The sequence below is a fragment of the Paenibacillus sp. V4I3 genome (genome assembly GCF_030817215.1).
GTDB lineage: Bacteria > Bacillota > Bacilli > Paenibacillales > NBRC-103111 > Paenibacillus_E.
In genome coordinates, this window is record NZ_JAUSZA010000001.1 from 202501 (window position 1) to 260171 (window position 57671).

Here is a 57671-nt window from a genome sequence, read left to right on the forward strand (position 1 = left end):
AAGCGCGGGACAGTTTCTTCCCAGTTTGCAGCATATCCTGAGGTACACCATTGCACGTTCCGTAATTGCCTGTATATTTGAAGGTTATTTGATTCTCATTCATCATGTACGGTTTAACTGTGTTCAATAACTGAAGGGCTTCTTGCTCACCTTGCGCATCGGCATGACGAACCCACCCAAAAATAATGCTTATAATGGACATACAAATGATCGATAATAACCAAGATTTCTGCATATAAAAAGGCACCTCTTTACTAGAATCTTAATCTCTAGTAAAAGGATGCCCAAATCTAGCAAATGTTAAACAGAGGAGGTTTTCTCAAGCTCTTTTTCTCGTCGTACGATTTCTTCCATGGAAGTGTTAAGTGCGGCCTGCGGACCAGGGAAGTGATTTTTATAATAAGCCAAATCCATAACGATCAGAAGAATCAGCATCCCAGCTACGGCATAGCCGGCCATTTGATTCGGAGGGATGACCATGACGATACAGATGAAAACGATCCACAAAAGCGCGACTACAGAAATGAACGTGCTGTATTTTCCGAGATTCCACGGACCTAGATGCTTATCTTGAAATCTGCCTTCCGCTTTGGCTCTCAGCTTGAGATAGATCGGAATGCCGTAAGCCACATATAAGCCCACAACACTGACCGCAGTTAGGAACGCAATCGTCGTGTAAGTCGCATCCGGATTCACCATTTTGATGATGTAGTCGATGAAAGCGAGCAGGAACGAAAGAATAATGGCCAGCCAAATGGCTTTGGCAGGTGTACGGTATTTCTTCGAAATTTGCGCCCATTGATGGCTCAGCGGCATCCCTTTGTCACGAGAGAAGGCATACATCATACGTGAGAAGGAAGTGATAGAAGCTAGACCGCAGAACCACATCGCGGCGGTGACCAGCCATAGGATAACTGATCCGAATGTCCCACCAAGTGCTTGGCTGATGACATAGATGAACGCATTGCTTGAACCGGCAGCGGCACCAGCATCCTTGATGGACAAGGTAACAAAAGCAAGCATTACGAATCCAATGACAAACGAGTAGGCAACGGATGTGAAAATACCCCAAGGTGCTCGCACACGAGGGTTGATAGTTTCTTCGATCGTATGAGCGGAGGCGTCGTAACCCGTAAATGTCCACTGCGCTTGCAAAAGTCCGATTAGAAAAGCAAACATATACGGTTTATCCGAGAACGTTTCGCCCACTTTGAACAAATAATCAACAGGATTCAAGTTGCCTTTGGTGAAAAAGGCAAGTGACAAAACCAGCACCGCCACCACAGCAATATGGTACCACGCCGAGAAATCGTTCAGCTTAGAAACGATACGAATCCCAATATGATTCAGAATACCATGAGTAAGTAGTATGATCGTGAAACAAATCAACACGGTTGTATTACTGGATTCATAACCGAATACACTCGCGATGAGCGGATCGGCGAATAGCGCTACCGAATAATCGATTCCAGCCACAATCCCGATTTGGCCGATCAGATTGATCCAGGCGGTGTACCAGCCCCAGCGTTTGTTTTTCAAAATAGCCGCCCAGTGATACAAGGCACCAGCCGTCGGAATAGCCGAAGCAAGCTCAGCCATTACTGCCGCTACAAACATGACAAAAAGGGCGACGATCGGCCAGCCAAAGCCCATCATACCCGCACCGCCATAGGTTAATCCGTGGCCGTATAAAGATACAGCGCCAGTAAGAATGGAAATGATGGAGAATGAAATCGCGAAATTGGAAAATCCGCCCATACTACGCAGTAGTTCCTGGGCATAACCGAACTTGTTTAAATCACTTTTGTCTTTTTCATGATGATTGGAAGGGTTGCTCATCTTTGATCCTCCTCATCAAATAGATACGATTTTGTACAAACAAGTCACCAGTCTCATTTCCCTAGGAAACTTTCATGCTTGCTTTCATCGAATTCGCGAATGCTTTTGTTGGCGATTCTGACAATCCATAAAGCAAACAAACACGTTACCGCAATAATTACGATGCCAATCGTCAGTTCCATTCCGCCTCACCTCCTTCACGGTTAAATTTCCAAGTTGACACCGCTCGTCTTTTGCTCAAGCATTTTACTCACGATGGTGCCGATATGCGCACCGCCTTCCAGGGGAGGGGTACCCCCGCGATGAATGTTGGAAATCACCGTACGGTCGCTCTCCACAGTGCCTTTACGCGGTTTGTAACAGATGTAGGCACTAAGCGATTTCGACGAAACAAGACCAGGTCTTTCCCCGATCAAAAGCACAAGAACTTCCGGCTGGACAATTTCGCCGATGTGATCCATGACAGCGACCCTACCGCCACGGACGAAAAACGGAGTACCTGTGGATAACCCGTAAGCACTCAGCGAATCAAGCAGCGCAGGATAGACATCGCCCAAATTGGCATCTACCGCATTAGCGCTCAGTCCATCCGAAACGACTATCTGCACCTGCGGCTTCATCTTGCACCTTTTCTGAATTTCCGTGATTCCTTCTTCGGTAACAATACGTCCCATATCGGGGCGTTTTAAGTAGTTTTCCGTATTCTCGTACCGAGTTTCCACCGTAAACAAACCGAATTCGTCCAAAAGCGCCTGACTCGCTTCACCATATATGGAATCGACAGCAGCGGCATGGTCACGGCGAAATTTAAGCACCTCTTTGGTGAGCGCCCTCGTTCCCGTACGCCATACGCCGATACGTGCCGGGGTGCTGGCGAGCAGTTCATTCATCCCTTCCTCCCATTTGGGAGTTGGTACTTTAGAGGTGAATGTGACCAAATCGGGGGCTGGGTTCAGTTCCGACACCATTTCTACGCGGGTAGACGGCTGCGCTTCCTCGTTAACCAGATCAGGGTTCATAGAGCGAATGGCCGCCGGATTATCAGCAGCTTTTGATGCAGACAGCTTCTTCTCAAGCTCTGCCATCACCATATCGACAAGCTGATCCATGGGGACAGCTTTATTCATGTTTGTTCCTCCTTACATAAAAAGGGTCGGATCTCCCGCCAGCGGTGTTAATCGGCCATTTTCCATGATCCCCATTTTAACCAGCCATTGTTCAAAAGCCGGGGCTGGACGAAGTCTCATCAATTCCCTCAAAGTAGCGATATCGTGGTAGCTGGTAGATTGGTAATTGAGCATACAATCATCTGCCATGGCTACACCGATCAGGTAATTAACGCCTGCAGCGGAAAGCAGCACCGCTAAATTGTCCATATCATTCTGATCTGCCTTCATGTGGTTGGTGTAGCAAACATCTACGCCCATCGGCAGCTGCTGAAGCTTTCCCATGAAATGGTCTTCCAAACCGGCCCGAATGACCTGCTTGCTGTCATACAAATACTCAGGTCCGATAAAGCCAACAACCGTGTTGACGATAAATGGCTTATATTTTCGGGCAAGGCCATAACAGCGGGACTCGAGCGTGACCTGGTCGATACCATGATGCGCTTCGGCTGACAATTCGGAGCCTTGACCCGTTTCAAAATACCACAGATTCGGCCCTGTCCCTGTGCCTTCCCTGGCAATGAGATCATCTGCTTCGTTAAGAAGAGCAACATCGATACCGAACGCTTTATTCCCGCCCTCCGTGCCGGCCAAGCTTTGAAACACCATATCGGCAGGAGCGCCTTGGCGAATAGCGCGCATCTGGGTTTTGATATGCGCCAAGACACAATTCTGCGTCGGAATCTGCCACTTCTCCATCACTTCTTTGGTGACCTGCAAAATATTTTTGACGCTTTCTGCTGAATCGATAACCGGGTTGATACCGATAACCGCATCACCGATCCCATAACTTAAAGCTTCAAATAAAGCGGCCTTAATACCCTGAATATTGTCCGTAGGATGATTGGGTTGGGCCCGACCGGACAGCACTCCCTTTTGGCCAATCGTAATGTTGCAATGCGATGTGATTTCCATTTTGGATGCGGCCTGCACAAGATCAAGGTTACTCATTAATTTGGCGGCAGCGGCTGCCATCTCACTCGTTAAGCCACGAGAAAGCCTGCGAATTTCATCATTTCCCGTTTCTTGCCTCAGCAAGTACTCCCGCAACTCAGCCACCGTCCAATTGCGAACCTCGGTATATATCTTTTCGTTTATCCCGTCCTCGATTACCCGCGACACTTCATCGATTTCCGGCGGCAGCAGCGGATGATTACGGATATCCGCCAGCGTCAAATCGGACAGAACCAGCTTGGCTGCAATCCGCTCCTTCGCATCTTGTGCGGAGATACCGGCCAACTGATCGCCTGATTTCTCCTCGTTTGCTTTCGCCATGACTTCCTTTAAATCTTTAAATTGAAAGGTAGTACCAAGCAACGTAGTCTTCAGGTTCACTGACTTATCCCCTCCGCTCTGTTGTGAAAGGCCAACGTCTTAACAACGACAGGGATCATGATCCCTGAAATCGGCGTGCCCAAATCGATATAGTCCCCATGCTCTACACGGATTTGATCGATGCATACGACTTTCGGACGTTGTCCGCAGCGCTTAGCCAAGGATTGACCGAGCGCCTTCGCGATATCCGTTTCACAGATAACCACTATGACTTCGCCGCAAGGAAAATATTGAACAAAACTTGCATGCAGCCGATCCGCTAAGTGCTGAAGCGATGTGTACGTAAGATCATTCATTCCTGACAAAGCCAGCCCGAATGGAGGTGACTGATCCCGATCAAAGAGGCTTACGCCGCTTTTCATGATCGCATCCAACGCTTCCGCAAGCAGTCCAGTTTGCTCAAGCAACTGTGGTGTTATATCAAGCCCCAGTACGGGCAGATTGCGTATCGGCAGCAGCGATGCATCCAATTGCACCGTAGCGCCGCTGATTTCCGTACTCTGCATCCCGGCACCGATGACAGTCGCTCTGACCGTTTGATCCGCTTGGATGAGCCGGATGGGATATTGGCCCGATAATTCCTTCCAAGTGTGTGCTAACAAAGGGCCGATATCCTGATGGACCGCCACATCCACCAAGCTTTCCGGTTTCTTCGCCTCCATCAACAGGCCGATGCCTCCGGATACCATCCATTCTCCAATGGGAGGCATTGACGCAAGCGGCTCGCCGCTCAGCAATGAACGAAGTGATTCATCATGCTCAGGAATGATCTGCCCGGCTAAGTAATCCATCATGCAGTAGCACATTCCCATGCAGATTTCTTTTATGAGAGTAAAGCTAACCGTGTCGCCAGCCTTTATGTTGTATCCGCTAGTCCTCAGCCACGGACGAATCGATGCAGAGATGTCTATAACTAATCCGTTCGAGTCTAATTGGATGAGCCTGCCCCCAACGTGAAAGGTGACCGTTCCAATCAGTTTGCCTCTTTGAAAAATAGCCGCATTCGCTGTACCTCCGCCGATATCGATATTGGCGACTGCGCCTCGAATATGCATGGAACGGCGCTCCGCACCGGCGCCTTTGCCGGCAAGCAGCCCTTCTAGATCAGCACCTGCGGTTGCTACAACGAAATCGCCCGAGCGTTCGGCGAGCAGATGCAGAATTTGCCTCGCGTTCGTTTTATTCGCCGTTTCTCCGGTAATGATCACCGCCCCGGATTTCAAATCCGCCGGACGGATTCCTGCCTGCTCGTACTCTTTGGTCACGATTTCCCATATGCGCTCAGCATTGATTTCATCGCCATTCTTCAGCGGAGTGCTGTAAAGCGGACTCGCATACAGTAATTCCCGCTCCGCGATCTCAAATCGAGGCAAGCTGAGAGCACCCGACGAGCGTACTAATTTCAAACGGCTAATCACCATTTTGGTCGTACTCGTTCCGATATCTAGGCCGACACTTGTGATCCACTGGTTATGCATTTCCCCATTCACCCGTCCTGTGCCACACTAGATAATGATTCCAAACCCTCCGTGAGCATGAACGCCGCCAGCTTTGAAAGAGGAATACGCGTAGTCATGCTCGCTTCACGCATTTTCTTGTAGGCTTCTTCCTCATTTAAGGCGTATGCCTGCATCACGATGCCCTTCGCTTTCTCGATCACTTTGCGCTCTTCGATGGATTGCTTTAGCTGTTTGATGTCCTGTTTCAGTGAATCCATCTTTTCTTTTTGACTCAAAGCAATTTCCACAGCGGGCAGCAAATCTTCCTCCGACACTGGTTTAACCAGGAAAGCGGCGACTCCCGCCTCGCGAGCATCCTTCACCAATTCCTTTTGGCTGTATGCCGTAAGAAGTAAAACAGATGTATCCTGCTGCAGCTTGCGTATAATTTGGGAAGCCTTGATACCGTTCATGACTGGCATTTTAATATCCATGATGGCTAGGTCCGGTTTTAATCTGGCAACGAGTTCTACCGCTTCCTCGCCATTTTTGGCTTCTCCCACGACCCAATATCCACCCTCCTCCAGCATTTCGCGAATATCCATGCGAATGATCGGATCATCATCCACAACAACGATGGCGTTTTTCATGGCTATTCGTCCTCCTTCTGCTGCGTTTTGGAAAGCGGAAAAGTGATATGAACGTCCGTACCCCGCTCATCCGAAGTCATATTGATGATACCGCCGAGATTCTCTTCCACCAGCGTTTCTGTGATTTTCAAGCCAAGATGCCCTTTCCTGTCTGAATGGATTGCCGCTTCAATTCCGATGCCATTATCGGATACATGGACGCTGATGAAGGTGCCAATAAATTGCAGGGAAATGTCGATATTCCCGGTACGTCTCTCCCCAAAAGCATGCAGCACGCAGTTCTGCACAAGCTCATTGACAACAAGCGCAAGTGTCGTGGCAACGTCTGACTGTAAAATAAGCTCATCCCCATAAATTTTCGGATAAATATTCTGATCCGGTTTGGAAGAGGATGAGATAATGTTCTTCGTAATGCGGTCCACCACATCGTTGAAGTGGATCGTTTCAATTCCTTCAAAGGCAAGCATTTCATGAATGACGGCAATGCTGTTAATGCGGTTGATACTATCGCGATAAACTCTCTCCACTTCTTCAAGCTTGGTTCTTCGCATCTGTAAGCGGAGTAGACTGGATACGGTCTGCAAATTATTTTTCACACGATGATGAATTTCTTTAATTACAGCGGACTTGATCACTAGCTGCTTCTCTTTTTCTTTAATATCCGAGATGTCGCGAATGAGAATAATACCGCCAACCTCCCGCTGATCCCGGTAGATGGACATGGCTTTTAGATCAAAGGAAACATGCCCGATTTGAAGCTCCTGATGGATGAGTCCTTTGTGGCCAATAAGAGGATTCCCTTCCAATCTGCCATAAAACAACTGGGCAATCGGGTATCCGTTAATCACGCCGGCATGACCGATTTCCTTTAACATTTCAGCTGCTCGGGGATTGGTGTAGGTCACACACTCTTTGTCATCAAATAAAACAATGCCTTCGTGCATAAGCGACTGCATACTGCCTTCAGACATCGCCACAGTAAGCAGCGTTTCGCTCAGCTGTTCGGTTGTTTCCATTAATCTCGTCACATTTTTCTCCTGCTCGAGCTTTTCGGAGATGTCCTTTTCCATGATCAAGGCGCCAATGACATTGCCGCCTTTTGACCGAATCGGCACGACGTTCTGCTGAATGGCAATCTGCTCCTGCGAGATGCCTCTGGATCCGATTACGGATTGCCCGGAAAGCAAACAAAACATCACGGCAGGCTCATTTTGCGCAAAAGCATATTGTCCGACGACCGATGTCTTATACAGGGATGGGGCTGAGGATGGGTGTGCCTCGGCAACCACAAGCGCTGAACCCTTGTCTGCGAGCGGGCAGTCAATAAATACATCCGATTCCGACACATCGGCTATCAATTGCAGCTGAGCAGCCATCTCCTTGATTGTCTGGGCTTCTTCCTCGCTTAAAATCGTGTGATTCCTGCACAATTCTATGATCGATGCCACCATGAATCCCTCATTACGTCGTGGATTTACTCTTGTACAATCTCCATGAGTCTTTGCTTCAGCCGTTGAATTCCCTTTGTGGAATTAGCCGACGTCAAAAAGATTTCTCCCTCCGGCAGCGACTGTCTGAGAAGGGTAATGGCTCGATCAATGTCTGCCTTCGGGTGATCGATTTTCGTTACTACCCCAATCGTTAATACAGGAAACCCCTGTTCAAACCCGGGAGGAAAATAGCTTCTGTTCCTCGCAGCATCCTGCACAAGCACAACGGAAGCAGTCTCATGAGAGGTCGCTATTAGGGAGCGATAATACAATGGGTTTTCGCTGTATTCACCGGGCGTATCAATAATCCAGTCCCGATAGATGAGACTTTGGGTTTTGGCCGCCGGCTCCGATTCCCCGAACAAGGCTTTAATTAACGTTGATTTTCCAGCACCGACAGCGCCGATCAGCATCACTTTTTTCATAATTTAAGACCTCGTTATCGGTGCAGTCGCAAATTTCAGCTTATCCTGCAAAAAAGCATTCACAGCCTCAATCGCCATCTCCACAGCGGCTACTTCTCCCGTGAGCACGAGCGAACCGGTGAACCGATCCAAATAACCGATGCCCACACTGGCCGCTTTGGTCGCAATATCTGCGGCAATGATGGCTGTTTCCGTAGGGGTAAGCGTTAAAATCCCGATCGCATTCCTTTCATCAATGCCAAGCTTCGTATACAAAACCGGGTCAGGATTGGCAATCACATGAGCCAGTGTCAGTTGTTTGCCGGGCACATATTCCTGAATCACCCTCATCTTCTGCTCTTCCATACGTCCTCCTCGGTTTCTTGAGCGACCTCATAGCTATCTACAATGCCTACAATCATTGCATCGATAGGAACCATTTTATCCGTGAACAAGGTTCGGGCCGGACTCCCTCTGGACACAATCACACTCTCGCCAACACCGGCTCCAATACGGTCTGCGGCAATGATCGGAGTGCCCGCTTCGCTGTCTTTGAAATCCATCGGCTGGATAACTAACAATTTCAAATTGTCCATGCCCACTTCTTTTTGCGTAGCCCATACACTTCCGATTACTTTTCCTAAAAACATAGGACCTCACCCTTCAGCCGTGACATATTCGATCGTGATGCCTTTCTCCTTCAGCATGTCTTGGGCTAATGAAGATATGATCGTTCTCTTGCCAACTCGTAGCGAGCGAAGAGATTTACTTTTGGATTCCCGCGCCACCCAATCCGCTGAGATGAGCCTTCCTTCATAAACGATGTGCCCGCTATCCTCGGTGCGCTCGTCTTTTTTCATGGAGCTGTCGGGTTCTGTAATTTCAGAATCTGGACGGATTTTATTCACAACCATTTCAGCCAGCTGCTTCAATGGACCAAATTCAACGCCATACATTTGCAGTTCCATTTTGTAATAATCAAAAAGGTTCACATAAGGCTTAGGCAGCGTTAGCGTTCTTAGCGTCCGTCGGTCCGCCCGCTTCAACCCGGAGATATCATCGCCGATGAGTACAAATTTATTCTGAACCAACGTGGAAAAGATGATTTCCGATATGATGGTCCCTTTCATGCCAAGAGCGGCCCTTGCCGCATTATCAAGATCAATTTCCGGGATCACGATTCCCTCATATTCAAGAGGTACCTCTAGTGGAGACGGTGCGAATTCATCGGATGCAATCGTTTTTCCGCGACCGCCGCATTCAATTTGGTGCTTCCCCAGCCAAGAAGAAGCTTCGCCATCCAAGAACAAAATATCATGATTAACCTGGTGATTATTTAACCATATAAAATGATCGGTAAAAGCCTCATGAGCCGTACTGTCGTAAAAAATGTAAAGCACCTTAGGTCGCTTGGCCGCTTGCTTCTCCAATGAGTCAATGAGCTCACGAACAATAGATTCGACCATTTGCTTGATCTCCACCTAGAGCTGCCTCCTTTCGGCGCACGTGATTTCACCGTTTTTGCCGATCACCCGAACCTTATCCCCAGTATTCAAATGGGCAGCATTCGCTTCATCCAAGTCGATATGAAAATCCAGCGAAAATTGTGCGCTAACCCTCACGATCGTATCAGCAAAAATAATCGGCCGCTCCCCCATTGCTTGGACAATGAGGCGATCTCCTTCGTTGACCTGAAAAGTTTGGGCATCTTCTGGAGACATGTGCACATGATTTTTGGCAATGATCAATCCCTGCTGCAAAACGACCGTTCCGCTCGCACCGACGAGTGTAATACTTGGTGTGCCTTGGATATCACCGGATAATCGGACCGGGGGATGAACGCCCAGCTCAAATCCATCTGTACGCGAGATCTCCACTTGGGTCGCTCCACGTGAAGGACCTAGGATGCGGACATGTTGGATGATTCCTTTCGGACCAACCAATGTCACGGTTTCGCGCGCAGCGAACTGCCCCTTTTGAGACAGCTCACGAAGTGGAGTTAACGCGTAACCAGCGCCGAACAACGCTTCAACATGCTCGGGAGAGAGGTGAACATGCCGGTTTGACACGCCGACTGGAATAAGCTTGAGCCCAATATCCTGGCTTCCCGGAAGGATTGTTGACTCCGTCGGGGCCACGCGCCGCAAAGAGATTCCCCTATCTTTCAAAAAGTCAGCGGCTGCTGGTGTCAGCTTATCCCCGTCCGTTATCGGAAACGGATTTGGCAGGCCTTTAACCAGCTGAGTACGCAAGTGCGTTTCCGTAATAAGCGTCATAGACGTTTTTAACCTTCGAGTTTAGGTAGAATGAACTCAATGTCAGAATGCGGACGGGGAATAACGTGAACAGAGACAAGCTCTCCCACTTTTTCCGCAGCTGCAGCACCTGCATCCGTGGCCGCCTTTACAGCGCCAACATCTCCTCTGACCATGACCGTGACCAGTCCTCCGCCAACATGAACTTTACCGACCAATCTCACATTCGCTGCCTTGACCATGGCGTCTGCCGCTTCAATTGAACCTACCAAGCCTTTCGTTTCCACTAAACCCAAAGCTGCCATTTCTCCTGCCATTTGAATTTCCTCCTCCGGTTATGTATGCAATTGCATTTCGGAAAGCACGCTTTTAATGATCTGCGCAACTTCATCACGCGTAATACCGAGTTTATTAGAGCTTTCCAAACTTTCCGCGACTAGCGCTACAATACGGTTCTCATCGGGCTCCGTCGGCATTTCTTTAATGCCAAAAGCAATACGCTTGATGTTCATCAAATGCTGAGGACCGATGTTGTCCGACGTGATGTTGTTGCCATAGGAACCACAGCCCAGCGTCATTGATGGCATAATCCCCGTCGTTGCACCGATTCCCCCGAACGTAGTGCCTGTATTCACTACAATTCGCGATGCTGGTTTCTCCAGCCCGAACGCTTCAATGATCGACAAATCCTCGCCATGGATGCCGAGTGTATGTCCAAGTCCTCCGAGCTCCAACAGTAGGGTGCAGCGTTGACAGCCTTCTTGCCAATCACTCACGGTATATAAAGCAAGCACAGGACTGAGTTTCTCCATGGAAAATGGATACGCATGTCCTACCTCCGACTCTTCCGCGACCAATACCCTTGCATCCTCCGGAACGGTTATGCCAGCCTTGCTAGCAATCACTTGCGGAGAACGGCCAACCACATTCGGGTTCATCCCTTTTCCAATGGTGAGGATCGAGCCGACCTTTTCTTTTTCCTCTGCGTTCAAAAAGTAAGCCCCCTGCCGCTTCAATTCCGCGACCAGCTCCGCTTTTACCACTTGATCGACGACAATCGCTTGTTCAGAAGCACAGATCGTTCCGTAGTCGAACGTTTTGCTTTGCAAAATCAGGCTCACAGCTCGTGGGATATCCGCACTCTGATGTATATAAACCGGAACGTTGCCGGGTCCGACACCGTAGGCGGGCTTGCCAGAGCTGTAAGCGGCCTTGACCATGGCGGTTCCACCCGTTGCCAAAATGATATCGGTCAGCTTATGCTTCATTAGTTCGCCGCTCGCCTCAAGGGACGGTTGCGATAGACAATGAATCAGCCCGGGCGGGGCCCCTGCCTTCTCCGCCGCAGCACGCATGACGGCTGCCGACTCCTGCGAACAGTGCAGTGCTGATGGATGCGGACTGATCACAATCGCGTTTCTTGATTTAAGTGAGATCAGGCATTTGAACAAGACAGTCGATGTCGGGTTTGTTGAAGGTATAATCGCAGCAACAATACCGACTGGTTGTGCGATTTCCCAGACTTGCTTCACATCATCTTTGCGTATGATACCGACCGTTTGCATATCCTTGATTGCCGAAAAGACGTCTCTTGCAACGAAGAGATTTTTCGCCTTTTTATCAGCGACTTTTCCGAAGCCTGTCTCTTCTACGGCCATTGCACCCAGCCGCTCTGCCTCAAACTCCGCCGCTTCAGCCATAGCTGCTACGATGTCGTCAATTTGCGATTGCGTCATTTTCTCCAGCTGTTTTTGTGCCGCCTTCGCTTCTTGAAGGAAATGGCGGACCTCCTGGATCGCTTGTAAATCGCTATCGAGCTTCATGTTATCGGCCCTCCCCCTCCATCCCCGTGAAAAGTCTGACCAATTCGGCTTTGCTTACCAATTGGATATCCCGACCGGTTATGGGGAATTGGGGCGTATTATGCGCAAGCTCTCTGAGCTGTGCTACGGTCATTTTACTCCAATTCGGTGCACTCACTTCCGGCGTCGCGATAACCTTATTGAGCTCCTCCTTCGGTGAATCTTTCGGCTGGTTTTTGGCCCAAACCTCCTGAATCATCGTGTGTACAGCAGGATCAGGTCGCGGAATAACATGTGTGGATAACAGCTTGCCCACTCTCTTCGCCTCTGCCGCACCTGCATCCACAGCAGCTTTGACCGCTGCAACATCGCCCAAAATATAGATCGTTACGATGCCGGCATCCACTTTTTCATAAGTCGTTACCTTCACATCCGCTGTTTTGGCTGCAGCGTCTGCGGCTGCAATCAAGGCAGGCAGACCGTAAGTTTCGATCATGCCCAAAGACATCAATCTTCTATCCATTTGTAAACACCCGCTTCTTTTCACCCTATTTTCTTAGGTTCTCGAGCAATGCTTCGAACAGCTTCAGCGAACGCTTCTGCTGCTGCCGTACAAGCAGACTGACTGCCTGTCAATAATCCTCCCGCAAAGTTCGTCTCCGTCGGAGGGCCATAAAACTTGCACATGCGTACATCAGCCGCCTTCAGTGCGGCATCGAGTGCGTAAACGGCTTCGAGTGGCGGAGCAATCAAATAAGCAAGAGGCTCTCCTTCTTGAATTTCCGCCAATGCGGACAAATAAGAACCTGTTCTGGAGACAACATGAGCATAGTAAGCATGCGTTCCCTCGTCGTTGAGGGAGTAAAAACAAGCTCCAGTCTCCATCACTTGGATAGCTGCATCTAGCCCGCTTCTTACTTCTGCAGGCGATGCACCGCCTATGATCCCTATAAATTCTCCTGATAGCGGTCCAGAAGCATGACCTGATCCCGCATAGAATGAACGAGCATACACAACTTCAACTGCTGCATTCTTCGTTGCTTCATCGATTGCCGTATAGCCCACATCATCGATGCTGGACGTTAACAGACCAAGGCTGCGAACGCCCGGCTTCAATTCCAACTGAAGTGCCAAGCCAGCATCCACATTAGGGATGATCCTAACGGCGAGCGGAATGGCTCGAATTTGTTGTTGTTTCACTCCTTTCACCTCTTTACCTCGAATGAATGAAAACAAAAAGGTGCCCAGGTGCAGAGAACGACATGTCGCTCTTGGACCTAAGGCACCTTTGCCTGCTATTTATGCTTTTGTTTATGGATATGCAGGTTGTACAAGGAATATTCCGTTTCTATTGATGAAATCTATATCTCTTTCATTACTGGATTATTCGACAAAAAAACCCATCCGTAGACGGACAGGGTTTAATCATAATCAATATTCACTTTTCGGAGACCATACCCACTCAATAAACTCCCCCGCCGACAAAGGCTTGCTAATCAAATACCCTTGAACGCCATCACAACCTTGCTCGCGCAAGTAAGAAAGCTGTTGATCCGATTCGACTCCTTCGGCGATTACTTTCATGTTTAAGCTATGCGCCAATTTGATAATACCGCTTATGATCAATTCGTCTTTTGGAGACATGTTTAAGTTATCAATAAAAGACTTGTCCATTTTTAAATAATCGAATGAAAAATGTTTCAAATAGCTGAGTGAAGAGTAACCCACTCCAAAATCGTCGATGGAAATAGATATACCGAGCTCTTTTATTTCTTCAAGCACTTTCATTGTATGTTGGGTGTTCTGCAGCAGCATGCTCTCCGTTATCTCAATTTCAAGCCACTGAGGATCTAGCTCCGTTTCCTGCAAAATTTGCCCAATCGTACGGACTAAATGATCATTCTGCAATTGAATGGAGGAAAGATTCACCGACATCACGATAGGAGGAAACCCTGCATCCTGCCAAGCTTTATTCTGCCTACATGCCGTCCTTAACACCCATTCCCCGATGGGCAGGATCAATCCACTCTCTTCAGCGATCGGAATAAACTGAACCGGCGACATAGGTCCCAATTCTTGATTATCCCATCGAATGAGGGCCTCTACTCCGTTAATTTTATCAGTAGTCAAATCGATCTTCGGTTGAAAATGCAAATAAAATTCTTCGCGAAGGATCGCTTTGTGCAAATTAGAATGTATCTTGTGCTTGGCTTCATTGAGCTCTTGAATATTTTTGGAATATACACTGTAGGTGTTTCCACCGGATTCTTTGGCCCGATACATAGAGGCATCTGCATTTTTGATCAGCGTTTCCACATCGGTCCCATGTTCAGGATATATACAAATCCCTATACTGGTCGTTATATATAATTCTCTATTGTGTAAATAAAAAGGTTCAGCTAATGCTTGTAAGATCACATCGGCAACTGGTATGACCTCATCTGTATGGCTTAGATTTGAAAAAATAACCGTAAATTCATCGCCCCCCAGCCTAGATACGATAGATCCTTCAGGAACAGCTTGGATAATGCGTTTGGATACATCAACTAATAGAAGATCACCTGTATGATGCCCCAGCGTATCATTTACTTGTTTGAATTTATCTAGATCAAGAAACATTAATCCGGCTAAGGAGTTGTTATGAGCTTTTTCCAATGTTTCCGCCATGCGCTCCTGAAAGTTGCTTCGGTTCGGTAACCCGGTTATTTCATCAAAGTAAGCCATTCTATGAATAATCTGTTCGGCTTGCTTCTGCTCGGTAATATCCTTAGCAATTCCATAGACCCCAACTATTTGATCGTTCACTACCGTCGGACCACAAGTTATGAACATATCACGGCTTGTACCCTCTTTTGTTAAAAAGCCCATTGTAAATTGTTGAGGATTTCCAAGCAGCGCTTGTTCTATATGATATATAGCTTCTTGTTTCCCTGTAGAAACCACATATTCGAATAAGTTTACATCCAATATAGACTCTGGGGAATAGCCAAGTAATTTTTCTAACATCGGGTTAATACTCGTAAATTTACCTAATAGATCTAATGTAAAAACAATATCTGGATTACGGTCAAATAAAGACTGGTAGCGTTGTTTGCTTTCTTCTATTTTAAAAATATGCTTGTTATACGCTGAGATTAGGAAGTTAATAACTAGCATGAGGAAGGCTGAAATCATAACCTCAATAAGAAGATCAATAGCATTAGCAGACTGAACTAGATGATACAATAGAATGGTTAGTACCAACAAAGAAACTTGTACGCCATAAACTTTCTTTAACGCTATTTCACTGAAAAAAGAAGCTTTATTTACAAACTTCATGATCCCCGCACGTATTATTAAATTAACGTTTTCAAAAACGAACGTAATACCCAGAATTTGAACGATAAGTGGAAATTGATTCATAAATTTCAAACTAACCGCCGCACACACCATACTAATAAAATACATTCCTAACGTTGAAAACAAGCGAAACCAGTTAATTTTATAGAAGGGTTTGCTAGCCGACAAAAAAAACATGAGTGTGCTGAATATAATCGGAACCGTGCTTGCTGAGATACCTTTTGAATACGTTAAATAAAGAAAACTTAGTGTTGCACCGTTATACCAGAATCCATTAGGTAATTTTGTCGGAAATAGATCAACTATTACTATTAATAAACATATTATTATTATAGACTGCCAATCCTTATTGGATTGAATAAATCCGAAACCGACATATATCGTATATATTCCGGTTAAGAATAATACCAAGGTGTACAAATTTTTGTCCTTCATGCTACTCCCTCTTTGAAGTGGTTCTTAATAGAAATCGAATAAATCCGAATCCTACAAAAACATCCCCTATACTTATTACATGTTTGAAAAAAGGAATCCAATCTCCCAACCACCAAAAATTAGATGTATTCATTAGTTGATGTCGGGGATCATCTGTATCAAAAGCAGAGCCATTATACCCAGACAAAATCATAGCCTTTTCTGATACAGGCATTAAACCACCATGTATACTAATCGCTATTAAATTAAGCACAGCCCCAAAACATATAAATATAATTCCTGGTAAATGCCTGTTCATCCATAAACCTAAGATCATAATAGCAAACGAGAGTTCAAGTAGAATAGGATAATCGCGCTCAGTTCTATTACCTAACCAAAAAATAAAAATTTGAAACGCAAAGGTGCCGATCAGTAAGTAGGGCATTCTGAAAGCTCCAAAGGAATCAACAATTGTCAATAAATTGCGTTTCAGAATGATACAAAGAAAAATGCCAGCAAGTATAAAGTAAATCATATATGTTCATTCCTTTATATAAAAAATGAAAGGAACTAGGTATCACCTAGCTCCTTTAAGGGATTATGGTCCCCATGGAAAAGGTACAACTGATGAATAAACCATAGCTGCCAAAACAAGAGTCATAAGTATCCAATTCTTCCAATTTTTCATTTCATTTCCTCCCCTTTGTTTGAAAAGAATGTCTAGTTAAATGGAAAAATCCATTAAAGAAATTATACTTTTAATGGATTTTTTATACAATGAAATTATTCAAAATATTCATTAGTTCGATATAAAACGACATATAATGACATATTAGCCAAACAAAGGTCCGAACGTTTTGTTATGAACCTGAACATCAATTCGGAACGTCCCCTCTACATCGTCATACCATTTACAAACATCCGCATATCCCAAGCTATCATTGGAAATCGAAACCCAAGCAAGCTCTGTGGTTGTTTTGAACCTAAAAACCTTCCAAGTAACGCATTGGAAGGTTTTTACTGTACTTATTATTCAGTGAAATCGTTTAAAGAGTCCTTATTCTCCACGTGAAACCAATCAAAATCGACATACCCGCTTCCGAGAGCTTCACCGAACTGAAGGCAAAACAATCCAATCTTCGCGCCTACCCAGCCTCCCGGCACAGCGTCGAACGTGTCGCCCAACGGCTCATACGCCTCACCGTCGAAGCTATACTGGAATAAGCATTTCGCCTCCCGTACGATAATTACACGTAGATAAACAGTTGAAATATCCGCAACGACAGCAGCATCCAACCGTTCCGACGCCCCCTCCTTGCTTCCTTCACCGCTTACAAGCACGATCCGCATGCCTGCCTCGGACGACTCTAATGAGACATATCGGTATTGGTGTCCGAATACCGTTAGCCCTGCGCGTTCTATGCCTGACCCCGCATGCAGTGTCAGCTTCGTCGTCACCGTAAGCTCAGGCGCAGGCAGCTTTTGACATAAGACGTTAGGAGCATCGTATAACGTCGATGCTCCTTGCGGCAGAGGATGAGCCATAAGCCGCAGCTGTCCGGGACTTGCCGTGAGTGAGAGCCATTCCGGCCTGCTGTTTCCTTGCCATTGCCACTGGAGACCAAGCGCCGAGTGGTCAAACTCGTCAGAAGTAGCAGGTACGGCAATAGGCCAACTGCTTCCTGTATTAGGCTTCCGATACTCGGATACCGGCTCGCCGATCCCGTCTCCGTTCGAATCGATACCCATCGTCGGCCAATCGTTCTCCCAGCCCATCGGCTGCAAATGAATAATGCGGCCGTACGCCTCACGATCTTGGAAATGCACGAACCACGACTCTCCCGAATCAAGCTCTACGTATCCACCTTGATGAGGCCCGTTAACATCCGTATGTCCCTGATGCAGGACAATCTTATCTTCATAAGGGCCATATATGCTGCGCGACCGCAATATAACTTGCCAGCCTGTTGACACACCGCCAGCCGGCGCGAAAATATAATAATAGCCATTGCGCTTGTACAACTTCGGGCCTTCCATTGTAGGATGGTCCACAGTTCCATCGAATACGATCTCCCCCTCATCGAGCAGCGTCGTTCCATCCGGCTTCATACGGCACATATTCAATTTATGCTTGATGCCGCACCTGCTGTTGGCAAACGCATGCACCAGATATGCCTGTCCATCTTCATCCCAGAATGGACAAGGATCGATCCAGCCCTTTACGGCCTTCACCAAATGTAAGGGGGACCAAGGTCCTGCTGGATTTTGCGCGGTCGTCATGAAGATCCCCTCGTCAGGAGCACCGAAATAAATATAAAACGTCCCGTCGTGGTGGCGGATGCTTGGTGCCCATACACCGTCTCCGTGGCGCACGCGCCCTTCAAAGCCATCCGGCAATTGGTCTATCGCGTGCCCGATGAGCGTCCAATTTACCAAATCGTTCGAGTGCAGAATCGGTAAACCAGGCGTGCTGACAAAGCTCGAGGCTGTCATGTAAAAGTCGTTCCCAACCCGAATAATATCCGGGTCCGAATAATCCGCGTACAAAATCGGATTTCGGTAAAAGCCGTTGCCTAAGTCTGCTGTCCAAACAGACGATGGTACAGGTGTCATTTTCATTATTGGCGAATCCCCTTCTGGAGTTTGATAGTTTGAGAGTTTTAGAGTTTTAGAGTTTTAGAGTTTTAGAGTTTTAGAGTTTTAACGAATGGCATTGGCTGCAGCAGAATGAGCTCCCGTAATGTGCACGTTTCGTTTGTCAGCTGCCGCCCCGGCTTCCTGTAGGCGGATCAGCTCCACCTTTTCGCATTGGTGCAAGGTAATGAGTGAACCGTCTTTGACATGCAAGTCCATCTGCTCTAATACAAGCTGCTTCGCATGATGACAGACGCACCCCCGATCAGCGGCAGCTGTAAGCTTATGGACGTACAACTGTTCCAGCGGCATTTCCGGAAGGCCATTGATGAGCAGTGCCGTTTGCGCGCCCGTGCAAACAACATCGATGATTTCGATACTGCGGAAAATCGGCGTCCCCTCGTTCACCGGCTCTATTTCATCTTGAGCGGTACCTGAGCCTTCCTTCCCTTCGTAGAAGAAATTGAAGGAAATCGCTTCCCCGATTATGTCAATCATTCGAATACGCTGGATGGAAATATGCTCCACAATGCCGCCCCGCCCACGTGCGCTTTTGAAGCGAAGGCCGATGTCGGTTCCGATGAAGGTGCAGTCCGTCAAGGATACATATCGCACACCCCCGGACATTTCGCTCCCGATCGTAAACCCGCCGTGTCCATGGTAGACAACACAGTTTTTGATTGCCACGTACTCGCATGGAAGACCCAGTTTGCGTCCTGCTTCGTCCTTGCCGGATTTCAGGCAAATCGCGTCATCCCCGACGTCAAACGTACAATGTTCCACGACCGCGTACCGGCACGATTCCAGATCAAGGCCGTCACCGTTCTGCCCATACCACGGATTACGTACGGTTACGTTTCGAATTGTTACATGCTCGGAAGCCCACGGATGCAAGCACCATGCCGCGGAATTTTGAAATGTAGGTCCGTCCAGCAGGATATGTCGGCATCTCCTAAAACTAAGCAGGTTCGGCCGTAAATAATCTCGAGCTGGCATATAGGCTGCCACATCCTTAACACCTTCCCGGCTAAGCCGATCGACCCATACGGCCCCTTGCATAGCGGCCTCCGACGGCCACCACATGTCGCCGGCTTCATTCGTAATACCACCGCTCTGGAGCAGCTGTACCCACTGAGGTTCCGTCATTTTCCACTTCTTTACCGGCCTCCACGCTTCTCCCCCGCCGTCAAACACACCTTTCCCTGTTATGGCAATATGTTCTTGTCCTTCCGCATCCAACGGCGATTGGCAGCGAACAGCGCCCAGACCTTCATAAGTAGACTGAATGAGCGGATAGTCGGCGAACGTTTGACTGAATCGAATGACTGCGCCTTCCTCGGCATGAAGCTCCAGTCGGCTCGCCAGCTTCAGTGGCCCTGTCAGCCAAAGTCCGGCCGGAATGATCAGCTTTCCGCCTCCCGCTTCCGTACAAGCTTGGATCGCTCGGTGGAACGCGTTGGTATTGTCCGTCAGTCCGTCGCCTACCGCTCCGAAATCGGTTAACCGGAACGTCCGATCCGGAATGTCCGGCAGGAGCACCTCCGGCATAACCCAATGAGGGATACCGTTCTCCTGTGTAAAATAAGTGCTGATCGGCAGGCCGGCGCGTATGAGCCCTTCACGCACAAGCAGTGCCATTTCACCCGCCCCGCGTTCGTTAAAGTGCGTATTGTCCGCGCAGCCGTCCGGGTAGTTCGGATGCTCGCCGGGACGAAGCCAGACGAATAACGATTTGGATCCGTCAGGACCAAGCGAAACGAGTTTCATCTCGCTTAATGTGCATAAATCGATGCAGGCGACACCTTCCCGCTGCGCCAACTGCCGGACAGCCTCCGGGTAATCACCATGAGATTGAACGTAAGTCCCCTCTTCGTTAAATTGACGCCGCTGCACCGGCGTAAGAAGAACCGGGGTAGCCCCCACGGACTTAGCAGCATTAATGTACGTTTGCAAGGTCATTTGATAGGTGCCAAAAGGCTCCGTCCGTCGCTCCGGTTCCGGCTTCTGATCGTTATGCCCGAACTGTATCAGCAGGTAGTCCCCTTCCTGCATCGCATCCGTTATTCGAATCAAATGCCCTTCGTTGATAAAGCTCTTGGAACTTCGCCCATTACGGGCTTCGTTGACGACAACGACGGAATCGTTGAAGTAACGCCCGATCATCTGTCCCCATCCGGCCATCGGTGACCGTTCCTGCGGATAAGAGGCTGCGGTGGAATCTCCTGCAATAAATAAGCGAATCGGTTTCATGATGGTACGCTCCTCGTTTGTAGGATTCAGTGAACGGCCCGCTGCGGGCCGATCTGCGAAATAACTTCTATCTACAACCTAGCACAAAATAAACATACCTCTCCACACCATTGTTGCTGTATTTGCTCAACCTTTGCAATATTTGCTCTCATACTTTTAGCATCAATCGGTAACGGTAAACAAAATCACTCTTTAGGTGATATGATCATAACAAAAATAGCGAGAACAGCCTTTCCATAGGTACCTTCATTGCTAATGACTTTGTCCTTTAGACGTATCCCCTGCACAAAAATTGCATCAGATGTTGCGCTATCCTGCAGCTTGCATCAATTCTCAGAAGTACTCGAGGTAGTTTTGATAGATTCTTATAGTTGAGATTTTATACTGAATAATGAAAGCGTTTTAATATCACTCAAAAACCGGAAAGAAAATCGTGGCTGTAACTGCACTGGCATTATCTCTCTTATCCATTTTCATTCCCGAAATAAAAAAAACCATCCCCCAAGACATAAACGAATGGTTTTGGAGTAAAGATGCTTGATCGCTAAATTGTCAACCTGGATACATATTGATTGACGTAATTTCGAAATGTTTTGTTCTCATGACATCTACGCTTAAGGATAATTGCAGACTCAGGTAAGGGACTTACGGCGAGGTTGAGTACTCTTCCCCAGACGCTGTCGGGATGCCCTTAACCCTGGAAGCAAACTTCAATAACGTTTTACTTCCTTGACTGATCGCGGGGTACGGTACGACGTCGCGCCATCGACCACTTCCCCGGGTCGTCTGCCAATTGTCTTTCGATCCTTGCACCTGATAAGCACGCTGTGCGTCGCCGGCATCCGCATCACTGAAGCTCCACGTGATTGTCGGATTGCTTACGTTGATATATTGGCCGTCCGAATAGGAAGTCACGGTCGTAACCGGCGGCGTATTCTGAAACGTCAACGATACATTGGAAACCTTGACAGCGTTATAGTTGTGAAGCTCGTTGCTTTCCTGCTTGGCATCGACAGCGATCCCAATATACACATCCGGGTTCATCCCGATCGTCAGTGGCAATCCAACCTGTGTCCACGTTTGACCGTCTTGAGACGCATAAGCCGTAAAGACGTTGCCTGTTCGGTTTAACTTTAGCCAGACAGGTATATTCGTCGCGGCCAGCACGGCTGTCGGTCTCGCTGGCGTAGTCGTAACGCCACCCTTTTGCCCGCGGGAGATCAGATGTACGGAGTATTTCGTCGGCTGAGTGTCCGATTTGACATAAGATGTGCTGATCATGACCATCGCGGAATCCGGGTCTAGCGTATTCCGGATCATGATGCCGGAAGCGGCGTATTGGTCAACCGGCGTGATGGACTCCACTTTCACGATCCTTTCTCCATCGCCTTTTAACAACTGGTTTGTGAATTGGAACGAATCCCGACTGCCGCTTATTACACCGGATCCTTTGACAGTATAGACGTTATTGGCATCGACGCTTGCGGTTCCCGCGATCGGCGGGTTGCCGATATCCACCGATTTCCATGCAGACTCTGCGTTTAGCGCAGCATCGTTGACATGAATCGGAATAATCGAGGACTGCGTCGATAGTCCGTTGCTGTCGATAGCTCTCGCCGACACATAATGGGTGCCCCCGCTTAAGTTAGTCCAAACAAATGAATAAGGAGCGTCCTTTGCCTCGCCCAATTTCACGACACCATCATAAAATTCCACTTTGGCAATAGAGGCAGCCGCGTGGGCAGTTGCTGTCGTTTGAAGCGTCAGGCTGGAGCCCGTCAGATGCAACTCGTTCAAAGACAGCGATGTTAACGCTACGCTCGGGTTTTTCGGCGCGTTTGTCCAATCGACTAGCGAATGGAGGTACATCTCTACGTTCGTATAGCCGCTTCCCCCCTTCTCCAGCGCGCTCCCGTCGCTATTGTCATTTTTGTTCAGCCCATGCTCATCTTCCCACACGTCGGGCATTCCATCCCCATCGGAATCTACCGGCGCAGGTGCCGAATTCATCTCGGGATAGCCGCCTACCTCTGTCGCCCTGTTTATAAACCGACCGGTCCCGTTTCTCACATCGTTGACAACGCGCGCGTCAACCGGATCTCGCTTCGGCAGGATGGCCCCGGCTTTGGCCAATACGCTGGTATAAGCGTCCTTGCCTGCTTCCGTAGCAACGGAACCGTCGGGCACGGAAAACTCGGTCGGAGACAAGCTTCCTCCATTGACGCGAACGCCAAGCTCGTTATTCGCCGTTACTTCCTCCGAGCCATCCATCACATTGCCCGCAACGTACCATGATCCGGTATCTGCTGAGGCAAATAGTTTTCTCACTGAAGCGTAGGTCCCGGGGCCGGGTTTGTAATAGTTGTTGACCATATTGATCTGGGATCCGTCCCCGCCGTATGTGGGTAAATATCCCCAGTCGTAGATGACATTGTTGCGCAAGTCGACGGTTGCCGGCTGTGGCGCCGTCCCCGCGCCGATGCGAGGATTTCGGCTCGTATTATGCGCGATCAGGTTATGATGGAATGTCGCGGAAGCGCCGCCCCAGATTCCGCCATAGCCGTGTTTGCCTTTATCGTGTCCGGACATCGTCAAGCTCTCGCTAATGATGCTCCACTGCACCGTGGTGCGGACATTGCTGTAGAACGAAAGCACCTCGTCCGTCGACCAGCTCGCGGAAACATGATCGACCAAAATATCGTGTATAAAGCGTCCGCCGAACGAATCCGGTTCGTTAGCAATATTTTGATCTCCCGGACGAAAACGGATATATCTCACAATAACGTTGCTTCCGCCTATGACCGTCTCACCATCCGCTACCGTTATGCCGTCCCCGGGCGCCGACTGCCCTGCAATCGTCAAGTTGCTTCCAGCTATTATTAACCGGCTCTTCAAATGGATGACGCCGGATACGTTGAACAGGATCATCCGATTGCTTTGAGATATCCCGTCGCGAAGCGAACCCGGACCCGAATCGTTTAGATTCGTTACATAATAAACACTGCCGCCGCGACCGCCGGTCGTATACATTCCCGCCCCTTCAGCTCCGGGGAATCCGGGTATCTTGGCAGGGGGCACTTTCGGCTCGGCTCCCGCTTCCTCCGATGCAGCTCCTTCTCCTAAAAGATTAACCGCGGTTACGACATAATAGTACATCGTACCGTTAACAACTGCTTCATCGGTGTAAGCCGGATCTGTCAGCCCGGAAGCGCTGACTTGATACGGTCCGCCTGCGCTGGTACTGCGCTTGACGTTGTAGGATATAGCACCGTCTACCGTGTTCCAAGTCAGGCTTACTTTGGCATTCCCTCCTACGGCGGTTAATCCGGTCGGAGCCACGGGTTTCAGATTGTCCGTTATTTGCGATTGTCCCGGAATCGCTCCGAATGCACTTTCGGTGAGCGTTGGGAGCGGGAAAAGCCCCACAACCATCGTGATCATCAGAAAGCAGGCAAGCCACCTCTTCGACCATATTGTTTTTTTCACAGATTTTGCCTCCCAGTTGGACAATTCTATCCCTTTCGAAATGCCGATAACGCTATTAGTTACGGGGTGCTGGTTCCTTTCAGAACGACATTAAACGTAATTGGGTTGGAGATTGCCTGCCAAAATCTGCAGTCCTAAAAGAATCTCTGTTTGAACCGTCAAGCCGTCATAACCCATACCGTTCCCGCTTCACTCAATCGGCATGAAACCGGGTAAGGGTTATAAACCGTACTGTAAATATTGTCGTTTTTTCCCTTTCCGGCCATCCAGCTTGATTTCGGGAGCGACGTTGTCGTAAACGACCCGCATCCCGGTAGCTTTCTTCGGCCAATAACATCCCGAAGCGTACAGACGCTGTCGGGATGTCCTTAACCCTGGAAGCAAACTTCAATAACGTTTTAATTGCTTGATTGGTCGCGGGGGACGGTTACAGTTACCGAGACCGTTGTCTTATTCCCCGCTTTATCGGTTGCGGTGTATGTGATCGTGTAAACGCGTCCGGAACCGGTACCCGCTCGTTCTGCACGCAGCATAAATGAAGTATCCGGGGTACCGTATTCTGCTCCTTGTATATCATTCGGCTGATCTCCGTTGCCCATGCCGCCGTCCGGTTCGTTGCTCGTTATCGAGATCAGCACGACCGAATCGATCCCCGACATGCCATCGTCCGCATAGACGCTCGCATTTACGGTTTCTAACTGATGGTTCACCGGCATGAGCGTTGTCTTGTCAAGAACGATACGAAGCGTCGGCGCCGTCTTGTCAATGTTGTTTACTGATGCTACAACCGTTCCTGTATTGCCTGCCCTATCCATGAATTCAAACGTAAAGCTGCCATTCTGACTGAACGTATAGCTGGTTGAACCGCCATTATTGGTGATCGTCACAGCCTCGCTTGGCGTAATGGTTGCAACTACATCTTTGTTGGTCGACGCTGTCGTGCTGTAGGCCGCTGTTGCCGTAGGCGCGACTTTGTCGATGTTCGTCACAGTGGCTGTAGCGCTGCCCTTGTTGCCTGCTGCATCCATAAATTCAAACGTGAAGCTTCCATTCTCGCTGAACGTATAGCTGGAAGCCCCGTTGTTATTGGTTATCGTCACTTGCTCATTGGGCTCGATCGTGGCTATAACATCCTGGTTTGTCATCGCCGTGGTGCTGTATACCACCTTGGCTGTCGGAGCTGCGGTATCTATGGCTAATGTTCGATAAGCCCACTTTGACAAAGCCCCCCGGGTATCTTGCGTCCGAACCCGAATGCTCCAGTTATCGTAATCCTGCATCATTGGAGCTTGATACGACGTCGCAGTATCGACCATTTCCCCGGAATCCCAAGCGGTCGTCTGCCAATTGTCTTTCGATCCTTGCACCTGATAAGCACGCTGTGCGTCGCCGGCATCCACATCACTGAAGCTCCACGTGAATGTCGGAGTGTTTACATTTAAATATTGCCCGTCCGTATACGATGTCAGGGTTGTAACCGGAGGCGTATTATCTGTTAACGGAATGATGGCGGTGCGCAGCGGGTTCCAGTTGTCAGTTCCTTTCATTACGTTTTGTACCGTGTACTGACTTGCTTCCTCCGGTGTAAGCTGTTTCGACCAGCCTGCTCGCGCTTTCGGATTCGCACCCGGTCCCCGGCTGTTATACTCGGAGTATCTGGCCGTTTTCTCGTTATTCGGATCGCCCCAGTTATTCCAGCCGTAAGGGGCGATCGACGAGTCGATCATCGTGTCGATGAAGGCTACTGCAGCGTACGGACGCCACGGTCTTCCGAAGTCGACGTTCTTGACCCCCGGATCGGAGGTGATTTTCGAATTTAGAAAGACAAACCCGTAGGTTGTAGTCTCCGGCGTACTTGCCGCGGTTAAATAACCGCCTTTCAGGCGCTTGCTGTGCAACTCATTGTTTTCGAAGAACGCGGTCGCCGGACCGTAAATGAAATCGACGTCGCCTTCGATATAGCAGTCTTTGAAATACTGCCGTTTCTCAATGTAGATCGTATCCTGGAAGCCGAGGAAACGGACATTTTTGTATACACCGCGGTCCCCGCTTAGAAAACCGGCGAGCGCCTGACCGGTGCCTGGACCGGAGTCGTTCTGGAAGGTCATGTTGTCGGCCGAAAAATCTTTGCCTTGCACGACGGCCGTGACCGTTTCGAGCGTACTATACGGCGTACCGTCAGGTTTCTTGGAATTCACGTTAAGATTGTAGACGAGAATCGTGCCGGTTGCGCTTTCGCCGACAAGGCTTACATACGGCTTGTTTGCCGGTACGACAATTTGCTCTCGATAGACGCCGTTGCGAATATAGATAACGGTCCTTTTGGTGTTATTGGCCGGAACCGCATTCAATGCCGCTTGAATCGTTGTAAAATCACCCGTTCCATCTTTCGCGACGACCAAAACATCCGCAGGGGTGACAGCGATCGGTTCGGAATGATAGCTTTCCCCATGGGCGTTTACCGCTGAAATCACATAATCGTAGGTTACGCCATTGACAAGGCCCGCGTCCTGATAGCTTGTCCCGGGAATACCGGTCTTAATGGTCTCGTATTGACCGCTGCTGAATGCACCACGTTTGACGGTATACGATACCGCCCCGCTGACCTCTCGCCAAGTCAATATGACCTGGGCATTGCCGGCAACAGCTTGAATGCTGTCCGGAATTGCAGGCGCTCCGCTCGGCGCAGGGACTACCTGAACGGATGCGGAATTGGCGCTTGCAGTCGCCGGGCTTGCGCCCGATACGACATAGTAATACCTGGTGCCGTTGCTTACCGTTGAATCTGTATATTGGAGATCTGTTACACCCGAAACAACCGTCTCATAGTTTAGGCCATTTTCCGTACTGCGCCTCACATCGTAAGATAGAGCTCCAGCAACCTGGTTCCAGCGGATCGTAACCTGACCGTCGCCGCTTATAGCCGTCAAACCGGTTGGAGCGTCGAACGGCGTTATCGGTACAACGGCGGCAGCGGCAGAAGGCGCGCTTTCCCCTACACTGACGGATGTGACCTGATAATAGTATCTAGTACCGTTGTCCAGTCCGAAATCACGGTACTTGGTGTCCATTACGTCGGCAATTTTGGTGTAGGGGCCTGCAGGATCGGTGCTCCGGTAAAGCCTGTATGCGATGACCGGATAATCAACCGGCGGATTCCAGGTCAGATCTGCCTGGCTGTTTCTGGGCTTGGCCGTAAGATTGGTCGGTACGCCGGACAGACTCGGAATATCTTCGGCAAACGCTACACTCGAAGCCATGGGGCTTCCGATCTGAATCCATGAAAGCAATAACAGCAAACTTACAATAGCCAAAATACTTTTTCTCATACGCTTCCTCCTAATGAATAGTATCAACATCATGTCGAAAACAAGAAATCCGCACTACGATTTTTCAATTTTTTATGGTGATATACACCTCCATCTTCAGTTTGTAACCGTTTTCATTGTATCGCATTTGATTGTATCGCATTTGATAGAAGCGAACTTTATATTACACCTCCAAGACCCAGTTTCAGGTCCGGAGGTGTTGCATCGCTCACTTTCGTGACTTCGTAACTAGTTATTTGTTGTCATGCGGCACTGTAACCTCAGCAGTAGCCGTCGTTTGGTTTCCTGCCAGATCGGTGATCGTGTAAGTAATCAGGTAGATTCGCCCTTGCCCTTTGCCGGATCGCTCGGCTCGCAGCTGGAACTCCGTATCAAAGGTTCCGATTTCGGCACCCGCGATATCTCCCGCCGTATCTCCGTCACCCAAGCCGTCGTCCGGTTCATTGCTCGTGATCGAGGTCAGCACGATCGTACTGACACCGGCGCCTTCATCCTGCCCATAGACGCTCATACTAACGGTTACCAGCTTGTGATTCGCAGTTGATAAAGTCTGCTTATCCGGAATCAAGATTAAGGTAGGCGCTATCGTATCAATGTTGCTGACAGTGGCTGTAGCGCTGCCCACGTTGCCCGCTGCGTCAACAAACTCAAAGGTGAAGCTTCCGTTAGCCGTGAATGTATAGCTGGTTGATCCGCCATTGTTGATAACCGTAACTGCCTCGCTTGGCGTAATCGTTGCTACTACAGCTTGATTGGTCGGCGCTGTTGTACTGTACGCCACCGTCGCCGTAGGTGCGATTTTATCGATGTTATACACAGCGGCTTCAACCGAGCCTTTGTTGCCCGCAGCATCCATAAATTCAAAGGTGAAGCTTCCGTTGTCCGTGAATGTATAGCTGGTTGATCCGCCATTGTTGATAACCGTAACAGCCTCGCTTGGCGTAATCGTTGCTACTACAGCCTGATTGGTCGGCGCTGTTGTGCTGTAAGCCACCGTCGCCGTAGGTGCGATTTTATCGATGTTATACACAGCGGCTTCAACCGAGCCTTTGTTGCCTGCAGCATCCATAAATTCAAAGGTGAAGCTGCCGTTAGCCGTGAATGTATAGCTGGTAGATCCGCCATTGTTGATGACCGTAACAGCCTCGCTTGGCGTAATCGTTGCTACTACATCCTGATTGGTAGGCGCTGTTGTGCTGTAACCCACTGTTGCCGTTGGAGCGACATTATCGATGTGGGCTTTGACAAAATCATTCTCAACGTTTACCTCATTTACGAGCACCCACATAAAATAAAGTGTTTTGGCCGCTTTCGCTCTTGCAACGATCATCTTCGGCTCAAGCTCTGTGCCATTGATCATCTTGCCTCTCGCGATACCTTTCTCCGACCGGATGAGACCCAATTCATAAGCATCCTTTACCTTATTGACCAACACAGGAGATATATCCGCCGTATCCGTAAGCTGCTCGAAGGAAACAAGCGGATAATACATCGCGCCTTTGGCGCCAGAATCCAAATTCGGATCGTAGTTCGGGCTGCCGGGCACTGCGGTCGTGCCGTTGTAATCGGTCATGTACTTCGGCTTCGTAGTACCGAATTTGGCCCGATAAGCATCGTCCAATATAGCGCCCATTACCTCGCGTGTCAGCTCTCCGTTCGCATATCCGGCCAATACCGATGAATCCACGTCCATAATCGAGCTGATGGCTCTAACGAATTCGCCCACCGACATCTTCATGTCGGGATTAAAGTTTCCATTGCTATCCTTGCTCATAACGCCAAGCTGAAGCAGCTTCTCAATCTGATTCCGATAATATGAGCCTGCACCGGTCGTCGTATCCTTGGCCATTTCCGGGAAGATGTTCGACCAGTCGCCCGCTGCGATGGCAGCCTTGACGTCTTGTTTAAGAAAAGAAGCAATATTCGCGGCTTTCGGATCGCCTGCGGCTCCTTTGCCAGCGATTTCCGTAACGATGATCCGGGCGAATTGTTTCCCGAGAGCTTCCTTATAGTGAGTTCCGTCTATTTTGTTTGACGGATGTCCGTTGGCGTAGCTTCCGTCGTTGGTTTTGCCCGGCGTTTCCCCCGCTTCAATGGACATGACGATCGCGGTCGTCGCTTCGACTCCGATAGCGTTATAATACTTGAGGCTTTCCGAGTTCAGATCAACAACGGTGACTCCCAGTTCCTCAGCAGCCTTTTTCATAATATCCGGGAACAATCTGGTTTTAAAAGAGTTCGTATAGACAGATCCTGGCTGCGCAGCACCATTGACCCTGGACATCGGAGTCACCAGTACGGGAATCATCCCGCGAGCCCGAATGGCAGGAACATACACTTCCTTGATATAAGATTCATACATCGCTTCAGTAGCGCCTCTGCCGAATCGACGGTTCTCATCCGTACTTTCGTCATTATGACCGAACTGAAACATCACGTAGTCCCCGACTTTTCCTGTCATCAGAATATCGTTAAAACGGCCTTCCGTATAAGCGCTCTTGAACGAACGTCCACCCATCGAATAGTTAACGACATTCACTTTGCTCAAATCGAACATATTGTCAAATACTTGACCCCAGCCACTCATCGGCGTTTCGTCAAAGGTGTAGGATTTGACTGTGGAATCCCCCAGCGTATAAATCGTCGGAAGGCTTCCAGCAGCGCGCGTTTGCGGTGCGATCGGAGTAAGGACGATTTCCTGCACGCCAACAGGCGTATTGGTTTTGTTCGGTTCAATCTCGATATCGATAAAGCTCCGCCCGTTGATAAAGTTATAGGTCCATTCCTTTCCGCTCGCTGTAATGAAATTGCGTATTGGCACTAGCTTTGCCGTATCCCAGTATCCGCCTTTCAGGAGCCGGCTCGTCTGCATGCCCGAAACCGATACGGTTGTGTCCGCAGCAGCGGAGGTTGTTTTAACGTAAACTTGGTACGCTCCCGGAGGAGCTTTGATCCGAAATGCCATGCCGTAATTGTTGTAGTTGTCCTTCTCAAAGCCTTTCTCTGCATAAAATTGCGGTTCGCTAATGACAAAACCGGTTCCGTCCGAAGTAATTGGAGCCGTATGCACTTGTCTTGCCGGCAGCGCGCTGGTCTCATTAACAAAGCCGTAGCCAACCGAAGAGTTGTACAGCGGCGCACCGTTATTCGGGCCATAAACCACTGACGAGTATCCGTCTTTAGCTGTGTTGGTAAAATTAAATTTGTAGGTAATTTGTTCGACCTTGTCGGGTACGTTCTGAATGAGATTAGCAATCACCATCAGATCCTGATTATCGATTTTCCCGTCCAGGTTGATGTCCCCCGCTTTGACCAAGTCCCAGTCGGAATCCGCGGATGATTTGCCGTAATGAGCAGTGATCCATCCCAAATCTGCGATCCCGATTTCCCCATCCTTGTTGACATCCATAGGATCATAATTGAAATTAACTGTGTTAGAGAAATTTTGAATCGCCTTATTCAGCTCAAGGGCAGCTTGATTGATCTCCTGCTGTGTCGACGCACCGTTGCTCTCAACCGCCTTGGCAGTCTGGATCGCCGATTGGAACGTTGCCTTCGCTCCAGACGGGTACTGCCCTGTGCCTGTTCCTTCCACTGCGGCGAGGACCGCAGCTTCCGCATTGACAATAATGAAATGGAGAACCGATATATCCGCATTCACACTCCCTTTTATTGTGCTGCTTACCGTCTCGGACGGCGCGCTTTGACCATCCGCATTGTTTGCGGCCACCGTATAATAGTAGGTTTGGCCTGCCATTACGTTAACATCTGTATAGGTCGTGTCATATACGGAACCGGCGATCGCCGTAAAGCTGCCGTCGCTTGTTGTGCTGCGTTGCACGCTGTAGTAGGCGGCTCCAGCAACAGGGCTCCAATTCAGCGTAATTGTACCGTTGCCCGCCGTCGCGTTCACTCCTCCCGGGGCTGACAGTGCTTGTGGAGCTTCTTGTCCGGGCAGCATGCTGATTAACGTCGGCTCCCATCCGTCTGCTCCCGCCAATATTCGCTGCGGCGTATATTCATTGGCTTCACTAGCCGTTAATTGTCTGGTCCAGCTGAACCTGCCCTTCGCATTGGCTCCCGGCCCGCTGCTGTTATACTCCCCGTATCTGGCCGTCGCTTCATTGCTGACACTGCCCCAGTTGTCCCAACCGATGGCTTTGATATGGGCATCCATCCAGCTGTTGATATATTTGACATTGGCGTACGGCCTCCAGGGTCTGCCCAAATCGACGGTGCTGTTCGTTGCGCTGATATTGGCATCGATATCCCAAGAGGAATCCCAGCTTCCTACCGTTACGAAAGATTTTAATGCAGAAGTGCCTCGTGTCAATCTCGAGTTCAGGAACACATAACCGAATTCAGCTGTCGCATCCGTTGAAGCAGCTGTAATATGACCTCCCGCCTTGCCTACGAATTTGATCTCCGATCTGTCGAAGACCGCCTTCGCATTGCCGAAGATATAATCGCCATCGCCTTCAATAATAACGTCCTTATAGTATTGTCTGCCGCTGTTCGCATAGAGAGTGTCCTGGAAGCCGAGCACCTTCACGTTCGTAAATACAGCGCGGTCTCCCGTCACAGACAACGCAACGGCCGGTGCAACCAACGTTCTCGGGTACGCTGTATTTTGAATCGTCAAGCTGTCCGCCGTGAAATTGGTTCCGGTTACGCTGACCGAGTAGCTGTTGCCTGTTCCCAAAATGAGCGTTCCTGCAGGCAAAGCAGAGCAGAAGCCCGCAGCCGCCGGAGTTCCGGTCGGGCTCTCCTTGCAGGCATAGTCGTCGTAGGTCAAAACCGTGCCGTCCCGGCTTTGGCCAACCAAGCTGACATAAGGCTTATTAACCAAAATCTTTTCCTTATACACGCCGTTCTTGATGAAAATAACGGTTCTGACCGTATTGTTCGATGCGATGGAATTTACCGCATTTTGAATAGAAGTGAAATCTCCCGTACCGTCCTTCGCAACGACGATCATTGACGCAGGTGTCGCAATGGCCGGCTTGCTGGGCGCACCTTCTCCATTTGCACTCGTAGCCGCCACGATATAGTAGTAGGTCGTGCCGTTCAAAGCAGTGTCATCGTTGGCGTTTGTTCCGGTCAAGCCTGCGCTCAATACCGTGTACGGTCCGGCAAACGAGACCGCTCTCTTCACCGAATAGGAAGCCGCCCCCGGCACAGGATTCCATTGTAATGCCACCTTGTTATTGCCGGGGTTAACGGCAACTCCGTCTGGAGCGGCCGGCGCCCCTACCGCTATGGAAGCAGGCGATGCGGCAACTTGTATGGAATTCATGCTTTCGAGCTGTCCGTTGGAAGCGGAAACCACATAATAATAGATTGTGCCGTTGACCGCCGTTACATCCGTATAGCCCTCCGAGGCGACGTTAGCCGCGATCGTTGCGTAAGGGCCGCCGGAGTTCGTGCTGCGTTTCACGGTATAATAGGCTGCGCCGCTGACAGGCTCCCAACTTATAGCAACCTGCGAATCGGCAACATTGGCAATAACATTCGCAGGCGACGCAAACGGTGCGGCCAGCTTCGCAACAACAGGCGCGCTGTCGTTGCCGGGTGTTCCATCGGGCGCTGTACTTGCCAATGTATAATAATAGGTCGTACCGTTCGTTAAGCCTGAATCATAGTAGCTTGTTTGCGTATACGGCAGCGTGCTTGAAAGGGTTGTATACGGTCCTTCCAAAGACGTGCTGCGTTTCAACGTATACTGGCTTGCGCTTGAAACCTGGCTCCATGATAGGCTTACCGCTGAATCACGGGCGACAACGGCTATATTCGCCGGAGGCTGGGGCAACGCCGCAGATGCCGTTGGCGTTACGGATTGCTCCACCGAATCGTTATTGCCGAATGTATTGACAGAGCTAATCTTATAGTAATAGGTCGTATCATTCGTTACGGTCGAGTCGTAGTAATCCAATTGCGTAACAGGAAGTCCCGAAGCAATCGTCGTATACGGTCCGCCGGAAGTCGTGCCGCGCAGAATCGAATACGACTCTGCGTTTTTCGCAGCCTTCCATAACAATTTTACTTTGGAGGCGTATGGCGTAAGGCTTCCCCAGACAGGCGCATCCGGCAGCGCATTCGGCTTGTAGACAATGATGTTATCCAGCAAAATATTTTGCGCTGTCGTGCCGCCGGTAGTTGCCGAATACGACTTGGCGACCGCATAATCCGTCGGCGCAGCACCGAGCGTTTTCAGCGAGAACGGTTGGCCCTCCAGCTTACCGATCACCGTTCCGTCGCTCATTTTGGTAACGTAGTAGTCGGCACGGAACGAAGTGAAGTTGACAACTGCCTTCAAATGGTACCATACCCCGTTCGAGACGCTGTTCGGTGTAATATTGGTAAAAGCTCCGGTGCTGTCCTTCCATGCAATTCTGCCGCCTTTGAGGTCGACTTGAACGAGCGTATCCGTCGTACGATTCGCATCATTGATCCCGCCGGACAAGGCCAGGACTGTTCGACCGCGGCTGATATCGTTCGTTCCGTTCGGGACAGTTGTGTCTCCGAAGAAATACATATCCTGCTCAATCGTCAAGATGCCTTCTTTAACATTTTGTCCCAATGATTTGGCGATGGCCGTGGAACCGCTGCCATCTCCGACAGTTTGGCCAAGCCCGTTCTTGCCGTCCAAGTCCCTGAGCAACAAAGCATCGGAAGTAACGGCTTCGCCTCCGTCCATTCCTGTTCTGGTAATGCCGATCGAACTGTTGGCGCCGGTAATCGTAGGCGTATAGCCCGCTACCGTCGTCATAGGGTTTGTGGTTTTCATCACCGTCGCATCAGTTACCCCATTAAAATCGTCATTGATTAGCGCGGTATTCCCGGAAGGCACAGACACGGCTGCCGCTGCTTTGCTATCTATTTGAGGAAAGGATGCTGTTAATAAAAGTGCAGCCAACCCAATTTTCAATAACCTATTCAACCAGACCACTTCCTTTTCATGTAACGTTGTCGTTTACTTGGCAGAAGGAGCAACTTGTATGATGGATGGATTAGCCTGCAACACAGCAAAGCTTTGAGACGCCCCGTTGGAGACTTTAAAAGAAGTGAAACCAAGCGTCGCTGCATCCGTACCCGAGACCGGCTTCGCTTTAAACTTCAATTCAATAATATCGCCGCTGGAGGTTATGGCGCCAGCCGCTCCCAGACTGGACGCGATAATCCTCACCTGACCCGGAATGTCCGTCTTCTGAGCGATGATCTGGAAGCCCGGTTTGAGCGAATCGGCGGAAACAAGTTCCACAGTGTTCGTCCCGAATTGCATGGTGAAATCCAATGCATACACCGATGAGTATTGGGAGGACGAAACATTGCTTAACCCTACCCGGTAGCTGAACTCCTGCCCCGAATATACGGTCGCAGGCCCGCTAAGCTTTGCGATCGGCAAGTCGGCAGGGATGCTCGTTTGGCCGCTAATGAAAATATACATGCTTCCATGAACCCCGCTGCCGTCTTTTGCGGTCGCGACAACCTTGACTACTCCGTTATTCTTCGCGGTCAGCAATCCGTCGGCGTCAATCATCGCCCGGCTCGAAGGCGTAATTCCGTCGCTTTCAAACACCTCCCAGGCAACCGACGGGTTTGTCGCATTGCCTGGAAGTACCAATGCCCGCAAGGACCGCGAGCCATTCTTCGACGTGATCGAGTTCACTCCGCCAGCCGCAATTACCGAGATGGAGGACACCCGCACGAGAGCAACCGGAGCTTTGTCTATCAACCCGATCGACTCTTTCGGATTCCAACCGTCGGAGCCGCCAAGAGTGGATGCTATGGTATATTGTGCCGCTTCTTCCGCTGTCAATTGTGTCGACCAATTGACACGCCCAGCCGGGTTGGCTCCCGGTCCGTAACTTAAGTATTCTGAAAAGCGGGCAGTCTTCGAACGGCCGGCAACCCATTCGTTCCAGCCTGTAGTCCGGATATGCTCCCCAAGGTAGTTATTGATATACGTCGTGCTGCCGTAATCTCTCCATGGTCTGCCGAGGTCTACAGTTCCGGCAGACGCATCTGCACTGGCAATCAGTTGATTGTTGATAAACACGTATCCCGGCTTGCCCATTTCCGTAGACGGTGCCGTCACATAACCGGGACCAACGCTTTGGATGATGTTGTTCTCTAATACGGCCGCGGAGCTTCCAAAAATAAAGTCAACGGTTCCCTCAATGTGGCTGTTGACAAAATACTGCCGTCCTCTTTCGGTCTGCAGCGTATCCTGGTAACCTAACAGTTTCACGTTGCGGAAAATCCCCCGGTCGCCTTCGGCATAGAGCGCGACGGCTTGCCCTGCAGTCCGCCCGGCATTGTTCTGAACCGTCATATTTTCCAGCGTAAAGTCAGTTCCCGACGTCCTCAGCGTATAGCTGTTGCTTGTACCGAGCGGCTGTCCGTTCGGACCGATCGTGCTTGCGGAATCTCCATTGACAAGCACAGTCTCTTCCCGGCTTTCCCCGATCATCGTGATCATTTTTTTCGTCGAAGGGACAAGCACCTTCTCGTTATAAATGCCGTTCTTCACTTTGATGATCGTAAGCCTCGTGTTGTTGTCCGGAACGGCATTGACTGCATCCGCAATTGTGCTGAATTGCCCGCTTCCATCCTTGGCCACGGTGAATACTGCGCCCGGTACTGCCTTAACCGGCAAGGAATGATAGCTAAGACCTTTATCGTTGTGCGCCGCAACAGCGTAATAGTAAGCTGTATCATTAGCCAGCCCCTTATCAGTGAACGCCAGCCCAGCCACTTGATCGGCGATAACCGAGAATGGTCCGTTCTTGCTGGTTGAGCGAACCACCTGGTAATCGCCAGCACCGCTGACCGCATTCCACGTCAACTGAATCTCCGTATTTCCCGGATCCGCTTTGATGCCAACCGGCACATCCGGCTGGCCGACGTTCAGTACGGGGCGAGCCGCTGCAACAGTGGATTCCAAGCCGGTACCCGACTCGTTTGCGGCAGATACTTTGTAGTAGTAAGGCTGACCGTTAACCAGCTTTGTGTCGGTGTAATTCGTTCCCGTCACATCTGCAGCGAGAATCATATATGGCCCCTCTATGCTCGTGGCCCGTTTCAGCGTATAACGGTTGGCTTGTGCAGCCGGGGTCCAGCTCAGCGTTACTTGGGCGTCACCCGCCTCCGCCGTCAAGCTAGGCGTACCAATCTGTGCAAGGGCAACGCCGCTCACAGAAGCCGAGACTTCACTTTCTCCCGCTACATTCGTAGCCGTTACTGCGTAATATTCGGTTACGCCATCCGGCACGCCGCCCACCCGGTAAGCCAAGTCCGTAATATTGGAAGCGACGACCTCGAAGGGTCCCGATGGGCTGGCCGCTTTTTTCACCGTATAGAAATTTACATTGTCCACGGCGTTCCAGCTCAAATCCAATTGCGAATCCCGGATCACCGTTTTCAGTCCTGTAGGTGCCGCAGGCTTTATAGCGGATGCCGACGGGGTTACTTGCACCTGATTGGAAGCAGCGGATTCTCCGCCAACTCCGTTGGCCGTAACGACGTAGTAATACGTCTTCTCGTTCGTTACTGTGTTATCAATAAACGAAGCTGTCTGCGATTCAGATTGGATCGTTGTATAAGGGCCTCCATCCGTTTCGCTTCGCTTCACATTGTACGAGGTCGCCCCTTGTACATCCGGCCATTTCAATTCAACAGCTTCATTGCCCGGTACCGCAACCAATCCCTTCGGAGAAGCTACCGGCTCCACATACACCTTCACGTTATCCCAATAGGGGCTGCCCGATCCACTTCCCGGTGTGGAGAAATGAATACGGCCAATTCCCTTTGCTTGCGTATCGGCTAGAGCCGTGCTGAGGAAATCAATTTCCAGAGTCACCGCCGGAACATTATCTACATAAATCTTTGCTTTGCCCGTTTGAACGTTTGCTTCAATCTTGAAATTGATCCAACGGTTCAAAGGCGGCAGCTCATTTGTCACCTTGACGTACGTACCGCCATTGTTGATGACGAACACATTATTGGTTCCATCCGCTTTGCGGATTTCCAAAGACAAAGGCGTCTTACCGCCATCCGGTGTCTGCAGCTGGAGCAGGCCGGCAGAGCCGATCATCGATTGCTGCATGTAATCCGCTTCGAGGATGACTGTACCCTTTTGCGGTGTAAAGGTCTTCGCAACTCTGGTGTTCACCGTGCCTGTATCAAAAAGCTGCATGACTTTGCCCGAGCTGTTCCCTGTACTCGTTCCAGGAACTGCCTGTGTAATCACTTTATTCGTGGCTGTCGCTGGAATCGGATTGACCAAGGTGTATCCGGCAGGCATTTCTCCAATGGTATCTCCTTCAAAATTGTCCTGAGCGAGCCAAATGACCTCAGGAGCACCTGTTGGAGTCGCGCTGGCCTCCGTTGAATCGAAGCTTTCGCCATTCGCATTTAACGCACTAATGACATAATAATACGTTTTACCCGTTACTAAGTTCGTATCGGTATAGGACGATGACGTCGCGTTTGGCATGATCGTTGTGTAAGGGCCGCCAGGGACGTCGCTTCGTTTGATGTTGTAGCTGGTTGCAGTGCTTACCGGGGACCAGCTCAGCACCGCTTTATTTTGTCCTGCCGTTGCCACTGGCGCCTGTGGAGGCGTCGGAAAGTCTGCGGCTAACGTATGAAGTTCCACGCCGCTGAATAAAGAAGTGTTGTATTTATTAATGTCGTCTATCGTCTTGGAGGCGTCCACCGCTAACCCGATATAAACGGTTTCCGACATCGGAATGTCAACGGATGAGACCCGCTTCCAGTTCGTCTTGTCTGCGGATATCAGTCCTGTCAACTGGTTGCCAAGCCGAACGAGCTTAACCCAATACGGCGTATTGATGAAATCATCCGGCTCCGCCCTCGCAGAATCTCCGCCTGTCGCCGAACGGCTGATTATGACACCTTTCTTGCCAAATTTGACATAAGGAACCGCCATGAGTGCCATCTTGGAGGAAGGATCCAGCGTTTCCCGAATCATGACGCCTGCTTCGGCATTGTCATCCGTAGGAGTAACATGCTCGACTCGAGCGATGATTTCGCCGTTGCCTGTTAACGACTGATACGCGAAGTGGAACGCGTCGGCAGTGCCGCCGATATCCCCCGCAGCTTTGACCGTTACCGTCTGTGCGTTGCCTTCCAGCTGTGTATGGCCCGGGATGCCTACAGAACCAATATCTTGCGCTTGCCATGGAGTGATCGGACCGGTTTTGTTTACGTGGATAGCGACATTGTCCGATTGCGTCGAAAGTCCCGCGTTGTCCGTTGCGCGAACGACAAGGAAATGCGTGCCGTCCGTCACGTTATTCCAATCAAAGCTGTACGGTGCCGCCAAATCCTCCGCTATGGCAATGCCATCAACAATGAATTCTACTTTGGCAATCCCGTCCTTATCAGAAGCAGAAGCCTCCACGGTTACATGGCTTCCAGCTTCTTTCAAGTTGTTGTTAACTGGGGATGTGATCGAGACAACTGGGTTATCCGTATTGTTGCCGCCCGCGTTTCCTTTGACAATCAAGCCATGAAGATACACCTCAAGGTTCGTATATCCTTCCGGAGACAAATTTACCCCGTTTCGATCATCCGGGTTTGCAGGGGACAAGCCCTTTTCCAATTCCCAAGCATCATCTATCCCGTCATGATCCTGATCGACTACGGTTGAGACGACTGTCGGATAATCGGGATATCCGCCCACTTCAAGCGGGGAATTCATATACTGGCCGGTTCTGTTTTTCACGTCGTTCATGACCCGGGCATCGATCGCATCACGCTTTGGCAAAGTAGCCCCCGCACCTGCGAGGACATGATTGTACGCGTCCTGAGCAGATTCAGGCACGTAGCCGCCGGCGACCTGCGCGGGCTGAGACAGCTTCAAGGAAGGGTCTTGCACACTTTGCACGCCAAGCCAGTTGTCCGATGTGACCGCAGCGTCGCCATCCATAATATTTCCGCCTACGTACATCTTGCTCGGTGAAGTGAGTTCATTGAACAATTGATTGCGCACATTGTAATAAGTATTTGCGCCATATTTATAATAGTTATTACTCAGGTTGTACTGCCCTTCGCCGCCGGTGCCATATGCGGATAACAGGCCCCAATTGTAAATCACGTTGTTGGTCGACTCCACGATGTCATATTCTTTCTTGACCGTCGGGAATCTCGGGTTGCGGCTGAAGTTGTGGGCAACAAGGTTATGAAGGAAGCTTGCGTTGTTTCCTCCCCAGATGCCGCCGTAACCGTGACGCCCCTTTTGATGCGTCGTCATCAGCATGCTTTCCTCCGCGATCGACCACTGCACCGTCGTGTTCTGATTGTCGTAAAGACTGAGCACCTCATCGACCGACCAGCTGAAGGAGCAGTGGTCGACGATGATGTTTTTGTGATAGCGAAAGCCGAAGGCATCGTCCTCGCTGGGATAACGATCGCCCAGGCGGAAACGCATATACCGGACAATGACATTATCCGCCTCGACGGTCGTCGTGTAATCGGTTACAGTAATGCCGTCGCCGGGAGCGGTTTGTCCTGCGATGGTTAAGTTCGAGCCTGTAATTTTAAGGCTTTCCTTCAATCGGATCGTTCCTCCGACGCGGAAGACGATCGTCCGGTTGCTCTGGCTTACAGCGTCTCGCAGAGAGCCGGGAATTGGCGTTTCATTGATCTTATAATCCGCGAGCGTTGTAATCTCATATACCGCTTGACCGCGCCCGCCGGTCACATATTTGCCTCCGCCTTCGGCGCCCGGAAATGCCGGCAGCGAACCCAATGCTGCTTCAGCGTGAGCACTTACAGGAATGGATGCGGCAAACATAGCTGCAACAAGAATTTGTGAAAACCATTTCTTCATAACGTGCCTCCTTAGAGTTTTGTGGAGCAAAACTGACTTCGTAAGCATATCCTAATCGATGAATATGATCAGGAATGCCCCCGATCAGGGTTCGGGGAACACTCCTATCTTCCTAAAGGATGGGTTACTTCTTCTTGATTTTCTCGTATGCCTCCTTGTACTCCGTTATCAGCTTCTCGCCGCCGGCCTTTTTCCACTTCTCGATCTCGGCCTTCCAGCCTGCCTCGTCAATCTTGCCCATAATAAATTTCGTTTCGGCATCGGTCATGATCTGTTCAAGCTCCTTGCCCTTTTCCAAGTAGGTTGCGGAAGTGAGCGTCAGCGCCGGATTGGGAACAACAAACTTCTCGTTATCCCTGCCGATTTGTTGATTTTTACGGAACAGATCGGGCTGTTTCATCGGCTTGGCAATGTTGTACCACTCATTTCGTTGAGGAAGATTATCCCGATAAGGCTTTACTTCCTTCGCATCCGCATCCCGGTTTAACGGCAAGGTAACGTCTCCGCCGTCTTGCCAATGCCTGCCTTCAATTCCTTTAACCAAGAGTGTCGCCATTGGCGGATCCATCAGTTTGTCCATGAATGCCAGTACTTTTTTCATTTCTGCTTCCGTTTTCACAGAGCTTTTCGGAATAGCCAAGAAGCCATTGTTTCCGCTTTCTCCCGGTATTCTTTTGCCATTCGGGCCTTCAAAAGAAGCGTTGTCGATAACGGCGTTCGGTACGACCTTAACAATCTTATCCTGCCAGCTCTGAGCATTGCCTCCAGAAATTCGGATCGCGGCACGCCCGGTTTCATAAGCCTTATCGATCTCAGAGACATCGACTACGGCAAAGTCTTGGTTGATCAGCTTTTCGTCATAAAGACGTTTGAAGAACTTCAACGTATCGAAGAAGGACGCGGTCATGAATTCGGGAGTAAAGGATCCATTCTCGTACATCCACTTGTTCGGACCGCCATTCATCACCGAGAACCGGGTCAGCGTTGAATCTGCATTTAGGTTGTATTTCTTCTCCATCATAAATCCGTAGGTGTCGTTCTTCCCGTTCTTGTCGGGATCGCCCAGCGTCATTGCTTTGATTACGTTATACCAATCATCCAGAGACTTCGGCACCTTGAGACCGGCAGCGTCAAACCAGTCCTTCCGGTAATGGACGACGGAACGGCCCAAATCGCGGAACAAAGGGACGCCGTAAATTTTTCCTTCTACGGAAATATTATCGAAAAACACCGGATTTTGCGCTGACAAGTTTTTGTAATCTTTCAGGAATGGGCCGATTTCCCAGAACAGATTTTCTTTCAATGATCCGATGGCTGTCGGATTGTAGCTGAGCTTGATCAGCTTCGGAAGCTCGCCGGAAGCGATCATGACATTAACCTTCTCGTCGTAGGCTGATTGAGGAATCCACTGGAATTGCAGATCGGTATTCGTGTACTGCTCCATCGCTTTTTCCATATCGTTGTCGTTCGCGGGAGTTTCCCCTACCTGGTTAATGACGATTGAAATTGGGAAGGGCTTGCTATCCGTTTCCTTCACGACTTCTGTATTGCCCACTTCCTTGTCGCCGCCGCAGGCCGACAGCATCACCGATGCAAGCAGCACTGTGCTCATTCCTAATGCAACCTTTTGCTTGTTCATAGTTCTACCCCTTCGTTATGAAATGTTATTTAAAACCTAGCCCTCATAGTCATCCTAAGAAAGATAAGTTATAAACCGATGTATTCGAAATAGTCAAAATCCGCATGGTTAACGCTGGACTCACCATTACTGCTAGCGAAGAGACCGATGTACGCTCCTGTGAAGCCCCCCGCCGTATCTGTGCTGAGAATGGTGCCGTCTATATCTTCCGCCAAGTGCTGCCACTGCTCAGCCTCCGCTGCATAATCGAAACGAAGGGACTGTCCGATCGCTTCCACCCTCAAATAAAGCTGGCTCGTATCGATGCTCCGCCTTGCAAGCACCATTTCCTCGCCGGCAATCCTGCTCACAAGGCGAACTTCCCTCTGAGATTCATCATCCAAGCCGCATTCCAAACGATATTGAAAATTATGGTTTTGTAATAACACCAAACCGGCTCTTTCCTTAATCGTACCCGGCGCAAATTCTAGCTTCGTCCGCACGGCATAGGAAATATCCTGCTGCCGACGGCCTACAAAGCTTGGATTGCAAACCTCGGATATCGACTCTGGTTTAAGCCTCAGCCTTAGATAACCCGGACGCTCGCTTAAGCTCCAAAACTCTCCTCTCGGAGTCCGGATGAAATTCCATCTGTGCTCCAATACCGGAGCATCAAAATGATCACAAGCAGGTAATGCAGGCCACCTTGCTTCGGGCAAATTCGGCTTTGGCATCTCCCATTCAATGATTCCTTTACCCGGATTCACTAACGGCCAATCGTCCTCCCAATTCATGGAAACGAGGAACGTTTCACGCCCCATGTTACGGTAATATCCCCCATACGGCCGGGAAGCCAAACATACCATCCACCACTCCCCAGTCTGCGTTCGAACAAGATCCGCATGGCCTACATTTACAATACCGTGCTGTTTGCCAAGATGCCGATGCGTCAAGATCGGATTCCGTTTGCATACCTCATAAGGTCCGGTTAGCGATTCGCTCCGTGCAATGGTAACTGCATGAGTAAAGCCCGTTCCTCCCTCAGCAATAAGCAAATAGTAGTACCCGCCCACTTTGTAAAGATGCGGGGCTTCTTGTGCGTGAGCTTGCTTCAGCGCCCCGTCCCACAGACTAAGTTTCGGACCGACCAACTGTTTCGTCTCCAAATCCAGCTCCTGAAGCCAAATCTCCATATGCTTCAGATATTGCTGTCCGCTCGGCGGCACCCGGTTTCCTGTATAGTAGACCTTGCCGTCATCATCGAAGAACAAGGAAGGATCAATCCCAGGCGCATCATCCAACCAATACGGATCCGACCATGGTCCGGCAGGGTCTGTGGCCGTAACGAAGAAATTTTCGCGCCCGCCGGGAACTCTCTCCGTAAGCGTCGTAATCATATAGAAAACACCTTCATGATATCTTAACGTGGGGGCATAGATCCCCCGAGAAGCTGGAATACCATCCAGATTGAGCTGCGACGGCCGATCGAGCACATGTCCGATCTGACGCCAATGAACTAAGTCCTTGCTGTGGAAGATTGGGACACCGGGAAAATATTCGAAAGTCGATGTGACCATGTAATAATCCTCCCTCACCCTACAGATGGAAGGATCAGGGTAAAACCCGGCAAGAATCGGATTGCGAAACGTTTCCATTCAACTACTCCCTTCTATTTAGTAAAAACGCTCTATCCCTTCACCGAACCCAGGAGCACACCCTTCGTAAAATGCTTCTGCAAGAACGGGTATACAAACAGAATCGGAACGGTAGCAAATACAATAACAGCCATACGAATGGTTAAGGGCTGAATCTGGGCTTCATCGATACTTGCATCGCCGATCCGGCTTTGCGCTAAAATAACGATCTCCCGCAGGAGCACCTGAATAGGCCATTTCGTATTATCGTTGATATACAGAATAGCATTGAAAAATTGATTCCAATGAGACACCGCATAGAAAAGAGCGAATGTGGCCATGGCCGGCATCGATAAAGGGAGAACGATACGGAATAATACACCCAGATCGCTGCATCCGTCGATTTTCGCCGAATCCTCCAAACCATCCGGTATTTGTTGAAAAAAGTTTTTAAGCACGATGAGATTGAAGCCACTAATTGCGCTTGGAATCATCAAAGCCCACAGTGTATTGGTTAAACCCAGCGCTTTTACTATAAAATAAGTGGGGATCAACCCGCCTCCGAACAACATCGTAAACAATACGGCTAGCAAAATGTATTTTCTGCCCCGGATATGCGACTTCGATAGCGGGTAGGCCATCAGTGATGTTAACAGCAGATTAATGAAGGTGCCTACAACTGTGATGTAAATAGAAACCATTAAACTTCTGACCAACGTATTTGTTGAGAAAATGTATCGGTAGGAGGCAAGGGACCATTCCTTGGGAAACAAAATGATGCCCCCTCTTGCTACCTCCTCCGGACTGGTGAAAGAAACCGCCAGAATATATAGAAACGGCAGTCCGCAAGCAACAGAGAAGATGAGTAAGAAGCTGTAGTTAAAAATATCAAATAGGCGGTTGCCTAAAGTTTTATCGTATGTCATTGCGATGTCCTCCTTTTTTGAAACAAACGGTATTAGTACACGCCTTCCTGTCCGAATCGTTTGGCAAGCCAATTCGAGCCAAGGACCAAGACCAAACCTATTGCTGATTTAAATAAACCTACCGCCGCACTATAGCTATATTGCGCCTGTGTTAATCCTTTCGTATATACATAGGTATCGAATACTTCCCCTAAGTCCCTATTGGTTGGCGTGATCATCAAGAAGATATGCTCGAAGCCGGAATCCAGAAAATTCCCGAGACGCAGAATCATCAGAATAATGATCGTGCTGCGAATCGCAGGGAGAGTAATATGCCAGAGCTGTCTCCATCTTCCGGCTCCGTCTATGCGCACAGCTTCATACAGCTGCATGTCGACACCGGATAAAGCTGCAAGGAAAATAATTGTGCCCCAACCGACTTCCTTCCATATGGATTGCGAAATAATCATCGTCCGGAACCATTCCGGTTCAAGCAGGAAGGCGATTTTCTTCCCGCTGATCGCATAGATCAGTTCATTTAAAATCCCGTTCTCCGTCGTAAGCAGCATATAAAATATACCGACGACAACGACCCATGAGACAAAGTGCGGAATATAGATGAGCGTTTGTACGAATCGTTTGAATCTTTCCCTGCGAAGCTCATTCATCATTAACGAAAGAATGATCGGCAGCGGGAAGAAAAAGACCAGATTATAGATCGCAATAATGATTGTATTTCTAAACAGCATGCCGAATTGCGGCTCACTAAAGAATCGCTCGAAATGCTTAAAACCGACCCAAGGGCTTTCAAAAAAACCAAGGTGGGGCTTATAATCCTGGAATGCCATGATCAGTCCGTACATCGGGACATATTTGAAAATAAGAAAGTACGCCACACCCGGTAACATCATCAGGTATAACCATTTGTCCCTAATGAATTCCTTCATCAGTAAAGCGAATTTCGATTTTCGAACCTGTCCGTCCGATCGTCCCGACTGCAAAATCAAGTCTGCTTTCATCTTAAGCTCCTCCACATCTCTTTGTTTATGCCTTTATTATTGGACAGAATCCTTGTGGCAGGCTATACCTGCGGCATAACCTCTTTCGCTGTTCTGCCCTTTTCCAGAGCTATAGCTTCCAGACAACTATATATGCACAAACGAAAAAACCCTTGATTTCTCAAGGGTTCTACGGCATTTCCCAGTATTGGCGGTCTTATTTATCCTTATCCTTCTTGGTATAAGCTTCTTCATATTCACGAATCATCTTGTCGCCGCCGGCTTCTCTCCACTTGTTGATTTCGGATTTCCAGCCTACTTCATCGATCTTCCCCATAATAAACTTGGTCTGCGCATCTGTAATCAGGACCTCGAGCTCCTTGCCTCTCTCGGCATAGGTTTCTGATTCTAAGGTTAACGCTGGGTTAGGGACAATATACAACTCATTCTCCTTGATGATCTGCTGATTTTTCCGATAGAGGTCGGGTTGGCGTATAGGCTTCAGGGCAGGATTACTGTCAATATACGGGAAAGAATCTCTATAAGTCTTAACCTCCTTTAGATCCAGTTCACGATCGAGAACCTCCGTATACTCACCTTTATCGATCCAATGTCTATTTTCAATTCCTTTAGAAAGCACGGTTTGCATGGCAGGCTCCAACAGCTTATCTAGAAAAGCTAAAATTTTTCTCATTTCCGCTTCCGTTTTCACCGCATCCTTAGGAATAGCCAGGAAACCCACATTGCCCGGTTCGCCAGGGAGCCGAATCCCTCCAGGACCCTCTAACGGAGCCACCTCCACAACCGCTGAAGGAACCGTCTTTACCAGCTTATCTTGCCAGCTTTGGGCATTCCCCCCGACAACCTGAGTACCCGCCCGCCCCAAATCATATAACCTTGACGTTTCCATAGCATCCACGACTGCAAAATCCTGATTCATCAGCTTTTCTTGATAAAGCCGTTTAAACAGCTTCATCGTTTCATAGAACGGCTCCGTCATAAATTCGGGGGTGAAGCGGCCTTTCTCCACCTTCCATTTATTCGGCCCTCCTTGTGATACGGAAAACCGCGTCAGTGTGGAGCTTACATCCTGATTGTATCTTTTCTCCAGGATAATCCCGTACGTATCATTCTTCCCATTTTTGTCCGGATCGCCAAGTGTGAGCGCTTTCATGACTGCATACCAATCATCCAACGTCTTTGGCAGCTTTAAACCCAAGATGTCAAACCAGTCTTTACGGTAATGGATAACTGCACGACCAAGGGGACGGTACAATGGTACCCCGTATATTTTCCCGCCGACAGCAATATTATCGTAAAACTGTTTATTTTGAGCAGATAAATTTTTGTAATCCTTTAAATAGGGTCCGATCTCCCAAAACTGGCCCGCCTTCAGCGTAGCAATGATCGTCGGCGTATAGCTGAGCTTGATCAATTTCGGAAGCTCTCCGGAAGCAATCATCACCTTAACCTTCTCATCGTAGGCCGAAAATGGGATCCATTGAATCTGCAAATCCACGTTCGTGTACGCTTCGATGGCCTTTTCAATCTCGTTGTTCTTGTGAGGAATCTCTCCAATTTGGCTGACCACGAGCGAAAGAGAAGAGGTTTTAGTAGTATTTTCCACTTCCGGCCATTTATCCTGGCTGCATGCAGTCAACAGCAAGGAGGATATAAGCAAGCTGACTATGTACACGGAATATCGTTTCACTTGGCACTCCCCTTCTCCTTTTGATCCATCTTCTCCCGGTACTGCCCTGGTGTTACATCGAACATTTTCCGAAAGCTCCGAATGAATGCGCTTATATTTTTATACTGAAGCCTTTCACCGATTTCCGAAATTTTCATATCCGTTGTCTCCAGCATGACCTTGGCCATCTTCATCCGATAATCAGATAAATAATCGCTAAACGTCGTGCCGATTTCCTTCTTGAAAATGCGGCTTAGATACACCGGATGGTAGCTAAGAATTTCCGAACACGATTCCAATGTAATTTCCTGATCGAATTGCTCCTGAATCATCCTTACAAGCCTATCCGCAATCTTTACGTATTGCGTTTCTGATTTTTCTGATAAAACCTGAATCATTGGAGCAAATAATAGAGATTCAAACCAGTACTCAATTTCATCCCGCGTTTGCAAATGCAGCAATCGTTCTACCGCGCCTTCATCTCCAAGAACTTTTTTTATCGAAATACCCTGATCCTGTACGATCCCTAGAATCCGGGAAATAAGCTGCAGCAGTAAAATGTGATGCTCGTACAAAAAGCCGTCCTTATGCAGCAGCGCATTCAAATAATCCTGAAACAGCTCGGTGGCTTTGTCCAGCTGCATTTCCCGAAGCGCATACACAAGCTGCTCTTCCATTACCTTAAGGTGCGTATAGACATATTTATCTGCTCCGGGGTTATTTTCGATATCCTCATAGTGAACAATAATATCCGGACCCAGGCTTATCCGGGATTTCATGGCAGACAAGCTTTCTCCATACGCTTTGACGGTATCAGTTAACGAAAGGTACGGTTTACTGATTCCGATGCTTACTTGTATTTGTAAATAATGCTCGGCGTTTGTTTTAATGGATTCTGCCATTTGATACAAAATACTCTTGACCTCCACCGGATCCTCCGCGTCCGTTGCCACAAGCGTCACTTGCGACTGGTTCAATATGATCGGTGTAAACCGAAACTCAGGAGGCAGTACCTCCTGGGCAATGTTATTCACGGCATAAAGCAGAAGCTCCCTGTCTTGCTCCTGATACTTGGTATCCTGCAAATTATCAATTTTCAGCGTAAGCACCCCCAGACGTTTCCATCCAGTTGGAAAGCCATACATAGCAGCGCGGAATAAATAGTCGTTCTCCGACAACTGTCCTGTAAACAGCTTTAATACAAAAAACTCTTTTAAATGTCCCGCTTGACCGAGCATTTGCTGTTCGATATGATTTCTTGAAACAGCCAAAGACTGCATGCTTACTTTAATGAATTCCAGCTCATCGGTTCTAGGCTGTATCGATTGAGCGTTAAATTTATGATCAATACCCTTGGCAACATCTAATAGATTTTGTATCGGTCGATACATGCGGCGACTGCCGTACAAAGCAAAAGCAAGAACGATCAATAGAATGGCGGCGCAAACAATCAGCGTTAGCTTGGCAATTTTCTGGGGTTCCTTGGTGATTTCACCAATAGAGATAACCGACACATACGTCCACCCGTTGTAGCCTGAGGAACGGTACATAACCGCCACCTCTTCACTCCCTAGATGCGTATTGAAAATTGCTTGTTTATTCTCCGGTTCCGCCTCCAGTCTGCCAGCGATGACCCGATTGATTTCCCGATACCCTTCCTTTACCTCAGCCGTTACAAGAATATCAGCTCCTGTGCGGTCCAGGATATAGTTTCGGTTTGACGGATTGCCAGGTATCAACGCTTCCCGAATATCAGCTGCCGAAATACGCACAACCACAAGCCCTTGCGGCTTACTCGTCTGGGGCAGGATCGGTATTTTATGTACGAGGGTTATCATTTCCATAGGATTTTCAGGCTCAACGCCATTTGCAGACACCCTACCTGTACTCCAATAAATGCTTCTCGGCTGCTTGGCATAATCCCAGAACTCCTCATTGTTAACAAGCTGATCTAACGGTTTCATGGCATTCAAGTCTATCGACCAATTTCGCGCCAGGTTGATTAGAAAAGCCTCCGTAATGACAACATCACTTGATTGAAGGTTATAGAGTGAAACGGAAAGATCACGTATCTGTTCAAAATCAGTTGGCGAGTAATTTGTGTTCATTGCCGTCTTAACCAGCGAAGAGTTGGCATACTGCGTCGCCGATTTCTCAATGGATTTCAACATCTGTTCCACACGCATCTGGGTTTGCGTCAACCATTGCATGTTGCCTTCTTTTACCTTGTCCTCAAGATCCCTAGTTGCAATCGAATAAGAGACAATCCCAATAATTACAGCGGGAAGTACGCCTAATAAAAAGCTAAATGCCAGTAACCTAAGCAAATATCTTCGCAAAACGATTTCCCCCTCCGGAAGCACCGCTCCCTGCTCTGTCTAGAAATTGAATATTTCTATTATATATGGAAAACGGGAAATAGACATGATCGTTCTCTTTTTTATTCATTGAGACTTTACAAAAATTTGTTATTATTTAATAAAGATTACGCTTACGAAGCAAGTTTTCTTACGAAAACTTTAAAGGAGTGGGATACCGAATGAATGGGGATTTTCAAATTAGCTTTGCTAAGCAGCCTACCAACATGCCGATGCAACGTACTCACTACCATGAGCACTATGAAATTTATTATTTGTTCGCCGGTGAGCGTTATTTTTACATAGAGAATCGAACCTATCATGTGAAGAAGGGCTCTTTGATTTTTATCAAAAAGCATGACATTCATAAGACACTAGAAGGCGGTAAATTGCATGAACGCGCGATCGTTTACTTCACGGATGCATTTCTGGAGCCGTATCGCGGATCCCATCTGGATCTGCTCCTGTCGCCTTTTATGCAAATCAACCGCGTTATTGATTTTAACAACCTGGAACAGAATTATATTGAGAATCTTCTCTTTCAAATGAATAACGAATATACCAACCCGAATCGTCATGGACAAGCGCTGTATTTCGAAACGCTGCTCGTTCAATTACTGCTGTTCGCCTCCCGTAAGGCGACGGAAACGGCGGAAACCGCTTATCTTCCGATGAACAAAAAAATTGCGGAGATCACCGAATATTGCAACACGAATTATATGAAAACACTTACGATGAAGGAAGCGTCTGCTCAATTCTTTATTAGTCCCTTTCATTTCAGCCGTCTCTTTAAGCGATATACAGGCTTCAACTTTACCGAATACATTCTCACACTCCGAATACGAGAGGCACAAAGACTGCTGCGGGAAACCTCCAGCAAAGTAATCGATATTGCAGAATCCGTCGGCTACATGAACATCACTCATTTTAATCGCAAATTCAAGCAGGTGACCAAAATGTCACCTCTCGAATATAAGAAAATGATTAGAACGAATGTAAACTAACCATCTGTGAAAAAAAGGAAGGTTGGAGCCATCGAATGGCTTATACAACCTTCCCGTAAATCTGCTATCCATGAATAGGTTCCACATGCACTAGCTTTTCTGACTCCATGCTAGCCAACAGGAATGGCGCCAAGCCCATCATGACGTCGCTAACTACCTTCTCTTCCACATAATACTTGAAAGAACCATCTCGGTAAGGGGTTCCACCCAGTCCGGCTCCATGACAAATCCCATGCAGATGCACCCCGGCTGAATCGGTTTCCACAAAATGATCGATCATTCCTTGAAACCCTTTTAACGCTGAGGCCTTAAATTTCCCAGATAAATAACCGAGGTTAACCCCTTTAGCAAGCGCGTAAACAAACATGCCCGAACCGGAGGCTTCTACATAATTACCTTCCCTGTGCCCCATATCCAGCACTTGATACCAAAGGCCCGTATCGGGATCCTGTACCTTAGCCAGCGCTTCCGCCATACGCTCGAAAATTCCGATGATGGTTCCCCGCTTAGGGTGATCTACAGGAAAGTGCTCTAACGCATCGACGACCGCCATCGCATACCACCCCATTCCCCGGCTCCAGAAATGATAGGATTGTCCTGTCGTCGAATCGCACCACGCTTGCTCTCTGCTTTCGTCCCAACCATGATGGAGCAGCCCTGTCTTCGGGTCTCGCGTGTGCTTCTCTACCAGCAGCAGCTGATTAGCTACATCATCGAAAAGCTCCTGTCGTCCGAACGTCTTCGCATACTCCGCAAGAAACGGAGAGGACATGTACAGCCCGTCAAGCCACATTTGGAACGGATAAATCTTCTTATGCCAGAACCCGCCTTCACTTGTTCTTGGATGTCCTTTCAGTTGAACTGCGAGCAGATGTGCGGCCTGCTCATACCATTTCTCGCCCGTTCGCCGAATCAAGGGGAACAGTACTTTCCCTTGGTTCACTTGATCCAGATTATATTCTTCAATAGCGTAAGTCCGAACCCTTCCATCAGGCTGAACGAACAGGTCCATGTGCCGCTTCATAAACTCGTAATAGCGTTCATCGCCGCTTTGCTCCGCCAGCCTCCCAAATGCGAGAAGCATCATACCGGGAACGTAGGCCCACCGTTTCGCCAGCTCCGGATGATAGCCCTCTGCATCAGCTTCAGACATAAATGTATTTGCCGTATTTACAGCCCAATCCAGATGTTTCGTCATTGTTTTTTTATCCTCTCTTTTTCCTTATATAAGCTGCCTCTGTAACAGTTCCTGAATACGGATCGGTGCAACTAACTTTGAAGATGGTACTATCTCTCGGATCTCATTGTAGGCCAAATTCAATTTAAATTCTTTGTGCATCCTTGTTCATTTTTGTGGAACTTTGCTAAATATGCGCTTTTTAATGTCAGTTAGTAACATTTGCGTAAGTATGGGATGAGAATTTAAATAGACACCTGGCCCCTTCTTGCTGTCCATAAATGGCAAATCGAAAAAAATAAAATACATATTGACTTTTCACTTTATGAAGCCTATTATTATCTCATAACTAAGAATCTTAATTTTGAGATATTATATACTACACAAACCATAAAAGGAGTGGTTCACCATGCTTACCATTTTAAATAAAATTAATGAGCTTTCAAGAAAAGAGAAAGAAATCGGATTAACAGAGATTGAAAAAACAGAACAAGCCAATTTGCGTAAAGAATATCTTCAAATATTTCGTGGTTCAATAGACAGCTTGCTCTTGAATTCTACCATTATTGATCCGAACGGAGATAATGTTACTCCTGAAAGATTAAAAAATGAACAGGCCAAATTAGCTGAAAAATAAATGCTTCCTGCGTGATAGGAACCAAAATATGTTAAAATTGAGGCGTACCCGTAGGAAATTCATATTTATCATTCAATGGAGGTTATACCATGGGCAAAATAGGAATATTTGGATTTGGGCGTATTGGCAGACAATTATTAAGAGTGGCTTTACAGGATCAACTATTCGTTCCCGTGTCCATCTCCGATATCAAAGACGCAGCCACACTTGCCGCTCTGTTTGAAGTTGATACCAATTATAAGCGCTGGCACGAAGCCGTATCGGCACAAGAAGGTATTATGTTGATCGGTGGACGCGAAATTCAGTTTATCGATTCATCGAAGGAAGTCCCTAATTGGAAAGAATTAGACGTAGATCTGGTAATTGATTGTACAGGCCGAGCTGTCACTCGAGCAGTTGCTCAGGTCCATTTGGATCGCGGGGCAAATAGAGTATTAGTTAGTGGGCCTAGCAAGAGCCTTGAAGATTGTGATGCTGTCTTGCTGAAAGGGATAAATTTGGATAGTTTTGATCCGGAAAAGCATAAAATTATTAGTATGGCGAGTTGTACGACCAACGCATTGGCTCCAGTGGTCAAAATAGTCAAAGAAAACTTCGGGATTAAGTATGGTCTTTTCTCCACCGTCCATTCTTACACGAACACCCAGTCGCTAACGGATCAGCCTATGAAGGACCGCCGAGATTCGTGGGCAGCAGCTGAGAATATCATTCCTTCTTCATCAGGAGCTGCAAGAGCCCTTAAATTTATCTGGAATGATTTGCAGATTACCGGAAAGGCATACCGCATTCCAACGCGCACCGGAAGTATTGCTGAATTAAACCTTGTAACGGAAAAGCCATGTACGGTACAGCAGGTAAATGATATTTTCCGCAGTGCTGCTAAAGATGGTCAACTGAAGGGAGTTCTTGATGTTCTGGAAGGTGAATGGGCATCATCTCGTATCGTAGGCGACCCCCATTCCTCCATCATTGACCTTCCTTTGACCCAACTGCAGGGGGAAATCCTATCCGTTGCAACTTGGTACGATAATGAATGGGGTTACGCTTCGCGATTAGCAGAAGTTGCGGCTTATCTGGTTAATAAGTAAAATCGCTACCTTTGAATAAATAGGATCGCCTCCGTTTATATAGAGGTGATCCTTTATTACCATAATGACCCTCCCTCTTCAATCCTTGAACAAAAGCAATTAATTATACGACATCCATACTGTATGACCCACAACCTCAAAGCCCTGCTTATACCAAAAATTACGTGACTTTTCTAATGAATAAACATACATTTTCTTATTAGGGTATTTCAGTTTAAGCCAATCCATGAAGAAAGCTGCATAGCCCCTCCGTTCAAACTCTTTCAGTACATCCAATGCTTCTATAAATAGATAATCTGTTTTGTTCTTGATATCAATATAGAAGTCTTGTTCTAAGTATTTTTCATCATCGTTAAAATAATCTTTCTCCGCTTTCTGAATTAGCTGTTTCGCACTCGTGTATTCCCAAACCACGGCATACCCCACCATCGTATTTTCAACTTCAATGAGATATACATCATTAGGCAATTCCGAGCTTTCCTTCTTACTCAATTCCCCTGCATGATAGCTGTATTGCAATTCACTTAATATCGTTTGGAACTCTTGGTCGAATGGTCTTTTCGTAATCGTAGGCATTATAAACATCCTTTTCACAATGTTATCGGTAACGGAAGTATAACATATATCTACACCACATCCCTTATGTTAACGAACATAAAAAAGGCGGCTAATCCCATAGAGGATTGGCCGCTATTTCATTTACCCTATTGCTCCATCAACTTATACTGAGGCTCCCAGCCTAATAACCTTTTCGCCTTAGCATTTGAAATGAGAGACACTCTTCCCTCAAGTGGGGTACGAATATCTTTGACGCCAGGAAGATATTGCTCCACTAATTCCCTGGTTGGCCGGTTCGACGAGCTATCATCCGCAGCAATGATTAACGCCTCCGCGCCAAGCCCATCTACTTCTATAGCTTTGAGACAAGCAGTAGCAACGTCCCTTGCATCAATATAAGACCACAGAATCCTCAGACGAGCTTCCGTATCATCGAAGTTGGCTTTCAGCTGCGCATAACTCTCGGGCACCAGAATATTGCCTAGGCGGAAACTAACCACCTGCATGCCGGTACGTCGGTGGAACGCTTGCGCGGTTACTTCGTTCACGACCTTGGACAAGCCGTAGCTGTCTTCCGGTAACTGTGGATGCCCTTCGTCGACAGGTACATACTGAGGCTCGAAAAATTCGCTGGCAAAACAAATGCCATAAGACGACTCGCTTGATGCGAGCACGACTTTCCCGATTCCCAGGTTGGCAGCAGCCTCCAAAATATTGTAAGTGCTCATGACATTATTGCGGAAGCACACATCGTTCGTGTGCGTATAAGCTTGAGGAATGGCAGCAAAATGCACAATACCCGCCACCTCTTGCCGATTTCTGGAGCTATATTGCGATAGCGCATTATGCACCTGCCCTAGATCGTTTAGATCGGTAATGATCGTCTGGCAGATCGGCTCCGCCGGAGCCTTGACGTCCAAATTAATGACTTCATAATTGTTTTCGACAAAATGCTTTAAAATCCACTGGCCCGCTTTACCGCTGCCACCAGTTACTATTACCCGCGCTTTTCCCATAAGCCCTCCTTAGGATGAATCAACCTCTATAGAAATCCCGAATCCAGCGATGCGGCTTCAGCTTCTCAACTTGTTCCTTTGTTAACCCTTGCCCATCTCCAACCCGCATATTATTCTCCACATTACGAACCGAGCGCATACCCGGAATGACCGTTGAAACAGCAGGTTGACTGAGTACGTACCGCAGTGCGGTTTCCGGCATGTTATCCATGGAAATATCAAGATCGGAAGCGATCTTCTGTACACGGTCATATACCTGTTGTTTGCGGTCGCCGCGGAAATAGTTATTGCGGAAATCACCTTCACTGAACGTAGTATCTGGGGTAATTCGCCCCGTCAAGCCACCTTCATCCAGCGAAACTCTGACAATAACGCCGACATTATGCTCCGCACAGGCAGGAAGCAGTTGATCTTCAGGGCTTTGATCGAAAATGTTATAAATGACCTGTACCGTATCAACAAGCCCAGATTCAATCAGCTTAATGGCGTTATTCGGTTGATGATCGTTAATCGATACGCCAAAATGGCGGATTTTGCCTTGCTCTTTAAGCTTGCGGATCCCTTCCAGCCAATCTCCTTGACCAACCCATTCGTCCGACCAGACATGAAACTGCTGGACATCGATCGTATCCAAGCCCAAATTCCGCAAACTTTGCTCTGTACTAGAAATAACATGCTCCGCTGTAAACGCCTCTTCCACAGGCACCCCGTCCCGAGCAGGCCATTGTCTGTTTATAGGAGGGATTTTGGTAGCAACATAAATCGGCTTATCGTGGGCCTTTACAACTTGCCCTACAAGTCTTTCACTGTGACCGTCTCCATAGCCCAAGGCCGTATCGATAAAGTTCAGCCCCAGCTCTATTGAACGATTTAGCGCATCGATCGATTCGTCGTCGGATGCACCGATCCAAGCCGTTTTGCCGATACCCCATGCGCCATACCCGATTTCCGATATCTGTAATCCCGTTTTTCCAAGAGTTCTATAGTTCATTTTTAGCCCTCCATCCTTAAACTGTTTTCGTTCACTGCTATTATACAAGGAAACAAAAATCTTCATAAGAACTGAAAAAGTTGTCAGTTAGTAACATCCAAGTAAGTATGGGTAACGTTTTTTCATATTCGCTAGCCCGGTGCAACAGCAAATGAAAAAAGAACAACCTACCATAATTTTTTACATCCTTGGAATGGATCTAGTTCTATACAATGAAGAAATCACCAGTCCGAGAGGAGCGTGTAATCCTGATAAGACGCATGAAAGCGGTTTCGAGTGTAAGCTGCAAAAGTTGAGTCAATTGACTAATGAATGAAAGGGGTCAACTTCAATGAATTTATTAAAACGTTCAAGGAAAATTACAGCTTTGTTGATGGCATTAATAATTGTTTCTAGTACCGGTATATGGCATGTTCCCGTGATAGCAGCAAATAGTTCAACAGTTGATTTACTTGATCCGAATTTTGTAAATAGCCATGGTGGGAATATGGTTTCAATTAATGCAGACCCAAACAGGTCACCTTATGCAGTCTTTGGTGAAGCTTTTGGCACAGATAACCCTGTTGAAGGTGCTACAAAAACGGCAAGAGCAATCCTCGGAGCAGCTGTTGAAAGACATGTCGAAAATATTTATGACCAGGCATTGGGTAAAGACGTTTTTAAAGTAGAAGTGAATGGAAACGATTGCTACACCTGTTATTTGCACAATACGACATATGACAGCGCGACCGGCACATTTATCGGTGGTAACGATGACAGACAAAGAATTGAAATAAGACCAGCCGAAGAAAGCAGAAACCTGATAGGCTTGGAAAATGAGATCACAGCATTCCGCTGGAAGCTTAAGATAGATAAAGATATTCAGAAGCCAGATGGATTTTTTCACATATTCCAGTACAAGGCCTATAATTCCTTTGGTCTAGTTGGGAACAAATTACCGCTTCATGACTCCGTCAATTATCCGAACTTCTCTAGTGCCGAAGATGGAAATCCGATACTTACGTTTACGATTTCATCTTCAGCTACACAAAATCTTGAATTCCGTTATGCCGATATTGGCACGGATGCGGGTCAAGAAACGCTTGCCAGTATCCCACTCAATGCCATTAAGGATAAATGGGTTGATATTACAGTTAAAATTCTTAACGCTGAGTATGGTTGGGTCACAATGATCATGAAAGACGTTGAAACCGGCAAAGTTTTAATGGAGTACAACGATCCTAACAGAGTTCTTGATATCTGGAGACGTCCTGAGATCAAATATAACAACATGACTTTTGAGGGGCCCTACCCTGCTGTCAGCGATA

Annotated in this window: 40 protein-coding genes (2 of these 40 only partly in view); 4 read left to right on the forward strand and 36 right to left on the reverse strand. The window is 48.3% G+C overall.

Going from position 1 to position 57671, the window contains the following annotated elements; all coding sequences use genetic code 11:
- From QFZ77_RS01145 to QFZ77_RS01300, 32 genes are all read right to left on the reverse strand, one after another.
- A protein-coding gene (locus QFZ77_RS01145; protein WP_307434825.1) for a YwmB family TATA-box binding protein crosses the window boundary here: on the reverse strand, positions 1–235 show its beginning. It extends 518 nt beyond the left edge of the window; only the first 235 of its 753 coding nucleotides appear in the window; it begins with the start codon at positions 233–235; its stop codon lies off the left edge, out of view.
- Between the two features lie 65 nt (positions 236–300).
- Entirely contained in the window at positions 301–1839 is a 1539-nt protein-coding gene (locus QFZ77_RS01150) for an amino acid permease (protein WP_307434829.1), read from the reverse strand.
- A gap of 53 nt (positions 1840–1892) precedes the next feature.
- The gene (locus QFZ77_RS01155) at positions 1893–2021 is read right to left on the reverse strand and encodes a hypothetical protein (RefSeq protein ID WP_261304047.1); all 129 of its coding nucleotides are present in this window, start codon (positions 2019–2021) and stop codon (positions 1893–1895) included.
- 21 nt (positions 2022–2042) lie between these two features.
- On the reverse strand, positions 2043–2966 hold the full coding sequence (gene eutC / locus QFZ77_RS01160) for an ethanolamine ammonia-lyase subunit EutC (protein WP_307434833.1): 924 nt from the start codon (positions 2964–2966) through the stop codon (positions 2043–2045).
- 12 nt (positions 2967–2978) lie between these two features.
- Positions 2979–4340 (reverse strand): ethanolamine ammonia-lyase subunit EutB, encoded by a 1362-nt coding sequence (locus tag QFZ77_RS01165; RefSeq protein WP_307434836.1) that lies wholly within the window; start codon positions 4338–4340, stop codon positions 2979–2981.
- Complete coding sequence (locus tag QFZ77_RS01170; RefSeq protein WP_307434839.1) at positions 4337–5818, reverse strand: ethanolamine ammonia-lyase reactivating factor EutA; 1482 nt, start codon at positions 5816–5818, stop codon at positions 4337–4339. Before QFZ77_RS01170 ends, QFZ77_RS01165 begins: the two co-directional genes overlap by 4 nt.
- Positions 5819–5826: 8 nt before the next feature.
- On the reverse strand, positions 5827–6429 hold the full coding sequence (locus QFZ77_RS01175; protein ID WP_307434842.1) for an ANTAR domain-containing response regulator: 603 nt from the start codon (positions 6427–6429) through the stop codon (positions 5827–5829).
- A gap of 2 nt (positions 6430–6431) precedes the next feature.
- Positions 6432–7880, reverse strand: coding sequence for a sensor histidine kinase (locus tag QFZ77_RS01180; RefSeq protein ID WP_307434844.1), 1449 nt, complete (start codon positions 7878–7880; stop codon positions 6432–6434).
- Between the two features lie 23 nt (positions 7881–7903).
- Complete coding sequence (locus QFZ77_RS01185) at positions 7904–8344, reverse strand: EutP/PduV family microcompartment system protein (protein ID WP_483874767.1); 441 nt, start codon at positions 8342–8344, stop codon at positions 7904–7906.
- A 3-nt stretch (positions 8345–8347) separates the two neighbouring features.
- Complete coding sequence (locus tag QFZ77_RS01190; RefSeq protein WP_047676497.1) at positions 8348–8689, reverse strand: BMC domain-containing protein; 342 nt, start codon at positions 8687–8689, stop codon at positions 8348–8350.
- Positions 8671–8973, reverse strand: coding sequence for a EutN/CcmL family microcompartment protein (locus QFZ77_RS01195; protein ID WP_307434848.1), 303 nt, complete (start codon positions 8971–8973; stop codon positions 8671–8673). Before QFZ77_RS01195 ends, QFZ77_RS01190 begins: the two co-directional genes overlap by 19 nt.
- Positions 8974–8979: 6 nt before the next feature.
- A complete protein-coding gene (locus QFZ77_RS01200) occupies positions 8980–9804 on the reverse strand; it encodes a hypothetical protein (protein ID WP_307434851.1) in 825 nt (274 codons plus the stop codon).
- The gene (gene pduL / locus QFZ77_RS01205; protein ID WP_307434855.1) at positions 9805–10599 is read right to left on the reverse strand and encodes a phosphate propanoyltransferase; all 795 of its coding nucleotides are present in this window, start codon (positions 10597–10599) and stop codon (positions 9805–9807) included.
- An 8-nt stretch (positions 10600–10607) separates the two neighbouring features.
- The gene (locus tag QFZ77_RS01210; protein WP_047676490.1) at positions 10608–10895 is read right to left on the reverse strand and encodes a BMC domain-containing protein; all 288 of its coding nucleotides are present in this window, start codon (positions 10893–10895) and stop codon (positions 10608–10610) included.
- 18 nt (positions 10896–10913) lie between these two features.
- Complete coding sequence (locus QFZ77_RS01215) at positions 10914–12401, reverse strand: acetaldehyde dehydrogenase (acetylating) (protein ID WP_307434866.1); 1488 nt, start codon at positions 12399–12401, stop codon at positions 10914–10916.
- A 1-nt stretch (position 12402) separates the two neighbouring features.
- Entirely contained in the window at positions 12403–12903 is a 501-nt protein-coding gene (locus QFZ77_RS01220) for a BMC domain-containing protein (RefSeq protein WP_307434869.1), read from the reverse strand.
- A gap of 20 nt (positions 12904–12923) precedes the next feature.
- The gene (eutL, locus tag QFZ77_RS01225; protein ID WP_307434872.1) at positions 12924–13580 is read right to left on the reverse strand and encodes an ethanolamine utilization microcompartment protein EutL; all 657 of its coding nucleotides are present in this window, start codon (positions 13578–13580) and stop codon (positions 12924–12926) included.
- Between the two features lie 231 nt (positions 13581–13811).
- A complete protein-coding gene (locus QFZ77_RS01230; RefSeq protein WP_307434875.1) occupies positions 13812–16154 on the reverse strand; it encodes a sensor domain-containing protein in 2343 nt (780 codons plus the stop codon).
- Position 16155: 1 nt separating this feature from the next.
- Complete coding sequence (locus QFZ77_RS01235) at positions 16156–16668, reverse strand: DUF5317 domain-containing protein (protein WP_307434878.1); 513 nt, start codon at positions 16666–16668, stop codon at positions 16156–16158.
- A 297-nt stretch (positions 16669–16965) separates the two neighbouring features.
- Positions 16966–17067, reverse strand: coding sequence for a DUF4166 domain-containing protein (locus QFZ77_RS01240; RefSeq protein ID WP_307434881.1), 102 nt, complete (start codon positions 17065–17067; stop codon positions 16966–16968).
- 95 nt (positions 17068–17162) lie between these two features.
- Positions 17163–18752, reverse strand: a complete 1590-nt coding sequence (locus QFZ77_RS01245) for a glycoside hydrolase family 43 protein (RefSeq protein WP_307434884.1) — start codon at positions 18750–18752, stop codon at positions 17163–17165.
- Between the two features lie 81 nt (positions 18753–18833).
- The gene (locus QFZ77_RS01250; RefSeq protein WP_307434887.1) at positions 18834–21017 is read right to left on the reverse strand and encodes a glycosyl hydrolase family 28 protein; all 2184 of its coding nucleotides are present in this window, start codon (positions 21015–21017) and stop codon (positions 18834–18836) included.
- A 645-nt stretch (positions 21018–21662) separates the two neighbouring features.
- Entirely contained in the window at positions 21663–24503 is a 2841-nt protein-coding gene (locus QFZ77_RS01255; RefSeq protein WP_307434889.1) for an Ig-like domain-containing protein, read from the reverse strand.
- A gap of 398 nt (positions 24504–24901) precedes the next feature.
- Positions 24902–27832: a pectinesterase family protein gene (locus QFZ77_RS01260; protein ID WP_307434892.1), complete on the reverse strand. Its 2931-nt coding sequence runs from the start codon at positions 27830–27832 to the stop codon at positions 24902–24904.
- A gap of 232 nt (positions 27833–28064) precedes the next feature.
- Complete coding sequence (locus QFZ77_RS01265; RefSeq protein ID WP_307434895.1) at positions 28065–34772, reverse strand: pectinesterase family protein; 6708 nt, start codon at positions 34770–34772, stop codon at positions 28065–28067.
- Between the two features lie 33 nt (positions 34773–34805).
- On the reverse strand, positions 34806–40691 hold the full coding sequence (locus QFZ77_RS01270) for a pectinesterase family protein (RefSeq protein WP_373462550.1): 5886 nt from the start codon (positions 40689–40691) through the stop codon (positions 34806–34808).
- Positions 40692–40815: 124 nt separating this feature from the next.
- A complete protein-coding gene (locus QFZ77_RS01275) occupies positions 40816–42330 on the reverse strand; it encodes an extracellular solute-binding protein (RefSeq protein WP_307434898.1) in 1515 nt (504 codons plus the stop codon).
- A gap of 68 nt (positions 42331–42398) precedes the next feature.
- Entirely contained in the window at positions 42399–43964 is a 1566-nt protein-coding gene (locus QFZ77_RS01280) for a glycoside hydrolase family 43 protein (RefSeq protein ID WP_307434901.1), read from the reverse strand.
- 32 nt (positions 43965–43996) lie between these two features.
- A complete protein-coding gene (locus QFZ77_RS01285) occupies positions 43997–44869 on the reverse strand; it encodes a carbohydrate ABC transporter permease (protein WP_307434904.1) in 873 nt (290 codons plus the stop codon).
- A 32-nt stretch (positions 44870–44901) separates the two neighbouring features.
- Complete coding sequence (locus tag QFZ77_RS01290) at positions 44902–45795, reverse strand: ABC transporter permease (protein WP_307449160.1); 894 nt, start codon at positions 45793–45795, stop codon at positions 44902–44904.
- Between the two features lie 268 nt (positions 45796–46063).
- Positions 46064–47506, reverse strand: coding sequence for an extracellular solute-binding protein (locus QFZ77_RS01295; protein WP_307449162.1), 1443 nt, complete (start codon positions 47504–47506; stop codon positions 46064–46066).
- Between the two features lie 47 nt (positions 47507–47553).
- Complete coding sequence (locus tag QFZ77_RS01300) at positions 47554–49875, reverse strand: helix-turn-helix domain-containing protein (protein ID WP_307434906.1); 2322 nt, start codon at positions 49873–49875, stop codon at positions 47554–47556.
- A 200-nt stretch (positions 49876–50075) separates the two neighbouring features.
- Here QFZ77_RS01300 and QFZ77_RS01305 point away from each other — a divergent pair, with 200 nt between their 5' ends.
- Positions 50076–50897 carry a helix-turn-helix domain-containing protein gene (locus tag QFZ77_RS01305; RefSeq protein ID WP_307434908.1) on the forward strand — a complete coding sequence of 274 codons (822 nt, stop codon included), beginning with the start codon at positions 50076–50078 and terminating at the stop codon, positions 50895–50897.
- 64 nt (positions 50898–50961) lie between these two features.
- Here the strand turns inward: QFZ77_RS01305 and QFZ77_RS01310 are convergent, their stop codons facing one another.
- Positions 50962–52095, reverse strand: a complete 1134-nt coding sequence (locus tag QFZ77_RS01310) for a glycoside hydrolase family 88/105 protein (RefSeq protein ID WP_307434910.1) — start codon at positions 52093–52095, stop codon at positions 50962–50964.
- Between the two features lie 388 nt (positions 52096–52483).
- Here QFZ77_RS01310 and QFZ77_RS01315 point away from each other — a divergent pair, with 388 nt between their 5' ends.
- Both QFZ77_RS01315 and QFZ77_RS01320 read left to right on the forward strand, forming a co-directional pair.
- The gene (locus QFZ77_RS01315) at positions 52484–52711 is read left to right on the forward strand and encodes a DUF896 domain-containing protein (RefSeq protein ID WP_307434916.1); all 228 of its coding nucleotides are present in this window, start codon (positions 52484–52486) and stop codon (positions 52709–52711) included.
- Between the two features lie 89 nt (positions 52712–52800).
- Positions 52801–53799: a type I glyceraldehyde-3-phosphate dehydrogenase gene (locus QFZ77_RS01320; protein WP_307434918.1), complete on the forward strand. Its 999-nt coding sequence runs from the start codon at positions 52801–52803 to the stop codon at positions 53797–53799.
- Positions 53800–53898: 99 nt separating this feature from the next.
- Here QFZ77_RS01320 and QFZ77_RS01325 read toward each other — a convergent pair whose 3' ends face one another.
- The 3 genes from QFZ77_RS01325 to QFZ77_RS01335 all read right to left on the reverse strand — a co-directional run bounded on the left by QFZ77_RS01325 (position 53899) and on the right by QFZ77_RS01335 (position 56364).
- The gene (locus QFZ77_RS01325; RefSeq protein WP_307434921.1) at positions 53899–54375 is read right to left on the reverse strand and encodes a GNAT family protein; all 477 of its coding nucleotides are present in this window, start codon (positions 54373–54375) and stop codon (positions 53899–53901) included.
- Between the two features lie 128 nt (positions 54376–54503).
- Positions 54504–55373: an NAD-dependent epimerase/dehydratase family protein gene (locus QFZ77_RS01330; RefSeq protein ID WP_307434924.1), complete on the reverse strand. Its 870-nt coding sequence runs from the start codon at positions 55371–55373 to the stop codon at positions 54504–54506.
- 19 nt (positions 55374–55392) lie between these two features.
- A complete protein-coding gene (locus tag QFZ77_RS01335) occupies positions 55393–56364 on the reverse strand; it encodes an aldo/keto reductase (RefSeq protein WP_307434926.1) in 972 nt (323 codons plus the stop codon).
- A 331-nt stretch (positions 56365–56695) separates the two neighbouring features.
- On the opposite strand from QFZ77_RS01335, the gene QFZ77_RS01340 reads away from it, so the two are divergent.
- A protein-coding gene (locus QFZ77_RS01340; RefSeq protein WP_307434929.1) for a fibronectin type III domain-containing protein crosses the window boundary here: on the forward strand, positions 56696–57671 show its beginning. Its footprint extends 1829 nt past the window's final position; the window shows 976 of its 2805 coding nt (coding positions 1–976); the start codon lies at positions 56696–56698; the stop codon falls past the right edge of the window.

What these genes read in the sequence shown, in the direction of transcription:
- QFZ77_RS01150 (WP_307434829.1), bottom strand. Translation starts at nt 1,839, where the DNA reads ATGAGCAACCCTTCCAATCATCATGAAAAAGACAAAAGTGATTTAAAC.
- QFZ77_RS01155 (WP_261304047.1), bottom strand. Translation starts at nt 2,021, where the DNA reads ATGGAACTGACGATTGGCATCGTAATTATTGCGGTAACGTGTTTGTTT.
- eutC (WP_307434833.1), bottom strand. Translation starts at nt 2,966, where the DNA reads ATGAATAAAGCTGTCCCCATGGATCAGCTTGTCGATATGGTGATGGCA.
- QFZ77_RS01170 (WP_307434839.1), bottom strand. Translation starts at nt 5,818, where the DNA reads ATGCATAACCAGTGGATCACAAGTGTCGGCCTAGATATCGGAACGAGT.
- QFZ77_RS01175 (WP_307434842.1), bottom strand. Translation starts at nt 6,429, where the DNA reads ATGAAAAACGCCATCGTTGTTGTGGATGATGATCCGATCATTCGCATG.
- QFZ77_RS01180 (WP_307434844.1), bottom strand. Translation starts at nt 7,880, where the DNA reads ATGGTGGCATCGATCATAGAATTGTGCAGGAATCACACGATTTTAAGC.
- QFZ77_RS01185 (WP_483874767.1), bottom strand. Translation starts at nt 8,344, where the DNA reads ATGAAAAAAGTGATGCTGATCGGCGCTGTCGGTGCTGGAAAATCAACG.
- QFZ77_RS01190 (WP_047676497.1), bottom strand. Translation starts at nt 8,689, where the DNA reads ATGGAAGAGCAGAAGATGAGGGTGATTCAGGAATATGTGCCCGGCAAA.
- QFZ77_RS01195 (WP_307434848.1), bottom strand. Translation starts at nt 8,973, where the DNA reads ATGTTTTTAGGAAAAGTAATCGGAAGTGTATGGGCTACGCAAAAAGAA.
- pduL (WP_307434855.1), bottom strand. Translation starts at nt 10,599, where the DNA reads ATGACGCTTATTACGGAAACGCACTTGCGTACTCAGCTGGTTAAAGGC.
- QFZ77_RS01210 (WP_047676490.1), bottom strand. Translation starts at nt 10,895, where the DNA reads ATGGCAGGAGAAATGGCAGCTTTGGGTTTAGTGGAAACGAAAGGCTTG.
- QFZ77_RS01215 (WP_307434866.1), bottom strand. Translation starts at nt 12,401, where the DNA reads ATGAAGCTCGATAGCGATTTACAAGCGATCCAGGAGGTCCGCCATTTC.
- QFZ77_RS01220 (WP_307434869.1), bottom strand. Translation starts at nt 12,903, where the DNA reads ATGGATAGAAGATTGATGTCTTTGGGCATGATCGAAACTTACGGTCTG.
- QFZ77_RS01230 (WP_307434875.1), bottom strand. Translation starts at nt 16,154, where the DNA reads ATGAAGGACAAAAATTTGTACACCTTGGTATTATTCTTAACCGGAATA.
- QFZ77_RS01235 (WP_307434878.1), bottom strand. Translation starts at nt 16,668, where the DNA reads ATGATTTACTTTATACTTGCTGGCATTTTTCTTTGTATCATTCTGAAA.
- QFZ77_RS01245 (WP_307434884.1), bottom strand. Translation starts at nt 18,752, where the DNA reads ATGAAAATGACACCTGTACCATCGTCTGTTTGGACAGCAGACTTAGGC.
- QFZ77_RS01250 (WP_307434887.1), bottom strand. Translation starts at nt 21,017, where the DNA reads ATGAAACCGATTCGCTTATTTATTGCAGGAGATTCCACCGCAGCCTCT.
- QFZ77_RS01260 (WP_307434892.1), bottom strand. Translation starts at nt 27,832, where the DNA reads ATGAGAAAAAGTATTTTGGCTATTGTAAGTTTGCTGTTATTGCTTTCA.
- QFZ77_RS01270 (WP_373462550.1), bottom strand. Translation starts at nt 40,691, where the DNA reads ATGAAGAAATGGTTTTCACAAATTCTTGTTGCAGCTATGTTTGCCGCA.
- QFZ77_RS01275 (WP_307434898.1), bottom strand. Translation starts at nt 42,330, where the DNA reads ATGAACAAGCAAAAGGTTGCATTAGGAATGAGCACAGTGCTGCTTGCA.
- QFZ77_RS01280 (WP_307434901.1), bottom strand. Translation starts at nt 43,964, where the DNA reads ATGGAAACGTTTCGCAATCCGATTCTTGCCGGGTTTTACCCTGATCCT.
- QFZ77_RS01285 (WP_307434904.1), bottom strand. Translation starts at nt 44,869, where the DNA reads ATGACATACGATAAAACTTTAGGCAACCGCCTATTTGATATTTTTAAC.
- QFZ77_RS01290 (WP_307449160.1), bottom strand. Translation starts at nt 45,795, where the DNA reads ATGAAGGAATTCATTAGGGACAAATGGTTATACCTGATGATGTTACCG.
- QFZ77_RS01305 (WP_307434908.1), top strand. Translation starts at nt 50,076, where the DNA reads ATGAATGGGGATTTTCAAATTAGCTTTGCTAAGCAGCCTACCAACATG.
- QFZ77_RS01310 (WP_307434910.1), bottom strand. Translation starts at nt 52,095, where the DNA reads ATGACGAAACATCTGGATTGGGCTGTAAATACGGCAAATACATTTATG.
- QFZ77_RS01315 (WP_307434916.1), top strand. Translation starts at nt 52,484, where the DNA reads ATGCTTACCATTTTAAATAAAATTAATGAGCTTTCAAGAAAAGAGAAA.
- QFZ77_RS01320 (WP_307434918.1), top strand. Translation starts at nt 52,801, where the DNA reads ATGGGCAAAATAGGAATATTTGGATTTGGGCGTATTGGCAGACAATTA.
- QFZ77_RS01325 (WP_307434921.1), bottom strand. Translation starts at nt 54,375, where the DNA reads ATGCCTACGATTACGAAAAGACCATTCGACCAAGAGTTCCAAACGATA.
- QFZ77_RS01330 (WP_307434924.1), bottom strand. Translation starts at nt 55,373, where the DNA reads ATGGGAAAAGCGCGGGTAATAGTAACTGGTGGCAGCGGTAAAGCGGGC.
- QFZ77_RS01335 (WP_307434926.1), bottom strand. Translation starts at nt 56,364, where the DNA reads ATGAACTATAGAACTCTTGGAAAAACGGGATTACAGATATCGGAAATC.